31 protein-coding genes, 3 tRNA genes, 1 rRNA gene and 1 riboswitch are annotated in these 44,682 nt (G+C 43.2%); of the genes, 4 read left to right on the forward strand and 31 right to left on the reverse strand.

Annotated features, from left to right (window positions below):
- The 9 genes from G636_RS0112610 to tsaE all read right to left on the reverse strand — a co-directional run.
- Nucleotides 1–218 (reverse strand): 16S ribosomal RNA (locus G636_RS0112610); the annotation flags it as partial.
- 270 nt (nucleotides 219–488) lie between these two features.
- Nucleotides 489–577, reverse strand: a tRNA-Ser gene (locus G636_RS0112615).
- An 88-nt stretch (nucleotides 578–665) separates the two neighbouring features.
- Nucleotides 666–751, reverse strand: a tRNA-Ser gene (locus G636_RS0112620).
- Nucleotides 752–1,064: 313 nt separating this feature from the next.
- Nucleotides 1,065–1,781, reverse strand: coding sequence for a 2-C-methyl-D-erythritol 4-phosphate cytidylyltransferase (gene ispD / locus G636_RS0112625; RefSeq protein WP_026508349.1), 717 nt, complete (start codon nucleotides 1,779–1,781; stop codon nucleotides 1,065–1,067).
- 29 nt (nucleotides 1,782–1,810) lie between these two features.
- On the reverse strand, nucleotides 1,811–2,938 hold the full coding sequence (gene tsaD, locus G636_RS18535) for a tRNA (adenosine(37)-N6)-threonylcarbamoyltransferase complex transferase subunit TsaD (RefSeq protein WP_051227016.1): 1,128 nt from the start codon (nucleotides 2,936–2,938) through the stop codon (nucleotides 1,811–1,813).
- A gap of 51 nt (nucleotides 2,939–2,989) precedes the next feature.
- Nucleotides 2,990–4,087, reverse strand: a complete 1,098-nt coding sequence (locus G636_RS0112635; protein ID WP_026508350.1) for a DUF6715 family protein — start codon at nucleotides 4,085–4,087, stop codon at nucleotides 2,990–2,992.
- A gap of 15 nt (nucleotides 4,088–4,102) precedes the next feature.
- Nucleotides 4,103–5,032: a ribonuclease Z gene (locus G636_RS0112640; protein ID WP_026508351.1), complete on the reverse strand. Its 930-nt coding sequence runs from the start codon at nucleotides 5,030–5,032 to the stop codon at nucleotides 4,103–4,105.
- 11 nt (nucleotides 5,033–5,043) lie between these two features.
- Nucleotides 5,044–6,231 (reverse strand): bifunctional tRNA (adenosine(37)-N6)-threonylcarbamoyltransferase complex dimerization subunit type 1 TsaB/ribosomal protein alanine acetyltransferase RimI, encoded by a 1,188-nt coding sequence (locus tag G636_RS0112645; RefSeq protein WP_026508352.1) that lies wholly within the window; start codon nucleotides 6,229–6,231, stop codon nucleotides 5,044–5,046.
- Complete coding sequence (gene tsaE, locus G636_RS0112650; RefSeq protein ID WP_035779665.1) at nucleotides 6,231–6,680, reverse strand: tRNA (adenosine(37)-N6)-threonylcarbamoyltransferase complex ATPase subunit type 1 TsaE; 450 nt, start codon at nucleotides 6,678–6,680, stop codon at nucleotides 6,231–6,233. Before tsaE ends, G636_RS0112645 begins: the two co-directional genes overlap by 1 nt.
- A gap of 127 nt (nucleotides 6,681–6,807) precedes the next feature.
- On the opposite strand from tsaE, the gene G636_RS0112655 reads away from it, so the two are divergent.
- A complete protein-coding gene (locus G636_RS0112655; protein WP_051227012.1) occupies nucleotides 6,808–7,599 on the forward strand; it encodes a heparan-alpha-glucosaminide N-acetyltransferase in 792 nt (263 codons plus the stop codon).
- Here G636_RS0112655 and G636_RS0112660 read toward each other — a convergent pair.
- From G636_RS0112660 to G636_RS0112685, 6 genes are all read right to left on the reverse strand, one after another.
- Nucleotides 7,567–8,151 carry an ECF transporter S component gene (locus tag G636_RS0112660; RefSeq protein WP_026508355.1) on the reverse strand — a complete coding sequence of 195 codons (585 nt, stop codon included), beginning with the start codon at nucleotides 8,149–8,151 and terminating at the stop codon, nucleotides 7,567–7,569. The genes G636_RS0112655 and G636_RS0112660 overlap by 33 nt on opposite strands.
- A 219-nt stretch (nucleotides 8,152–8,370) precedes the next feature.
- A riboswitch (FMN riboswitch) is annotated at nucleotides 8,371–8,516 on the reverse strand.
- A 44-nt stretch (nucleotides 8,517–8,560) separates the two neighbouring features.
- The gene (locus tag G636_RS0112665; protein ID WP_026508356.1) at nucleotides 8,561–8,800 is read right to left on the reverse strand and encodes a hypothetical protein; all 240 of its coding nucleotides are present in this window, start codon (nucleotides 8,798–8,800) and stop codon (nucleotides 8,561–8,563) included.
- A gap of 142 nt (nucleotides 8,801–8,942) precedes the next feature.
- Entirely contained in the window at nucleotides 8,943–10,637 is a 1,695-nt protein-coding gene (locus G636_RS19725) for an HD-GYP domain-containing protein (protein WP_051227013.1), read from the reverse strand.
- A gap of 58 nt (nucleotides 10,638–10,695) precedes the next feature.
- Nucleotides 10,696–11,202: a dihydrofolate reductase gene (locus G636_RS0112675; protein WP_026508357.1), complete on the reverse strand. Its 507-nt coding sequence runs from the start codon at nucleotides 11,200–11,202 to the stop codon at nucleotides 10,696–10,698.
- A 90-nt stretch (nucleotides 11,203–11,292) separates the two neighbouring features.
- Entirely contained in the window at nucleotides 11,293–12,330 is a 1,038-nt protein-coding gene (gene thyA / locus G636_RS0112680; protein ID WP_026508358.1) for a thymidylate synthase, read from the reverse strand.
- A gap of 69 nt (nucleotides 12,331–12,399) precedes the next feature.
- Entirely contained in the window at nucleotides 12,400–14,004 is a 1,605-nt protein-coding gene (locus G636_RS0112685; RefSeq protein ID WP_026508359.1) for an MBL fold metallo-hydrolase RNA specificity domain-containing protein, read from the reverse strand.
- 222 nt (nucleotides 14,005–14,226) lie between these two features.
- Between G636_RS0112685 and G636_RS0112690 the strand changes: the two genes are divergently transcribed.
- Nucleotides 14,227–14,299, forward strand: a tRNA-Gly gene (locus G636_RS0112690).
- Nucleotides 14,300–14,365: 66 nt separating this feature from the next.
- On the opposite strand, the gene G636_RS0112695 is transcribed toward G636_RS0112690, so the two are convergent.
- On the reverse strand, nucleotides 14,366–15,556 hold the full coding sequence (locus tag G636_RS0112695) for a hypothetical protein (protein ID WP_026508360.1): 1,191 nt from the start codon (nucleotides 15,554–15,556) through the stop codon (nucleotides 14,366–14,368).
- Between the two features lie 119 nt (nucleotides 15,557–15,675).
- The gene (locus G636_RS0112700; RefSeq protein ID WP_035779666.1) at nucleotides 15,676–16,983 is read right to left on the reverse strand and encodes an SLC13 family permease; all 1,308 of its coding nucleotides are present in this window, start codon (nucleotides 16,981–16,983) and stop codon (nucleotides 15,676–15,678) included.
- A gap of 613 nt (nucleotides 16,984–17,596) precedes the next feature.
- Between G636_RS0112700 and G636_RS18545 the strand changes: the two genes are divergently transcribed.
- Nucleotides 17,597–22,033 carry an efflux RND transporter permease subunit gene (locus G636_RS18545; RefSeq protein WP_051227014.1) on the forward strand — a complete coding sequence of 1,479 codons (4,437 nt, stop codon included), beginning with the start codon at nucleotides 17,597–17,599 and terminating at the stop codon, nucleotides 22,031–22,033.
- A 27-nt stretch (nucleotides 22,034–22,060) separates the two neighbouring features.
- Here G636_RS18545 and G636_RS0112710 read toward each other — a convergent pair whose 3' ends face one another.
- Nucleotides 22,061–22,966: a chitosanase gene (locus G636_RS0112710; protein WP_026508362.1), complete on the reverse strand. Its 906-nt coding sequence runs from the start codon at nucleotides 22,964–22,966 to the stop codon at nucleotides 22,061–22,063.
- 119 nt (nucleotides 22,967–23,085) lie between these two features.
- On the opposite strand from G636_RS0112710, the gene G636_RS0112715 reads away from it, so the two are divergent.
- On the forward strand, nucleotides 23,086–24,141 hold the full coding sequence (locus tag G636_RS0112715; RefSeq protein ID WP_026508363.1) for a hypothetical protein: 1,056 nt from the start codon (nucleotides 23,086–23,088) through the stop codon (nucleotides 24,139–24,141).
- A 13-nt stretch (nucleotides 24,142–24,154) separates the two neighbouring features.
- Here G636_RS0112715 and G636_RS0112720 read toward each other — a convergent pair whose 3' ends face one another.
- The 13 genes from G636_RS0112720 to G636_RS18560 all read right to left on the reverse strand — a co-directional run bounded on the left by G636_RS0112720 (nucleotide 24,155) and on the right by G636_RS18560 (nucleotide 44,329).
- Complete coding sequence (locus tag G636_RS0112720; protein ID WP_026508364.1) at nucleotides 24,155–25,297, reverse strand: aldo/keto reductase; 1,143 nt, start codon at nucleotides 25,295–25,297, stop codon at nucleotides 24,155–24,157.
- A gap of 21 nt (nucleotides 25,298–25,318) precedes the next feature.
- Nucleotides 25,319–28,468 (reverse strand): DUF3427 domain-containing protein, encoded by a 3,150-nt coding sequence (locus tag G636_RS0112725; RefSeq protein ID WP_026508365.1) that lies wholly within the window; start codon nucleotides 28,466–28,468, stop codon nucleotides 25,319–25,321.
- Between the two features lie 5 nt (nucleotides 28,469–28,473).
- Nucleotides 28,474–29,004 (reverse strand): GNAT family N-acetyltransferase, encoded by a 531-nt coding sequence (locus tag G636_RS18550; RefSeq protein WP_035779667.1) that lies wholly within the window; start codon nucleotides 29,002–29,004, stop codon nucleotides 28,474–28,476.
- A 159-nt stretch (nucleotides 29,005–29,163) separates the two neighbouring features.
- Nucleotides 29,164–29,934: a hypothetical protein gene (locus G636_RS0112735; protein ID WP_026508366.1), complete on the reverse strand. Its 771-nt coding sequence runs from the start codon at nucleotides 29,932–29,934 to the stop codon at nucleotides 29,164–29,166.
- Between the two features lie 112 nt (nucleotides 29,935–30,046).
- Nucleotides 30,047–30,829 (reverse strand): DNA/RNA non-specific endonuclease, encoded by a 783-nt coding sequence (locus tag G636_RS18555; RefSeq protein WP_081668454.1) that lies wholly within the window; start codon nucleotides 30,827–30,829, stop codon nucleotides 30,047–30,049.
- A gap of 32 nt (nucleotides 30,830–30,861) precedes the next feature.
- Complete coding sequence (locus G636_RS0112745; protein WP_035779668.1) at nucleotides 30,862–32,064, reverse strand: toxic anion resistance protein; 1,203 nt, start codon at nucleotides 32,062–32,064, stop codon at nucleotides 30,862–30,864.
- A 2-nt stretch (nucleotides 32,065–32,066) separates the two neighbouring features.
- The gene (locus G636_RS0112750; RefSeq protein ID WP_026508368.1) at nucleotides 32,067–32,807 is read right to left on the reverse strand and encodes a hypothetical protein; all 741 of its coding nucleotides are present in this window, start codon (nucleotides 32,805–32,807) and stop codon (nucleotides 32,067–32,069) included.
- Between the two features lie 2 nt (nucleotides 32,808–32,809).
- Nucleotides 32,810–35,377, reverse strand: a complete 2,568-nt coding sequence (locus G636_RS0112755; protein WP_026508369.1) for a hypothetical protein — start codon at nucleotides 35,375–35,377, stop codon at nucleotides 32,810–32,812.
- Complete coding sequence (locus G636_RS0112760) at nucleotides 35,370–37,829, reverse strand: UvrD-helicase domain-containing protein (RefSeq protein WP_026508370.1); 2,460 nt, start codon at nucleotides 37,827–37,829, stop codon at nucleotides 35,370–35,372. Before G636_RS0112760 ends, G636_RS0112755 begins: the two co-directional genes overlap by 8 nt.
- Nucleotides 37,830–37,847: 18 nt before the next feature.
- Nucleotides 37,848–39,467, reverse strand: a complete 1,620-nt coding sequence (locus G636_RS0112765; protein WP_026508371.1) for a 3'-5' exonuclease — start codon at nucleotides 39,465–39,467, stop codon at nucleotides 37,848–37,850.
- A gap of 162 nt (nucleotides 39,468–39,629) precedes the next feature.
- A complete protein-coding gene (locus tag G636_RS0112770) occupies nucleotides 39,630–40,325 on the reverse strand; it encodes a hypothetical protein (RefSeq protein WP_026508372.1) in 696 nt (231 codons plus the stop codon).
- A gap of 4 nt (nucleotides 40,326–40,329) precedes the next feature.
- Nucleotides 40,330–43,563: a helicase-related protein gene (locus tag G636_RS0112775; RefSeq protein WP_026508373.1), complete on the reverse strand. Its 3,234-nt coding sequence runs from the start codon at nucleotides 43,561–43,563 to the stop codon at nucleotides 40,330–40,332.
- A gap of 148 nt (nucleotides 43,564–43,711) precedes the next feature.
- Nucleotides 43,712–44,329: a reverse transcriptase domain-containing protein gene (locus G636_RS18560; RefSeq protein ID WP_256379611.1), complete on the reverse strand. Its 618-nt coding sequence runs from the start codon at nucleotides 44,327–44,329 to the stop codon at nucleotides 43,712–43,714.
- Nucleotides 44,330–44,682 lie beyond the last annotated feature (353 nt).

The raw sequence follows: 44,682 nt of genomic DNA on the forward strand, positions 1-44,682 counted from the left end.
ACTGTTTCATGCGAAACCGTGCGCTTATGCGGTATTATCAGTCGTTTCCAACTGCTATCCCCCAGTACGAGGCAGGTTACCCACGCGTTACTCACCCGTCCGCCACTAAGTTACTCAAGATTCTGCCGAAGCTTCATCAGCGAGCAACTCCGTTCGACTTGCATGTGTTAGGCACGCCGCCAGCGTTCATCCTGAGCCAGGATCGAACTCTCACTTTAAAATTCGATTCGGTTCAGAATTACACTAGCTGTAATTCTGCTTTCCGTTTACTTTTGGTTTTGGTTCTCTGAAAATAACTTTGCTTCTTATATTAGAAGCTTGGAATCTTCAGGGTTGCATTGCTGTTCAGTTGTCAAAGTTCTCACTCTGTTGTGTTCTCTCTCACAAGAGGGAACTGTTCGAGTGTACATCTTTGTGAGCCATCTGTCAAGAACGAATATTCGTTAATTTGTTGACTTTTCATCAACTCATTTACCCTGACAGATAAACGCAGAAGGAGGGATTTGAACCCTCGCGCCGCTATTAACGACCTGCACCCTTTCCAGGGGTGTCTCTTCAACCACTTGAGTACTTCTGCAATCGGTTGATTCATAGACCATGACCGTAGGTTTTAGGTCTACTCTCTTAAATTTTGCGGGCGAGGTAAATATCCTGCCGCATCACAGCGGAGCGAAAGGGATTCGAACCCTTGTGGCGTTGCCGCCAAACGGTTTTCAAGACCGCCTCGTTATGACCACTTCGATATCGCTCCATTCACTTTAAAATCTCTTTTAAAGCTGCCCTGTATTTTCACAGGGCGAAAACTATAATATCAAACCAGCATATCACTGTCAAGCACTTTTGCAGTATTTTCTTAGGATTTTTGGCTTTGCATCGCTTCGCAAACATACGTTTTCAATAAATCCCAGTTTCTATGCCTTTTCAATAGATCATATGCATTATGATAACATTTCATATCAAAGCCTTATACAGCCCTAAAAACAAACAATGCAGTATATTTATGACATTGTCATCATATATCTTTTAAGATATTCCTTAATATCATCAAAATACACCGCCAGAAGCTATATCATATCATACTTATCAATGAGACTCTCCGCCAGGGCTATATCCTCGGGAGTGGTGATCTTGATATTGTCATAAGAGCCCTCTACCAGTTTTACCTTCTTATCCGAGAAAGTTTCCACCAGCATGGCATCATCAGTTATGTTCAGGCCGTGTGCTATGAGCACCTCTTTTTCCTGCTCAAGCTTTTCATAAAGGCTCTTTATCAGCGGATAGGAAAAAGTCTGAGGAGTCTGGACCATCCACAATTTTTTCCTGTCAGGTGTAGATGCTGCAAATCCCTCATTATCAGCCATCTTGATAGTATCCTTTACAGGCATACCGCATACAGCCGCTGTATATTCTGCAGCCGCATTCACAGTCCTATCCATGATCTGCCTGTTTACAAAAGGCCTGGCACCGTCATGTATCATTACGATATCAGTATCCTTTGGCAGGGCCATCAGTCCTGCATATACGGAATCATATCTCTCTGCGCCGCCCGCACATATCACTATATCGGATGACAGACCGTATTTCTCCACTATCTCTTTTTGGCAATATTCTTCATCCCCGGGACTAGTCACCAGCACAGTTACCTCCTGGGGCCCCTTCTCAAACGCCTTAAGAGTATAATAAATAAGCGGTTTTCCGCCTATTTCCATATACTGCTTTTTGACACTGCTCTTCATCCTGCTGCCGCTTCCTGCAGCCAGCACTACCGCTCCTATTTTCACAGCTCTTCTCCCCTGCTTGTCCTGATATATCAGTCTTTGGTCTGACCTGTCATAGATGCTCTTCCGTGGAACTTCCTCTCTCTGCTGCCCAGAGGCAAGTTGGGCACAGCATTGAGATCCATGCCGCTCCTTACGCCTTTTTGGTACTCATAATAAGCTGCAGCACCTATCATGGCAGCATTATCCGTACACAGTACCGGAGAGGGACTATAGAATGCTATGCCTTCTCTCGCGCATGCATCCTCAAGACTCTTTCTCAAGCTGCTGTTAGATGCAACACCCCCTGCTATAGCCAGCTGCTTCATTCCATATTCCCTGGCAGCTCTTACCGCATGCTCTGTCAGCACTTCTACCACAGCCTTCTGGAAGGACGCTGCCAGATCCGCTTTTGAATAGTCCTCGCCCTGCATCTGGGCGATATTGATATAGTTGAGCACTGCAGATTTCAGGCCGCTGAAGCTAAAGTCATACTCCGCGCCTTCGATATTGGCCTTGGGAAAAGATATGGCATCAGGATTTCCCTCTTTTGCAGCCTTATCGATCTTGGGTCCTCCGGGATAGCCCAGTCCAATAGCCCTGGCCACCTTGTCAAAAGCTTCTCCTGCCGCGTCATCCCTGGTCTGACCAATTATCTCATATTCACCATAATCCCTGACGATCACCAGATGAGAATGTCCTCCTGATACCACAAGGCATGCAAAAGGAGGCTCCAGTTCCTTATTCTCGATATAGTTTGCACTGATATGTCCTTCGATATGGTGTACTCCTACCAGAGGGATATCTGCAGCAAAGCTAAGAGACTTGGCTTCAGACACTCCTACCAGCAGCGCTCCTACCAGTCCCGGTCCATAGGTCACACCTATAGCATCTATATCACTCAGTCCAAGGCCTGCTTCCTTTAGAGCTTCTCTTACACAATAATTGATCTTCTCCACATGCTTCCTGGATGCGATCTCCGGCACTACACCGCCGAATACAGTATGGAGCGCTATCTGTGATGATATTATATTGGACAATACCTCTCGCCCATCCCTGACAACAGCTGCGGCGGTCTCGTCGCAGCTGCTCTCTATAGCCAGTATGGTCACATGCTCCTTCTTTTCATCTTTGGTATCAGGAGCCTTTGACTCCTTGTCATTTCCGGAATGTATGGACATCATTATCATTCCGTCTTCTTCAGTTTTCTTATCTATTTGCATTATCAAACCTCATTCCTCAGCTGTCTCCCAGCCCAGGATCTTCCATCTGCCCTGATCGTCTTTTCTTAGTATGAAGTCATAATATACTATCTTCCTGGAGGTCTCAGATCTCATGGAGAACATCACGCGGCCTCTGCTGCACTCCTGTCCTGCCACTTCTTCAAAGACAAATTTGGACTTGTCATCAGTAACATAATTAGCCACCTTCACAGCGGCATTTTTCTTTTCAGCTACTTCCATGGCCAAGCCGCCCTCCAGGTCGGTCTGGTTGGCTAATAGCTCGTCATCATATAGAGCTGCTCTGATGTCTCCCATTGTCCTCATATCAGCATCCGAATACTCTTCGTTATAAAGAGTAGCAGTGACTCTGGCAAAAAGATCAGCCACATCCCAGGGATCTGCAGGATATGCGGTTTGAAGATCCATATTGCACAGATCCTCAACAGAGGTGGTATCAGTGTCTGTATCTTCACTGACTTCCCAGCCCAGGATCCTCCAGTTCTTGCCGCTTTCCGTATCCTGGCGCATGGTAAAATCATACCTGTAGGTAGAGGCTTTATTGCCCTTTTTCATGACTATCCTGCAGCCCACAGCCGAGAAGGTCCTGCCATCTATCTCATAGAGCTTTGTATCTTCGCTGTCATCCAGAAAATAATTGGCCAGACTTATGCCGTCTGTCTTCTTACTCTTGGCTTCCAGAAGCATGGTAGTGAGAAAAGACTCTTCGCTTCCCTGATTATCCCTAAGCTCCTGATCAAAGAGTTCAAACTCCATCTTAAAGAGCTTTTTGCCCTCTTCGTCTGTATAATCCTCATTAAAGGCAGCCTTGGATATGCGGGCATAGAGAGCCACCACCCCTTCAGGGGTACCGGGATAAGCATTGGTTAGATTCATGGACAAAAGGCTCTCAAGCTCAGTGAGCTTTGACGCCCGTTCTCTGGTGATATCATCAGGATTTCTGGATACCACTCCAAAGAATTTCACCCATACAGCCCACACAAGAGCGGCTCCCACCGCAGCCATGACCACGGCCTTTATCACGACAGCCATTCTTGTCTCTCTGCCATATTCGTCCACAAGCCTGGATTTCTTTCGTCTGTCCGCCATAAGGCGCCTCCTGTGTCACTTTTCCTCTTCGGGAAAAGAGAGCTCTGCCATCCTTCCATCCTTGGCTGCTATCGCAGCTGGGAAGATTGCCTTGGTTTCCTTCATAAACTCTTTCGGATTACGGAGAGAAGGTGAATAGTGGGTAAGCCACAATTCTTTGACACCGGCATCCCTGGCGATCTCAGCAGCTTCATAGAAGGTCATGTGTTTCTTTTCCTTGGCCTTGGAGAGCTTGTCTGCCTCGCCGTACATACCTTCGCATATAAGGAGATCCGCACCCTTTGCATATTCCACTATCTGCTTGCAGGGCCTGGTATCTGTACAATAAGTCAGATGGAGACCTGTGCGGGCCTGTCCCAGCACCATATCCGGTGTGATCACCCTTCCGTCATCCAGTGTCACATCATTGCCATTTTGGAGTATTCCCCAATAATTCCTGGGGATATCTAGAGCTGTAGCATTATCAACATTAAAGCGTCCTTTTCTGGACAGCCTGAAATCATAGCCGTAGCAGGTCACATTATGATTGACTCTAAAGGCGCTCATGGTCAGATCAGGCATACCGTCAAAGGTGAATTCTTCCTCAGGAGAAGCAATCTCCCTGCATACGATCTCAAAAGGCAGCTCCGGAGCTATCACTCTGAGACTGGATACCACTCTCTCTAGGCCCTTGGGACCTATAAGGAGCAGAGGCTCTTTTCTCTCAGCATTACCCATGGTCAGCAGCATACCGGGCAGTCCCGATACATGATCTGCATGATAATGGGTAAAGCATATCACATCTATGGGATTAGGGCTCCAACCTGCCTTTCTCAGGGCTATCTGAGTAGCCTCTCCACAGTCCACCAGGATACTCTTGCCGTTGTAGCGCAGCATCATGGCCGTGAGAAATCTGTAGGGCAGGGGCATCATACCGCCTGTTCCCAGCAAACAAACATCTATCATATTTTACTCTTTTACCTTTTCCAATATATTTCTGCATCATCAGCGGGATCCGCATAGAATCCGGGCCTTGTGCCCTCGGACTTAAAACCCAGCTTCTCATAGAGAGCCCTGGCAGGAGCATTTGCACTCCTCACCTCCAGGGTAAAACGCTCTGCGCCTATCCCCTTGCCCCTCTCCAGGAGCTGCTTTAGCATCTTGTAGGCTATGCCTTCACCCCTGCTGGAGGCCGCAACCGACACATTTGTTATTTCGCCATCTCCCGATATATTCTGAAGACCGCACAGGCCCACAATAGCACCCTGCTTCTCAGCCACCAGGTATACAGTATCGTCCCTGGCGTTTGCTGTGATGAGCTGTTTTTCAGTCCAGGCTTCCTTGCCCAGATTCGCTGCTTCAAGGCTTGCTGCAGCATCCATATCCTCAGCCTTCAGAGGCCTGATCAGCACTCTCTCCTTTACCTTGGGCGCGGCAGTCCTTAGTTCCCCGGCCTGTCTCTCTGCCTGAGAGGGCCTTAGATATTCAGGTGCAAAAGAGTCTGCATCTGTGATCCTGCCTTCTCTGAAATATACAGCTCCCAAACTGCAGAGACTGGCAGCCCTTTGCCTGGACTGGTGAAGAGGAGCCTGGGCATAAGGGATCTTCAAAAGTACTGCAAGCTTATCCTTATAGACCGGCACGCCGTCTCCAAGGAGTATGGCACTCTCTCCAAGTTCATTAAGCTTTTCTGCAATCTCTTCTATACTGCATGCCCTCTGGGGGACTATGGTCTTCATCCTGAAGATGATCTCATTATTCTCTTCATTTTTCTCAGGGACAAAAGTATATATTCCTGTATATACCTGACTCCTCCTGGCATCCATCATGGGACAGATGATCTGCCTTGTACCATAGAGGTTCCAGGCCATGGCATCAATGGTAGGGATAGCGATGAGAGGCTTATCCAGTGCCAGGCACAGTCCCTTGGCTGCTGCAGCACCTATCCTAAGCCCGGTAAAAGAACCGGGACCTGCAGCCACTGCCACAGCATCAATGCTCTTCATATCCAGATCTACCTTATTTCTGATATCCTCCAGCATAGGCATGAGTATCTGGGAATGAGTGGTCTTATATTGTATGTCATAGGAAGCCACAAGCCTGTCGTCCTCAGACACCGCAACGGTGGCTGTCAGGCCCGAGCTGTCAATTGCCAGTATTTTCATTATATGTGATCCTTCCCTACATGGGTCATTGTTATCCGTCTGAAGTCTACACCCTTTTTCAGGTCTTTTTCAATCTCTATCCTGGTATATTCTTCCGGAAGTATGTCCTCGATCAGGTTGGCCCATTCGATGAGGCACACACCATCACCGTAGAAATAATCCTCATAACCTATCTCGTCCATCTCGGATATGTCTCCGATCCTGTACACATCAAAATGATAAAGAGGGAGCCTGCCCTCGTCATGGATCTGCACTATTGTAAAGGTCGGACTTGCAACCGGTCCCTCAATCCCCAGACCCTTGGCCAGGCCCTGGGTAAAAACGGTCTTGCCGGTGCCCAGATCTCCAAGAAGGGTGATGACCTGCCCCGGACGTGCATTCTCGCCCATCCTCAGGCCAAATTCAAATGTTTCCTCCGGAGAAAATGTCTCTATACTTGTAGGATTCAACTTATACACCTCACTATTACATGCTTCATTAGTTATTATCATAACATATTAGTAAAAGTAATGAAAAATTATGTACAATATACTATATCCTATCAACAGCTTACTTATAGACTTTTCGGGGGAAGATATGTCAATTGTGAAGAAAAAAAGCACCGCCAGACTCAGCACCTTAGACAGCATAAGAGGGATCACCCTTTGCAGCATGATAATATATCATTTTTGCTGGGACCTTGCATATATAGTGGGCATGGATATGCCCTGGTACAGTTCGGTATATTCTTATATATGGCAGCAGAGCATCTGCTGGACTTTCATACTCCTGTCAGGCTTTTGTGCAGGCCTGTCCTCTCATAACATCAGGCGGGGGCTTATAGTCTTTGGATGCGGCATCATCATCAGCCTTGTCACATATTTTGTTACGCCGGAGAGCATAGTCCTCTTTGGCATACTCACCTTTATGGGTTCAGCCATGATCATAACAGGGTTGACCAAAAGACTCCTTTTGAAGATAAATGCGCTGGCAGGAGCCATTATAGCTTTTGCCTTATTTCTCATGTTCAGGGATGTGAATACAGGCTTCCTTGGCTTTGAGCGCATCCACATACTGCAGGTCAACACTGCGCCCTACAAGAATCTCTTCACTGCTTACCTTGGCTTTCCTGCGCGAAACTTTTATTCTTCAGATTATTTCAGCATCCTACCCTGGATATTCCTCTATTTTACAGGCTTTTACATTTTCCACGTCCTGAAGTCCGGGCCTTTAGACAATACAAAAGGAGCCCTCTTTGACAGGAGCTCCTTTCACATCAGCATAACCGTATTTGATCAGATGGGCCGCCATTCGCTGCCCATATACATGCTTCACCAGGTTGTCCTCTACGGGATCTCAACGCTCATCATTGCCCTTCAGAATAGGTGAGATGTGCTTGTAGATCAGGAATGTGATCAGCACATCGATCATACCCTTTACAAAGGTGAAGGGAACATTGAAGAGGAGGATACTCTCTTCCACACTCTTCATGGAAGGGATGATAGCCTGATATGCAGCCAGGACATTTTCCTTGGGAAGGAAGGTGTAATAAACAGGATATACAACATAGATATTTGAAGGAAGTGAGAAGGCTGCCATAGCCAGTGCTCCCACTATAGTGCCGATGATAGCACCCTTCTTGTTTTTCTTGAATTTATAGATCAAACCTGCCACGCCGGTGAATACAGCGCCCAGTATAAAGTTGGACAGTTCTCCTACTCCAAATGATCCGGAATCCAGTGTGTGGAGGAGATTCTTGATAAACTCTATGATCACACCGTATACAGGTCCCAGGGACAGAGCTCCAACCAGAGCCGGGAGATCCGAGAAATCAAACTTGATAAACCAGGGCATAAAGGGTACAGGAAGCTCTATGAGCTGCAGCACAAAGGCTATAGCAGACAGAATACCTGTCACTGTCACGAAGCGTACAGGAACCATGCTCCTCTTCTTTTCTCCGCCCTTATAATTCCCGAACTTTTCATTAGCATTTTCGATCATCACTTCCTCGATTTTCTGAGTATCATCATACTCATTTGCTGCTGTACTAACATTTGCGTTTTCCACTGTGTCAACCAACCTTTCTGTAATAAGTATTACGTATAAAAAAGCCCCGAACATATAGATGTTCAGGGCTATAATACGCGCAAATAATAAGATCGCATTCTTCTTCCATCCAGACTGTCCATAGAAAGCTTGCAGCATCTATGGTTCACTGTCGGTTTCGGAGTTGCACCGAATCTGCCCAAAAACGGCTCGCGGACTGTACCGCCGGTTGGGAATCACACCCTACCCTGAAGAATCACATTATTAAATTCAAATGTAATGATATTCTTATAGTTCTATATTGTCAATCCTCATATACAAAACTGTCAAAAGAGATCTTGCACTCGCCGCATACTCTTGCAAAGATATTAACAGCTCTGTTCATGACATGAGTGATCTTATCTTCCTCAGCGCCTACGATAAGATAAGCTCTGTCATCAGCATATTCAGCAAATTCAGCACCTGTTACGTTCATTACTTCTTCAAGAGCCTTTGCTGCCTGCTCATCTGTAAACTGCTTGGATAACTTATATTTTCTCTTCATATTGTCCCTTTCATGCCGCATATTACGGGATGACAAAAGCTCTGTTCCCGCACCATTCCGACTCATAATAGATATGTTTGCTCAAAATCACAGTATATGATACACAATAATGAAATATGTGTCAAAAGCATCCGCGAGTTTTTTATGACTCTTGTAACTCTTCCTTATCTTCTCTCTTTTCTTCTTCCTCTTCTTTTTCCAGCACCTTCTCAAGAGCCTTTTCCACAAGAGGATCAAAGTGACTGCCGGTCTCTTTTCTCATGATGTCCATAGCCTCCTCTTTGCTAAAAGCCCTCTTATATGGACGCACGCTGGTCAGGGCATCATATACATCAGCCACAGCCATGATCCTGGCAGATAGAGGTATCTCTTCTCCGGAGAGTCCCTGGGGATAGCCCGAGCCGTCCCACCATTCATGATGGCTGCCCGCCAGATCCGAAGCCAGCTCCAGATATACAGAATTGCCCACATTCCTGATAGCCCTGCCTATGATATCCTTGCCCGCTGCGGCATGGGTCTTCATGATGTCGAATTCCTCGGGAGTAAGCTTGCCCGGTTTATTCAGAATGGTATCAGATATCACGATCTTGCCCACATCATGAAGGGGAGCAGCTATCTCGATCTCATTTATGTAGTCGTCCGTAATGGTATCAGTATAGATACCTTCATCTTTGAGCTCCATAGCTATACTCTTGACCAGTCCTGCAGTCCTGCCTACATGCTCTCCGGTGTCTCCATCCCTGCTCTCTATGATATCAGCCATGATATTGATGACCTGGGTCTGCATCCTGTGAAGCTCGCTGGCATGAGCATGGGAATTGCGGATATACTCGCTAATATCGGCTATAGTCTTGGCTACCGATTCATAGAGATCCTCCAGCTCATCTCCGGTCTTGATAGAGAGCTTTGTGAATTTATTGCTGTAGGCATACCTCTCCTCATCACCTATGGAAGAGTACTCCCTGACTTCGCTGGTGATCCTGCTTAGGGGATCAAGTATCACCGCATTGATATAGCGGATGGATATAGCCGCGATGAAGAGCTGCAGCCCCAGTATGGCAGCAAATACTCTGCTGCTGAACATGATATAGTTCATGGCAGCATCAGTGACACTGAGCCTGCCAAAAGCAGCGCTGTCCAGACTCAGCTCATAGAAGGTATAAAAGGACAAAAGAAAAATGACCAATGAGGAGAAGGTGCCAGAACCTACGATAAAGGCTGTCAGCTTATCAGACAGCACCGATCCCGGACCACTCCTTTTGAACTTTAGCTTATTATTTATCAGATCAGAGAAAGTCAGCAGAAGAGCATACGCTGCCAACAGACAGATCAGTTTATCCGCATATTCAATGAAAATATTGATCACAAACCTGGTAAGAAAGACATTGCCAAGTACAATACCGCGGGCTGACAACCACTTTACAATATCTCCCACCACACCATAATCGGGATCAAAGCCGTTGAGAGCCATTGCCCATATCTCACTAAAGAGTCCAGTGACAAGTGCCACAGGCACCAGAACATTTGGCAGATATTTAATGTTTTTGAAGTATCCTTTCTTGGCAGTCCTTCCGCATACAAAGGCCACCCAAAGACTAAATACACAGTAATACAGCCACAAGGGCTCTTCCAGGCAATAGATGACATTAAATACATAGCCCGCCACCATGCCCGGCAGCTCGCCAGCAATGACAGCTACCAGTATCGTACCTATGGTATCCAAGAAGAGAGGCAAGCCTGTGAGAAAAGCCAGCTCGGCCCCCAGGTAATTGATGATCACACCGCAGGCTACCAGCAGTATGATCCTCATGTGATCAACATAGCGTTCTTTCATCATAATGATTATCCATCCTCGCCTGAACCCTTGAGGCTGCAGGACTATGACCGGTATCCGATCAGTTCACTCTGACCCAACGCTGGAAAGTGTAGCAGTTGTCAAAATAATACTGCTCTTCGCTTTCCTCAGCCATCATCCACTCAGGATCCTCTTCCAGATTCGGGAAAAAAGCGTCTGCCTCATATTCCCTGTCTACTCTTGTGATAATACAGGTATCTACATAAGGCAGCATCTGTCTGTATATCATCTCTCCGCCTATTACATATATATCATTAGTGTCAAATGCAGATGCCTTTTCAATGGCATCTTCTATACTTGAAGCCATGATCGCTTCTGCAGTCTCGGTGCTCCTTACCTTAAAGTCAGGATTTCTGGACAATATGATATTAGTCCTTCCTGCCAGAGGCAGACCTCCGGGAAAAGTAGCCAGGGTCTTCCTGCCCAGGATCACCACCTTGTCCTTGGTCTCATTTCTGAACATCTTATGATCAGCGGGTATAGTCACCAGGAGCTGTCCCTTGTTGCCTATTGCCCAGTTATTGTCGGTCAGTACTATTGCTTTCAAACTTTTTTCTCCTCCCCTTTTTAGTTTTAGTTCTTATATCAGATATCTGTGATGCCGGCACAGTCATTTGGCAGACAAATGCACCAGCCATCATACAGCTATAGGTATATCCTTTATCTGCTCTCCTGCCACTTCGTAACCCTCTACCGATACATCCGCACTGGTAAAGTCATAAAAATCCTTTATATCAGGATTCAGATGAAAAGCAGGCGCAGGAAGCGGCGTCCTGCCCATAAGCTCTTTGATAGCATCCACATGTCGGTCATATACATGGCAATCCGCAATGACATGCAGGAGCTTACCCACATGCATGTCGCAAACCTGGGCCAGCATGTGGACCAGGACAGAGTATTGTACTATATTCCAGTTATTGGCTGCCAGCATGTCCTGAGACCTCTGGTTGAGCACTGCATTTAGTGTCAGCTTGTCGTCCCCGGGAGTCTTCACCACATTGTAGGTCATGCTGTAAGCGCAGGGCTCCAGATGCATATCCTTCAGCTCCGCCACATTCCAGGTGGTGGTCATGATCCTTCTGCTGAAAGGATTGATCTTCAGGTCATAGATGACCTTGTTCATCTGGTCCATGAGAGCTGTCTTGTCAGCCTTGTTATAGATTATATCGGGTGTTCCTATCCTTTCATAAGCATCTGTGCCGCTTTTATATCTTTCCTCCAAGGGAGCTGCTCCGGGGCCCGGCACATAGCTGTATTCTATGGTATCTTCCTTAGCCTCTTTTTTCCAGCCGGGAAATGCCTTGTCCAGTCCCTCTTCGCTCACTCCCTTATAGAGATATTTCTCAGCGATCTGATAACCGTAGGCCTTGCCGATACTGCCGCTCTCATCTGCCCACTCATCCCAGACATGACTCTTTAGATTGCCGGTATTGGAAGATTTCTTCTGGTATATCCACAGCATCTCGTCTGTAGCACTCTTAAGTGCAGTCTTCCTAAGAGTCATGATGGGAAATTCTTTTGCCAGGTCATAGGTATGAGCCTGCCCGAATATCCTGATGGTATAAGCAGGACTTCCGTCAGGCCATTTGGCTCTTACAGCTTCTCCCTGAGTATCTGTTCCATTCTCCAGTATATCTCTGCACATCTCTATAAAAATCTCGTCTGCTTTTGACATATCTCTCCTCCCCGCCTTTTATTCTACTTACTTCTGATCATAATACAGCCTGCTCTCTGCAGACCCGGCTCATCTGTCATACTTATCACACAGTGAATTGATCTGATCTGCAAATTTGGCCTTGTCCTTGTTGCTCAGGCCGCTGACCTTCTGAATCACAGCTACCAGCCTGTTGCCGGCATTGATCAGCCTCTGGTATACATCAGATACCACATCTGCTGTCTTCTTCTGCACCATGACAGGCACGCCCTCTTTGATAAACTGGCCTGATACAAGGTCAAACTCCGTCCCACTGTAGGGCGCATAGGTATCATAGCCCAGCTCTTCATGGACATAGGCTGCAAAAGAGCTGGTCACGGAATCTTCGCCGTGTACTATGAATATCTTCCTGGGCTTTTGCCTGGTAAATCCCTTTAGCCAGTTCATGAGGCCGTCCCTGTCTGCGTGGCCGGAGAGTCCCTCTATCTTGGCTATCTCTGCTTTGACATCGATCTCTTCGCCAAAGAGCTTCACGCTGGTCGCTCCCTCTATTATAGCTCTGCCCAGAGTGCCCACTGCCTGATATCCTACGAAGAGTATGGTAGAGTCTTCTCTCCAGAGATTATGCTTGAGATGGTGCCTGATCCTGCCTGCCTCGCACATACCCGAGGCTGATATGATGACCTTGGGTGCCTCATCAAAATTGATAGCTACAGATTCCTCCTGAGTAATTGACAGCCTCAGCCCCGGAAAAGTAATGGGGTTGATACCATTTCTAACAAAGTCCAAAGCCTCTTCATCGTAGCAGGCATACTCATGGTCTGCAAATATATCTGTAGTGCTGACTGCCATAGGGCTGTCCACATATACTTCAAAATCATCCACCGCTGTCACCAGGTGCTGAGCCTTGATCTGGCGCAGGAAATACAGCATCTCCTGGGTCCTGCCCACTGCAAAGGAAGGAATGACCACATTGCCGCCCCTGGCAAAGGTCCTGTCCAGCACTTCAGTGAGCGCCCTGACATAATCAGGCCTCTCTGTGGAATGGAGCCTGTCACCATAGGTGGACTCCATGACTACATAATCTGCGCTGTCTGTGAGCTGGGGATCCCTGATCAGGGGCTGACGGGTATTGCCTATATCTCCGGAAAAGACTATTTTCCTCTTTTGTCCCTTCTCTGTGATCCAGACTTCTATACTGGCAGAGCCAAGGAGGTGACCTATATCTGTAAAGCGAATAGATATGCCGTCGCAGATGTCATAGATCTTGCCATAATCACAAGGCTCAAATCTGCCAAGTGCGCCTTCAGCATCCTCCATCACATAGAGGGGTTCCACTTGAGATACACTGGAGCTCCTCCTCCTCTTACGCTTGTACCAGTCTGCTTCCTGCATCTGTATGTGCGCGCAGTCCCTGAGCATGATTTCACAGAGATCGCAGGTAGCCTCTGTGGCATATATCTCTCCTCTAAAGCCCTTGGCATAGAGCTCAGGGAGCATTCCCGAATGATCCACATGGGCGTGGGTCAATAGCACATAGTCTATAAGTGCCGGTGCCACAGGCAGGGGCGCATTTTCAAAAATGTTCCGGCCCTGCTCCATACCATAATCGATGAGGATTGTCTTGCCTGCAGCCTGCAGACAATGGCAGCTCCCTGTAACCTCGTGATCCGCTCCTATAAATGTCAGTTTCATAGTCATGAATCCTTTCATGTATCAGTCATTTTCATATGATCAGTGCATGTGAATCTTAGTTATCAGACAGCTGATCATATTCACCACTATATCTCCATGATATCACAGAGCCGCCTCATAAGTTTATAAGATTTTTTTAAAAAAGTGTTGACAAAGTCATCACGGCAGTGTAAATTATATCTTGCTTGTTGATTCGACAAGCAATTGAATATCTCTTTAAATGCGATAGTAGCTTAGTTGGTAAAGCGCCACCTTGCCAAGGTGGAGACCGCGGGTTCGAGTCCCGTCTATCGCTCTTTTTATGCTCAAAAATCCATAAGAAAAGAGAGCTGTTACATCACTTGAACAGCTCTTTGTCATTTCAGTCCTTCAATAGACCATTGATATCCAGATAGCCTGTGGAGAAATCCTTGGAAGGATCAGCTTCAAAGGTGAATCTGAAATTGAATTCCACCAGCTTCTTGTCAAAATCCTTGAACTTCTCATCCAGACTGTGCACCTTGTCGCTGAGCCAATAATCGGCCGGCATGTGGGTATTGGACATGACATAGGCACCGGACTCTTCACCATCTATCCTGCACTCACTGTCTTCTATACACAGGCGCTCATCTGTCTTGTTGTGTACCAGGAATCTGTAACCGTTATTGTAGTCATTTTCATCTGACAGATAGATGTTGGCATAGATGTCAGCTCTGTCATTGGTGAATATGAGCTTGCAATTATCAAGGTCAGGCTCGAATACTGTGCTGCCGTTTCCCTTTATGACAAAAGGCTCCTCCACTTCATAGAGAGTATGATAGGAATCATCTCTGATCTCCAGATCATCTATGACGATCTCAGATACGTCATCATCAGTCATTTCGCCCAGCTTCTCGTAGAAGGTCACTGTAGTACCCTTTTTGAAGAGCTCATAGCAGGAAATATATGAAGAACTCCTGCTCCTGCCATTCATGGAGCAGCTGGTAAAATGGAGCTTGAGATCCTGATCAGACTTGTTCTCAACCTGAATACCCAGCTTGCGATAGTCATACCAGGTGTTGTGGCTGTCAGCATAATAGCCTGTAAACTGCACCTTCATATATTCGTTGTCCAGGATGATACCGTCATTTTCAAAGACAGTATCTGTCAGCTCATACTGATCATAATCATACACATTGACTTCTTCGTTCTGTGCATACTTGGAGCTGTAGCTGCGGCTTCTCCCATGAGTATTCTTTGAAGCAACTATCACCAGCGAAGATATCATTACCGTGAGGAAAGCCAGGGCTATAAGTGCATTGTTTGCGCCTTTCTTCTTTTCCTTTTTGACCGGAGCAGCAGCAGTGGTATTCCTGTTGTTATTACTGATAGGAGCTGTTCCGGGATAGACTTCATCCCGGTATTCTGACTCTTTCTTCCTATTCAGCCACTCCTTATCCTTGTCATAGGCTGCTCCGCAAGCGGGGCATACTCTTTCTTTTGCTGTATCTATTTTGGATCCGCAGTAATCACAGCTGATCACTACGCCCTTTGACACCATCCTTGAAGGTCTATTGTTATTTGCGTTTCCCATTTCTAACTATCTTTCCTAAATATGTATTATTTCAAATGGCCTATTTGCATACATTCTATGATTATTCCAAGAATGTAATTAATGTTAATGTTGTTGATCAAATACCAAGATCAAATGCTTCATGGTCTCCAGAAAAGCCATATGAAGAGATATCCGCTGGTCACAGCTGTCAGTGTGAAGGGGATACCTATCTTAAAGAAATCCCTGAACCTGACTTCATAGCCCTCTTTCCTGAGCATACCTACACCTGCGATATTGGCAGATGCACCAATAGGGCTAAGATTGCCGCCCAGTGTAGCTCCTACAAGGAGTCCAAAGTAGAGGAAGTAAGGCTCTACGCCCAGGGCCAGACTCACTGACCTCAGGATAGGAAGCATGGTAGCTACATAAGGGATATTATCAATAAATGCTGAGATAGCTACGGAGCCCCATACTACTATGGAATAGAGCAGGAACATGTTGCTGCCTCCGGCATTTGAGATCAGCGCTGCCAGGTCATCGATGACGCCTACATTGCTGATACCTGCTATCACGCAAAAGAGTCCTGCCAGGAGGAACATGGTATCCCAGTCCAGAGCCTTAAGTGAATGCCACATACCATCTGTGGATTTCTGCTTTGCGATCTCCCATACTACAGTGAGTATGCCACATACCATACATATGAGACCGTTGGTGACTTCAGGCTTGTAAGCTTCCGGTATAAATGAAGCTATGATCAGCAGTATCACATGTCCCACCATAGTAATAGTAGGTACATAGTCTGTTACGCTTGTATGCTCATCGGAGCTGACAGGCTCTGTATCCTTTCTGAAGAGGAACATCATGATGGGCACTGTGAGCAGGGCTCCCAGCTCTACTGCAAAGAACATACCCGGTCTGCCATGCATCACAAAGAAATCATTGAAGTTCATATTGGCAGCGTCCCTTGCAGCCAGCATGATGGAAGTGGTATCACCCACCAGTGTGGCAGCGCCCTGCAGGTTAGAAGATACTGCGATACATATGATCATGGATACCGGTGATATCTTGAGCTTCTTGCAGATGGCAAGTCCCACAGGTGCTACCATAAGGACTGTAGCCACGTTATCAATAAAGGCTGATATGATTCCGGAGAAGAGAGACATGAACACCGTCACCCACATTACATTGGGCGATAAGCGCAGCAGCCACTCAGCTATAAGGTTGGGCATCTTGGACTCTATAAAATAGTCTACGATGATCATGGTACCCCAGATCATCATCAGTACGTTCCAGTCAATAGCCCCGGGCACCATGGCAGCAGGAAGTATGTCAGGCCCAAACAGGGATATGATCACATAGATCAGTGCAGTACTACAGGCCACTATCGCTCTTCTCTTGGGCAGCATGACCATAAGTACATACATCAGCACGAAGAGTGCTATTGCTATACCTTTTGCAGTTATCATCTTTTTCCTCCAAATGTTATGATGCGAGTATCCAAAATATCTTTTGTACTTACATCATGATATGAATGATCCGGCGAAGCTTGGCATAAAAAAAGACCCTCGCCATGCACAATAAATACATGGTAAAAGTCTTGCTCTCATAAACATTATCCGGATCCGGACAGCCCAAAGCCGTCGTGTTGACGAATCCGAAAGTCGAGATAAAAACATCGACCGGCTACTCCCTTTTACTCAGTATATAATAATCGATTTTTTATAATATCGCAAGAATTAATTAGGAAAATCCATTGCTGTTATTGAGCTGAATAGCAAACACCGGTAACGCCCGCTATCATTGACTCATTAAAAATTTATTAAAATTAGACATAGCTAATTAACAAAGAGAAACTTGTGATATAATTTGCGTGTTCGTCCGATATATAGATTTGGATTCGGTTTGTCATGCATTTTGTTACGGATGAGAACAGTTGTGTGATTTTCAATAAACCCGCAGTAAATGCGTGTATCTGAAATCTACTCGAATAAACTTTTTACCAATGAATATTATCGAATGATCAATATATAAGAAACAGATGTGGCAAAGCCACAAGGTCTTTGCCCGCGGAGGAAGATAATGTCTAAGTACAGCGTCAAAAAGCCATTTACCGTCCTGGTAGGCGTAATAGTCACAATAGTCCTGGGCATAGTCAGTATCATGAATATGCAGCTGGACCTCTTACCTGACATATCCCTTCCCTATCTCATGGTGCTGACCACATATCCCGGTGCCAGCTCAGAGAAGGTGGAGGCCGAGATATGCGAACCTATGGAAAGTGCCCTGGGCACAATCACAGGTATCAAAAATGTATCATCAGTCTGCAGTGAGAACTATGGCATGGTGCAGCTGGAATTCACTGACGATACCGACCTTGACAGTGCCATGGTCAAGGTATCCAGTGCACTCAATACTCTCTCTCCCTATCTCCCTGATGATGCAGGCACTCCCTCTATCATAGAGCTGAGCACCGACATGATGGCCAGTGTATATCTGGCAGTCAGCATGGAAGATATGGAGATGGATGAGCTGTCCCAGTTCGTCCGAGACGAGATCACCCCCTATTATGAAAAGCAGGCAGGCGTAGCCAGCATCACCACCCTGGGCCTGGTAGATAAAAGCGTCCAGGTAGAGCTCAATCAGGACAAGGTAGATGCCCTCAACCAGAAGATACTGGATAGTCTGGAAGACCGCTTTGCAGATGCCCAGGAGCAGCTAGATGATGCCAAGGACAAGCTCAATGACTCCGCTGAGACTATAGAAGAAAACAGAAAGAAGCTCCAGGATTCCCAAAAGGAACTGGCTGACGGCAAGCAGGAGCTCATAGACGGCCAGGCAGAGCTGGACAAAAACAAGGCAGAATTTAATAGCAACAAAAACGAGCTTGCCCAGAAAAAAAGTGACCTTACAAAAGGCGAGCAGGAGCTTAATGATAAGAAAAACGAGTCCAATACCAAGCTGGCAGACCTAAGCTATCAGCTGGATCAGGCCTCTGCTCAGCTGGCCACTCTCCAGACCCAGCTCACCCAGGCCCAGGCCCAGAAGACACAGCTAGGGGATGCTCTGACCAAGATAAATGACGGACTAAGGCAGATAGATGACGGCGCAAAGAAAATAGATGACGGAATAAAGCAAATAGATGATGGCGTCTCCCAGCTGGATACGCTCTTAAACAGCACAAGTGCGGAAGAACTAAATGCAGGCATTGAGACCATAAACGGCGCCATTACAGGAATCCAGGCTCAGATAGACGCACTGGATCCTGAAGAAGAAGGCTACAATGAACAGCTGGCTGCTCTCCAGGCTCAGCTGACACCTCTCCAGGCCCAGCTGGCAGAGCTGACTGCCACCAAGCAGGCTTATGATGCCGCTCCCGCACAAAAGGAGGCCCTCCTTGCCAAAAAGGCTGAGCTGGAGAGTCAGAAGGCCAGCCTTGAGACCAAAAAGACAGAGCTTAAAACCCAAAAGACCATGCTGGAGACCCAAAAGCAGGCAGCTGACGGTACAATCGCCGCACTGACTCCTGCAATAGCAGAAGCCAAGGGCCAGGTAGAGAGTGCTTATAAGGAACTGGAAAAAGCCAAGCTGGAAGCTGCCGAATCCATAGGCAGCGCCGATGCTCAGCTCCAGATAGGCAAGACTCAGCTGGATTCTGCGCAGTCACAGCTTGATGCTGCAGAGAGTCAGCTTGATTCCGCACAGGAACAGATCAACAGCGGCTGGGAGCAGCTCAGTGACGGCCAGGAGCAGATCACCGAAGGCTGGGATCAGCTCAGCGACGGCGAAGAACAGCTGGCCAGCGGCTGGGACGATTATAATGATGCGGTAAAGTCCTATGAGAAGCAGCGCTCAGAAGCAGAGAAGCAGGCCAATGCAGACAAGCTCCTGACTCTGGACGCCCTCACAGGCCTCATCTATGCCCAAAACTTTGAGATGCCTGCAGGCTATGTGGATGACAAGCAGGATAATTCCTGGCTGGTCAAGGTGGGCCAGAATTATGAGGAAGTATCCGAGCTTGAAAATGTAGTCCTGACCAATATCAATAAGGTAGGCGATGTAAAGCTGGGCGATGTTGCAAACATCACCGTCATAGACAATTCCGCAGACAGCTATGTGAAGCTCTCCGATAAGAGAGCCGTCATACTCTCCATATTTAAGAGCAGTACAGCCGGTACCAATGATGTAAGTAAGACTATTGATGCAGCTTCCAAAGAACTAAAGGCTGCTCACCCCGGCCTTACCGTGACCACACTGGTGGATATGGGCGATTACATCGACCTCATAGTAAAGAGCGTGCTCCAGTCCATGATGATAGGCGCCGCCCTGGCTATACTTATACTGGCTATCTTCCTCAAGGACGTAAAGCCCACACTGGTAGTAGCTATCAGTATCCCTGTCAGTGTACTGGCCGCCCTGGTATGCATGTATTTCTCCAATATATCACTGAACATGCTCTCCCTCTCAGGTCTGGCCCTGGGTATAGGTATGCTGGTGGACAACTCCATAGTTGTCATTGAGAACATATACAGACTGCGCAACAGAGGCATCGAAGCTCCAAGAGCTGCAGTACAGGGTGCCAAGCAGGTAGCAGGAGCCATCACAGCTTCCACACTGACTACCGTATGCGTATTCATGCCTATGATATATACCTCAGGCCTCGTTAATGACCTTTTGGCTCCCATGTGCCTGACCATAGTATTTTGTCTACTGGCATCCCTTGCCATAGCACTTACAGTGGTACCGGCAGCGGGATCTACACTATTAAAGAATAGCTCCACCAAGGCTCATCCTCTTTTTGACAAGGCCATGAAGCTCTATGACAGAGCCCTTAGATTCTGCCTAAAAGTGAAGATCGTGCCTCTGGCACTGGCTGTGCTGCTGCTGCTATTCTCAGGCTTTATGGTCATCAGGATGGGTATCGTGGTCATCCCTGATATGACCATGAACCAGATCCAGGCTACCATTGAGTATCCGGAAGAGACTACAAGAGAAGAAGCCTATGAGCAGACAGATATGGTACTGGACAGACTGCTGCAGATCGATGGCATAGGCTCTATAGGTGTCCTGGCTGGCGGTGATGAGAGCCTTTTTGTATCCTCTTTGGCCAGCAGCTCAGATAATTTCAGGACCATGTCCTTTATGATGATGACTGAAGATGAGAATGCCGGAGATGCCGAGATCAGACAGATCATGTCAGAGATCGAAGGTGCAGTTGCTGATATGGACGTAGGCTTTACCCTGGAGACCATGTCATCTGAGATGGACCAGCTCACCGGAGGTTCGGGACTCTCCATCAACGTATATGGCCCCGATATCGAGGAGCTAAAGCGTATCAGCAGAGACATTATGGAGCTGACAGATTCCATAGACGGATATGAGAATATCTCTAACGGCGAAGAGGACAGCAACAAGGTGCTGCACCTGACCATAGACAAGAACAAGGCTATGAGCCTGGGCCTCAATGTGGTGCAGATCTATCAGGATATCAACAGCAAGCTCACCCATTCCAAGAGCGCTGTCACCATCACCATAGACGGCATAGATATGGATATCGTGGTGGTAAATGATCTGGATCCTCTGACCTATGAAAACATACTGGACTATGGCTTTGACGTTCAGAGAACAGACGAAGACTATGATACCGTTACAGAGACCCATAAGCTCAGAGAATTTGCCACACTGGAAATAGCTGATTCTCTCTCATCCATAAACAGAAAGAATCAGTCCAGATACATGACTGTAACTGCCGAAGCTGCAGAGGGCTATAACATCACTCTGCTCACCAGAAAGCTCCAGCCCATGGTGGAAGCATACGAGCTGCCTCAGGGCTACTCCATAGAGTTCAGCGGCGAGTATGATACCGTTATAAATATGCTCAAGCAGATGGCACTGGTACTTCTCCTGGGCATGCTCCTGGTATACATGGTCATGGTAGCCCAGTTCCAGAGTCTGCTCAGCCCCTTCATTGTCATGTTCACCATTCCTCTGGCATTTACCGGAGGCTTCCTGGCACTGTGGATAACAAGGCAAAACCTGTCAATAATCAGTATCATGGGTATCATAGTGCTCATGGGTACGGTAGTTAATAACGGTATCGTATTCGTAGACTATGTCAACCAGCTGAGGAAGCAGGGCCTTGACAGACATACAGCTCTCATCGCTACAGGCCAGACCCGTATGAGACCTATCCTGATGACAGCCCTCACCACTATCCTGGCTGAGTCCAACCTGATCATCGGCGATGACATGGGTGCACAGCTGGGCAGAGGCATGGCCCTGGTAATCGCAGGCGGCCTTGCTTACGCCACACTCATGACCCTCTTCATCATACCTGTCATGTATGACATCATGTTCAAGAAGCAGCCTCTGGATGTAGACACCGGAAGCGACGACCTGGATGACATTCCTGACGACGCCTCCGAATTCCTGGGTCTGATGATGGAAGATAACATAGAAGACAACGTGGCAATGTACGATGACGAAAGAGATAATATAGACAGCACAGATGACCGATAAGACGTATGCCATAAAGGCTATTGCAATTTATTTTGCAATAGCCTTTAATTTTGCTTCTGTCAATTCAAAATCATCACCATACATATTCCACTTAAGTGGTAATTCAAGATTATATTTACCCTCATCAATAAACTTGCTCTGTGCCTGAAGCCTGGACAGATCTGAGTGAGCTTCCTCGGTGAGCATGACAGAAGTTCTAGCTGTCAAAAATGCCCTAAGGTACTCTGCCTCATCACCGCCCTGAGAGGGTGTTTTCTCATTTTTCATAGCCTCTTTTCTGATACCGCCAAAACTAAGGCCATCCTCTCCTGGGCCATGTACCACCATGGCATCATAATATATATATTGTCCCAGGGGTGACAGGCCATCCTTAACTGCCATTTCTACAGAGGGCTTCATATACATTTCATCCAATATGGTATCCTGAGCCTCTATCATTTCACGGTCCTGTGCAGCAGCCTTCCAGGCATTTACAAAAGCCTGTCCCAGACCCTTGTGGGTGTCGGAGCCTATGGCACTTTGAAGTGCAGGAATATACTTCTTTAGGCCATTATTATCAGGCTTTAATGCCACATATACTTCTACCACATCAAGGAGATCTGCTGTGCCCGTAGTGAAGCCTATAATGCCTCCTGTATAGCCTCTCCCATCTCCGATATCTTCAATGTAACCATACTGCCTGGTATAATCCAGAGAGGAATTCTCCGCACTGGTCACCAGAGACATTACTGTCTGACGAAGCCTGCCTTCACTTATGTTTTCTCCGGATGCACGGTCCGGATCATCGCCTTGACGAGCAGGATCAGATGCGCTTGTTCTGTCATGTAGATATCTACTGGCCAAAAGCTCATCAGTTCCAAAACGCAATATAACTGCAGCTAGTATCGCGGCAGCCAATAAAACCATGCTTAGTTTATTCTTTTCTTTTCTCATATGCTTTAGCTCCAATTTTTATCTGAACAGTATACCTATTAATTTAGTAACCATTATTGGCGATATACATAGGAGAGTATTTTATCATATAGCTGACCTATCTGTATACGGAGGACATTATGAAAAAGATCATGAGCAAATCACTGACACTGCTATTATCAGCTGCACTGATCGCAGCTATGGTCTCCTGCGGCAAATCAGAGGATGCAGCTACTACAGCGGGCGAAAACGAACCCGAGAGCGCTGCAGAGAACACTTCAGATGCAGAGGGAGAAAGTGATAATGGTAGTTCTCAGGATCAAGGAGACTCTGCAGCAGCAGACAATAATAGCGAAAGCTCTTCTGAAAAAGACGCCGAAGACGGACCTGGCAACTGGACTGCCAGCGGCAACTATATAGATGATAATGATAATAACCTCATCATATATGCCACCTCCGTAGAGGATGGATATGACAAGGACGGCTACGGCATCATGCTCATTTTAGGAGATGTGATCTACGGAGGAGATATGACAGAGACAGCAAAAAGCTTGACAGGTACAGTCACCGGCTACAGCGGTGACACTACAGATGAGCTGAGCCTTGATATCACTGTGAAGGCAGAGGGCGAGGGGATGCTGATGACCACAGCCGATGGAGAGGAATATCATTTCGTAGTGGACGAAACAGATTATGCTGCAATGGCAGGGGATATGCTGCCCTATTTCCAGTACAACCAGCTATACGGCGATGAGCGCTTTGATCCTGTGGATGCAGCCTGCTATGACTATCTGGCTTTTGAAGCCGAACAGGACTATGATCCAAATAATGCCATGATCCCCCTGGTCACTGTAGTAGGAATAGATGATACAGATGCTGACGATGTGCTGATTTATGGCGATTACTGGCTTTGGGAATTTACTAAAGAAGATGACAAGCTAATAGCAATATCCGGCGGCCATCGCCCCGGCATCATCCACGCTCAGCGCTTTGGCGAAGATGAGACAGCTATATACAGCGGCCTTAGCCTTGACGAAGCACTGACAGATGATGACGCAAAGGGGCTCTTTGGCGATTACTATGATGCCTACATCGCTGTCTCATCAGATGACCGGGCGAGAAAAGAGAAGATGGACCAGGTCCTCTCCGATTATGTGGAATCAAACGGACTGGAAGTCAGCGGATGGGACTACTAAGCCCCATCTGCTATCAGCCTTCAAAATGCCCTGCTACCAGCTTTAAGTTCTCGATTATAGGCAGATGCTGAGGGCATACACTTTCACACTGACCACAGGCTATACAATCGCTGGCCCTGCCAGCTCCGGCTGCCACCAGGTTACCATAGTTGGTAAAGTTGATGGTCCAGCCCTTCTGCGCCATATTTTCACGCATATTCTCATTGTATAGAGAAAAATACCTGGGGATAGCTATCTTCATCGGGCAGCCTTCAGTACAATAAGAGCAGCCTGTGCAGGGGATAGCTATCTGATTGTTGATGATCTCCCCGGCCTTAAAACACATATCTGTCTCATCCTTTGTCAGAGGCACAAAGTCCTGCATGTAGGAGGTATTGTCCTCCATCTGGGCAATGCTGCTCATGCCTGAGAGCACCACCATGACATTGTCCAGGCTGGCTGCAAATCTCACAGCCCAGCTGGGCAGGGACATAGCAGAATCATGCTCTTTAAAGAGCTTTGCAGCTTCATCAGGGAGATTGGCCAAGGTACCACCCTTAACAGGCTCCATGACTATTACAGGCTTGCCATGCTTGCAAGCTACCTCATAACAGCCGCGGGACTGTATCCACTCACTCTCCCAGTCCAGATAGTTGATCTGCAGCTGTACAAATTCCATCTCAGGATGGCGGGTGAGTATCTCGTCAAGGAGCTCCGGTGTATCATGATAGGAGAAGCCTGCATGACGCACCAGTCCCTTTTCCTTTTTATCCAATAACCAGTTAAAGCAGTCCAGCTCCTCATATTTATCAATCATGGACTCTTCTATTCCGTGTATCAGATAGTAGTCAAAATATCCTGCGCCTGTCTTTTCAAGCTGGGTATTAAAAACCTTGTCCCTGTCTTCCTTGCTGTTTATAAATCCCGCATGAAGCTTGGTAGCCAGGGTATAACTCTCCCTGGGGTGCCTACTGGTCAGCGCCTCTTTCACCACATCCTCGCTGTGGAAGGCATTGTACATCCATGCAGTATCAAAATAAGTAAAACCCTTCTCTAGGAAAATATCCACCATTTTGGACACCTGCTCCACATCCACATCCGCAGCATCTGTGGCACCCTCATTCAGCGGCAGCCTCATCAGCCCAAATCCCAGTTTCTTAGCCGGTTTAAAATCCATAGTCGCATCCTTTCTGTGTGATCAACCAACATCCAACTTACCCGTTTTCTTCAAATACTTAGCTGGCACAGGGTTATCCATACGCCATACAATACTCATCGGATTACTTCCTGTATGACTGAGATAGTTTGCCGTACCAAGGTAAGAATATGGTGCTGTTCCCACACTATCATTTATAAACTCTCTTACAAATAAAAGAATCTTGCTGCCTTCCTTTGCATGATTTATATATCTCTTACCTGTAATACTGTTTTCTGAAATCTTGTTCTGGCTCTGCCAATGGAATAACTCACTGTTGATAGAGTAATCTTCATACATGGTCGTTGGAGAATAGTCCTTAGCTGACTTGTTCAGAGTGATAAATAATACATCCAAGTTTTTATCAGCAAGCCATTTCACACCTTCTCTAACTGTACCGGGCTTCATAAAATCCATTGCTACCAATATCTGATCTCTTGTATATGTGCAATAAAGATCCAGAGGGCAGTCAAATCCCAGATCCACCGGCTTGTCTATAATATCTACCTCATCATATTTGATTTCCAGGATATCTATTATCTCTTTTACCAGCACTGTAGACCTGGCAAGCATAGTCAGATTCTGCCTCACCTTGGGTTCATCCCAATCCGTTGCAGCTTCTTGCCAAATAGTTACGTAAAACATTTGCATCATCCTCTTCTCCAGAGGTGACAACTTATTTATATCTACATGTTCCAAGTTAGGCAATATATTTATCAGGAACTGTATCCATCTTCTGGAATCTATGGCTATTATTCTGGAAAAAGCTTTGGTAATTGTGGCCTCCAGGGGCTCGTCAAATTCTGGTATTACTCCCGCATCAGCGCACAATCTACTAAATGAGTATTTCGCATAAATAGTTCCAAGCTTCAATCTGTAGTAATGGATAAAGTTCGCCAAAGTCAGCTCCTGGCCACTATCCTCCGTAAAGCTTTCTATGCGACTTATAAGCCCCATTCTGTCGCCAAATGATTTCCTGATATTATTCAGTATTATTTCTGAGGCTTTGCGCTCCAGTTGTATATAGCACCCTTTGGGTAGCGCTACAAAGCCCTTCTTAATCTCATATTGCAGGCTATGTTCAGTATTAGATAAAAGAGCAGAATACTTTTCCTCAAAATTGTACTTTTTATTTGCCTGACCAATAAAATCGAGAACTGTAAGGCACTCCTTATTCTCCGCAAGGCGAAGGCCTCTTCCTAACTGCTGCAGGAATATGGTTAGAGATTCTGTAGGCCTTAGGAATAAAACCGTATCCACTTCGGGAATATCTACACCTTCATTATAGAGATCAACTACAAATATGAACTTCAGCTCACCACTAACCAGTCTCTTCTTAGCCGTATTCCTCTCCTGATCTGATGAATTAGCTGTAAGCGCTATTGATGGAATCCCTTTATCATTAAACTGCTCTGCCATAAAAGCAGCATGTTCTACGGAGACACAAAAGCCCAACCCGTGGACGTCAGAAATATCCGTTACATATTTGTATATAGAGTTAATTATATGATTGGCTCTCCTGACAGCTACCTCTCTGTTCAAGGAATAGAGATTGCTCAGTTCAGTCTTATCATAGCCTCCTCTAACCCATTTAACAGTGGACAGATCAGTTTCATCCGATACGCCAAAATATTGGAAAGGACACAGGAGCTTACGATCTATAGCTTCCGGCAATCTTATCTCTGCAGCCACATGGCCATCGAAATAATCAAGGATACTCTTGCCGTCCATACGCTCCGGTGTAGCAGTAAGACCTAGTAATACACTGGGCTTGAATGCATTAATCAATCCCTGATATGTTGGAGCAGCAGCATGATGAAACTCATCCACAACTATATAGTCATAGTAATCAGCAGATAATAATTCATATAATCTTTGTGAAGCTATAGTTTGAATTGATACAAATAAATTATCCAGCCTGTCCGGCTTATTGTTACCTACGTATAAATCGCCAAAATTGGGATCTTTTAATACGGCTCTAAAGGTTGCCAGACTTTGCTTTAATATTTCCTCTCTATGTGCCACAAAGAGGATCCTGTTATGCGAAGTAGGATGTTCCCTTATAAATCTCCTGTAATCAAGAGCAGCAATAACCGTCTTTCCCGTACCGGTAGCTGCTACAATAAGGTTCTTATACCTGCCTCGAATAGCTCTCTCCGCACTTAGTCTGTCCAATATTTCCTGCTGATAAGGATATGGATGAACATCCACTATATATTGAAAGCCATCCCCTTCGGAAATATGTTTCTCAAACTTTAAGGCACGCTTAAGCTTATCGTGACTACCCTCTGTATATTCTTCAAAGGTGCTACTATTCCAATAACTATCAAATGCAGCTTCCATCTTCTTAATGGTCAAAGCCATATCTTTGGCAGTAGCCTTTACATTCCATTCCAGCCCACTGGACATTGCTACATTGGACATATTGGAAGAACCTATATATGCCGTGGTAAAAGTCGTATCTCTATAGAAAATATATGCCTTGGCATGAAGCCTGGTTCTCTTGGTATCGTAGGAGATACGCACCCGGGTATTAGGCAGCTTAGACAGTTCATCCACAGCCTTCAAATCCGTAGCTCCCATGTAAGAAGTGGTAATTATTCTCAGCCTGCCCCCTCTTTCTGAAAACTTACGCAGCTCATCTATAAGGAGCCTGAGTCCACTCCATTTAATAAATGAGACAAGCATATCTATCCTGTCAGCTGTCTCCATCTCTTTTTTCAGTTCAAGATACATCTGCGGTTCATGTACCGCTCCGGTAAAGAGGCTACTCTGAGCAATAGATGTCTCAGGACGCACTAGATCCTTTGCCTTACGCTTACCTATTTTGTACATAGGATCATTTTCGGATATTAGTGCCAGCAACTGTTCTGCCGCGCCATCTACAGCCATCCCCTGTATGTCTTCCTGATGAGTCTCATTTGACAACAGCTCTACAACCTTGTTAACAAGGGCAATCTTGGGCTGCAGATCATCAGTTTCGGAAAGTCTGTCCAGGCTTTTTTGAATTACATCAGAAAGATACCTCGAAAGAATAATCGAGGCTTCAGCAGAATCAATCTTCTCAGTATATTGCAGCTCATCCTGAAGAGATGACAACTCCCCTCGCAGCAAAGCATTGACAACTTGTTCATATAATCCGGGTTTTAACATTAGAGTCACCTACTATTTGTATTATCAGAATTCAGAACAATCTCCATCTCATGCCAGCTCTCTCCGCCCCAGATAGAAGCACTCTCCCCCAGGTCTCTAAATCCAAAACCTATATACATAGGGATTTTGTCCGGAAGACATGTCAGAACCAGGCGTTTTCTTCCTCTAGCCTGTTCTCTTTTACAATAGCTGCTTACCAGCTCACGTGCAAGCCCCTGCCTTCTATATTCAGGAAGGACATCCAGCCCAAGGAGCATCACACTGTCACCTTCGGGATCATGAGTCTCGGCATCTGTAAAAAACTCGTCTCTAAAACAATGTTCATCAGTTGCTATTCCATTTAAAAAACCGGCCATTCTACCGGTCTCTTTATCAATAGCAACAAGAAATAGATCAGCGGCCACCTCAATACGACTCTTCATATGCTCAGGCGAGCACGCCTCATTAGGCGGAAAGCAAATACTCTCCACCATAGCAGCTTCATCTGCCTCTTCCTGATTAATAGTCCTGAAATCAAAGCTATCACGTATATCCATTTCCACTCTCCGTACTAATAGTTGGTACTCTCAGATGTATTATGATGCCTTTTTCAGCATATCATGAATATATGTCATCAAACCATCAAACAAAGCCACCTTGGATTTATACCTTTGATACGGAATAAATCCAAGGCAGCATTACTGATGTGAATAATACTATTTAACTATAAAGGCATCAAAAAGTTGCCGTAAGTCTTTTATCCCCTTAACAAAAAAGAAATCATCTGCCCTTTGCATATTACCACTAATCTCATACTCTAATTCTTCGCCTTCCTCGTTTGGCGGAAAGATCGAGAAGCTGTACCAACTACTTAAATTCTCTTGAAGCTCACATACGTAATTGAAAACCTTATCGTAAAAAGCCTCAGGTATGTCCAACATGAATGCATTCAACATATTCAAAATCTCATCAAGCTTGTCATACAGTTCTCTATATACGCTATTGAGACACCTTGATACATCATCTCTAGAAGCTGCACCATCATCGAATGCACATTCCACTTTAACAAGCTCCATCTGGTGGCTTGCCCCTTTTTCAATAAACCCGATAAAGGCCGAATGTAATTCTCTAACCCTTTCTCTTGTGTACAAAGCCTGTGCACTACCATCAAAACCGCTCGGAATATTACTCATGGTCTCTTCCTCCTTACTGAGCAAAAAATGATAATCTGTTTCAAATAAATCACCTATCTTTTTGACCTGCTCCAAATCAGAAGGACCATTGTATCCATACATCCAATTTTTTATAGCCTCTTTACTAACACACATCGCTTCAGAAACGTTCTCAATTATTTCTTCTTTGGTAGTTTTCTTATTTGTTTTACTCAAAGAGAGTTTTTTCTGATTTATAAGAAGCTTTAATTTTTCTGAATCAAAATGATATTTGGTTCCTTCCTCTTCATAAAGCTTAATTGCTTTAGCCTTCATGCAAGTCTCCTTTCTCTCCGGATCGCGCTTTCCTTTGATGAACCAATCATATCATCATCCATATCCCCGTAATAGTTAGACATAAAACTATAAAAAACTAACCTTTAATTTATTAAGCACCCTCACTTTCGCCACTGTTATAATCAATCTCTATCCCCGGTTGTACATTATAAATAAATACATGGAAGCAAATAGAATCACCATTATCCTCCACGGAATATGCCTCCATCTCAACTCCTCGTGCTAATAGTTCATTACTCTTGAAATATGGTGTCACTCTGTATAAAACATGATTATCAGAATTATCCAGGTAACTCATGACCTTTTCTTCCCAAGGCAACATAAGCTCCACATTCATATATCTTGTGCCCGTGATCAGATTTAATTCATTAGCATTTTGCCCAGTCAGAGCATATGCTATAAGGTGACACCTGTTATAAAGATAGGGAGGATTCGAGTCTACAATTCCCTCATACTTTCTCTGAACCCATCCTGTTGGTTTTATCTGACCTATTTCTCCGCGCTTTTCCGTAGGCATCATTGTTCTGTCTAGCATTGCATACGCTTCTCCGCAACGCCCTTTTGAATCAAGCTCACTATAATGTTCACCAGTTATATTTTCTACATCCCAATGATTAAAGCACGGACTTCCTCCGTTCAGAATAACGTAATCTTCTCCAAAATAATCAGGTATACTACTTGGATCCGAATTAACAAGGCTCTCTGATCCACTAGTATTTGTTGTAGATAGTCTGACACCGAAATTGCCAACTCTTAAAGATACAACATAAGCCACCACGCAGAAAAGAAACGCTATAACTATGGCAAAAATAATCCTTTTGAGTCTACGGATCTTTTTCTCTTGTCTCTGCCTTTGGGTTACATACTTTTCCATCTATTAACCCTTATTCACAATTCAGATACATATTACCTGTTTCCTGCTTCCAAAAGCGCCTGCTTCAGTTCATCTTCAATCTTGGCAAGTTCTACCTGCGCCTCTTCTCTATGCTTGGAACCTTCCTCATGTATTCTGACCACTTCATTTATAGATGTTATGATATCTGCATTTACTTTCCGAAGTGTGTCTATATCTACTATTCCTCTTTCCGAAGCATTAGCTGCATCAATAGCCCCTTGTTTGAGCGTTTCCGCATTTCGCTTAAACATCTCATTGGTCATCTCGTCCAATGCACTTTGAGCATTAAGAGCTCTCGTAGTATGCTCGATTCCAAGTGCCAATACCATCTGATTTCTCCATAGAGGAATGGTATTGATAACATCCGAACGAAGCTTATCAACCACCTGCTGATCAGCATCCTGAAGCAAACGTATCTGGGGTGCCATCTGGATAGACACCAGCCTAGTTGTCTCTAGATCAAAAATCCTCTTCTCAAAACGTTTGCAGGCGCTCTCATAATCCCTATATGTCTGTACATCCAGCTCATCATGTGTACTTTCAGCTTTTTCTCTAAGTTCTACCAGCTTTGTGTTCTTGGCTTTCTCCAACGCCTTCTTTCCTGCAATAATATACATGGTAAGCTCTTTGTGAAACTCAAGATTCATGTCATACATCTGATCAAAGACATAAACATCCTTAGTAAGTACCTGCTGATGCCTCTGCAGATCCTTCTCAATCTTCCTTATATTCGTTTCAGCACTCTCATAATTTGATATAACGTAAGTAAGCTTTGCTTTTCCCTTCTGGAATAATCCCAGCAAGCCCTTCTTTTCAGGAGATATAGTGCTATTGATCGCCACTCTCAGTTCTCTCAGACTATCCCCAACATCACCAAATTCCTTTGTTTTTACAGTTCCTGTAATAGTTGATGAGAAAGTAGAGATTCCCTTTTGAGCGCTTGTGCCATATGAATTCACCATCTTCACATTAGAGATATCAATCTGATCTACAAATTCCTCAACCTGCTTTTTCTCTGCCTCAGACAGCATTGACTCATCTATTGCACCAGCAGATGCAGGTGCAGATTCGATAATTGGCTCAGCCTTTCCCAACGAGGGCTCCATGAAAGAAAAATCAATTTTCCTTTCCTCAGGATCAAGAGTAAGTGTAGGAGTTTTTACAATTCCGGCTTCCTTGTTAACTTCATTTACCCTTTCATTATTGTTTTCCATGCTTACTTCCCTCCATTCTGATTAATTTTGTAATCAGGATTCACATAGCCATCCTGGCCCATCATACTTTCAAGTGCCTTAGCCTTAGCTTTTATTTCTATTGAGGCAAACTTATAAATCTCATCAATCTTGTCATTAATAGCAATCAATAACTTTTCACATGCCTCTATCACTTCTATTTCAGTTGCTTTAATAATATCCTCCCCGATACCTACATCTAAGTACTCTATATATGTAGCTGTAAGCTGTAAAGCTTCTGGGATGTAATACTCATAAAACTGACTCATATCAGCATGATAGACACCCTCAAATTTATACACAGCATCCTGTAAAACTGGCATTCGCTCAATTAGTTCATCATATAGCTCATTCATTTTCACAGGCAAATCACAAGCTCTTAACAATTTACAAGCTGATACGTATTCTGGTATTGATTGCTTTTCTATTAACTCGTCAAATTGTTCTACATTAAGACGTGCTCTATGTTGCTTTCCCGGAATTATACGTCGTAAACTATTATTTATATATTCCGAATTCAATGGTATATCTTCACCTGCCAAGACTGCCTCAAAGGCTCTGTCATGATCCACCATATCAAAAGGAACCTCTTCCAACTCCCAAGGATCTTTTAGCAAGCTCGGATCAATCTTCCCACCTAAGCCGGTTTTGACATCCACTATCTTAGGTGGTGCATTTACAATCCATGCGTCTCTAGCAGCTTTCCAAAACGCTTTTTCAATCATTATTAATCACCCATCTTATAATCCAATCCAAAAAGCGATTCCATACAATAGCTTGTGTGTGGACAAAATTCGCAATTATGCGATCCTGTATCGCCATGCCGCTTATAAAAAATCCCTTTTCGTCCTTCCTGGCTCATTAGCATTGATGCATTTTTTTTGCCCTCAGCATAGATCCCTTCATCTAAAAACTCCAAATTCAATCTCTCATTTGTGTAATCGTAGTCATCATAGGTAGTATACTGCTCTTCGTGTTCTGGTAACCTCCATCTTATAGCATCATCAATCATCTGCCTTCTTTCAGCTTTTCTTATACTTGGAAACAACTCAAAAACCTGTTCCGAAACCTGTTCTATCGTGTATTTATTTCCTAGAATTTTCTTCAATATCTGGATCAATCGGACAACAGCTCTGTTTTGCTGATATTCACTTTTGTAAGAAAAACCATCACTCAAAACATTACTGTAAATAAATCGCATCGGACATATTGAATATTCCAATTCGCTGTCATAGCTATGATGGTCCTGATGGTCTCGAATATTATAGTCATTCTCTACCCGCTTTTGTGCAGGAACCTGCGATACAGCCTGAAGATCAACTTTCCGATTATTGTAATTTACTATCTGTATATCAGATAATTTATCCAATAGAGTCACATATGGTGACGGAGAAAAAAGCTTTTCACCTTGCTTCTCTATCCATGATATTTCAACATTATTATTCTTCAATGCACTATAGATATAGTAGCGGTTTGATAATGCTGTTAGATAATTGTTATTAATCCATTTAGAGAGATTAGTATCTTTTCTCTTTTCAACCACACGCTTAAGTATATCTTCATCTAAAGGCCAGGCATATGTTCCTACTGCACCGGGAAGTTTGGTAATATCTGCTAGACAGATGTGAACCTTACCTTTTGCAGAAATCGGCGCCGAATCTACATGAAATATATTAAAAACAATCGTTTTATCTATATCCTTTTTGTCTTCTTCCTCAATCTTATTACCCATAAAAGAAATCAATGCCGTTGCCAAATCACCAGGATAACACAGAAAGTCTTTTATCCTATCACTCTCAAGGACTTTAAATATTTGCTCAGCAATTTTCTTTTCTTCCTGATATAAATCTTTCGAAAAACCTTCTGGGATGTAGATCATCGCTTCCAATTTACTCATATGTTCGTGAATGGAAATTGGTTCATTGGCGCCAAACAAAGATTTAGCCATTTTTATTAGCTGACTAATAATACTAATGACATCATCAATTCTATTTTCTTTTATCGAATAGACTCCAAATTTCTTAAATGGATCTCCATACAATTCTCTATTTCTATCTTTTTTCTGATCCCCAGTCTTTTTAATAGCAAAGACGTCAATAGCATTATCATATGCATCTATAAAACTGCCCAAACGTTCATTCCATTGATCTACTGTATAACATCCTTCGAAATAAGGAAGCAGCCTTTCAAGATCATCTGTGTATTGAATGCTGCTATGGCCTCCCGCTGAAAGCCAACCGGAAGCAAAACATTTCCTAAGACCATCAGCATCTAAAACAATGCATTGAAGATTCTCATCCCACATACGGTGAAGAGTATAAATAAATTGACCAATGGGGTAGGATAAAAGATTCCTAACTTCATAGTTTTCAGGAAAATAATCTTTCAGTATACTATTGGCTGTATGATCATCAGCACAATAAAAATAATAGCCTTCATTTTTAATCCTTTGTATATCACCTATGAACTCAGCAGTATTATCATACTTGATTATTTTGATGTTTGAAGCCTTTGCAGGCTCTCCCTTTTCAAAAATATCCCCCAACGGATTCCGAGACAGTTCGCTTTCCTGTCTTATCCATTTTTCCTTTGAAGGAAATCCATTATGACCATCATATAAATAATTCCAGATCTCATTTGCATAGGGATATTGTTCTTCGCTTTGAATAAGTGCATATATGTCATACCCAGATCGACTAAAGCAATCAAATATAAACTGCTGCATAGGAGTAAAAAAATGAAATCCATTCCATACAATCTTGTTTTTCCCTCGAAAACGAAATACTTTTTCAACTTCTTCCTTAAAAACGTCAGAATTTTCATATTCTTTCATTTGGTTACGGAAGTCTAAAATATTATTATCTGCTCTTTCCAGCTCTTTCCACATCTCGACAAAAAGAATAATATCTCTGTCATCATCTCGAATATCCTCCGGTCTTACCCTTGCTTCTTCCAAACGAATAATATTATTAATCGCAGAATAGATATTTTTTTTACATCCGTAAAGCCATTCTCTCCTGGTTTTATCATTTGTATCAGAGATTTTTTCTCGCAAAAAACGGCTCAATAATGTCACATAAGTAAATTTCTGGCCCATTGAGTTCCAGTTAGGAAACATGTATTGCTGAAACAAAGAAAAGTTCATGATATTACCCCTAAAGACTCTCATGTCTTGCGGTATATATTTTGCCATTCCAGCTGACATGGTTAACTGTGGAAGTGCAGCAATATCAGAAAAAAAAGATGCATTTTTCAATTCAGTAATCTTGGTATAGGTAAATACTTTGTTACTCATTGATCAGCCCCACCCTTCGGATTAATGATGACCAGCTCTCATACATATCCCAGTTATTCACAAGCAAAACAAGTCTATTTACAGCTCTTGTCATTGCCACATAAAGCATTCTTGTTTCTTCTTCAATGCCCTTTTGTATTTCTTCTTTTCGTAGCTCATCATACCAGGCACTTGTCATCTTTCCAGATACGTTTCTTAGATAACACCATGCGACCTTTTTGTCATCAACCAAAATATTAGTATCTTCCCTTGGAATCAAACCATTATTCATAGCAGGCAGAATCACAGTATCAAACTCAAGACCCTTAGATTTATGAACCGTCATTATATATACGCTTGTATAGTCATTTTCCATATCCAAATCCGGTTCCATTTCCTCTCTGTTTGTTGCAATCATAAGCGAGAGGTATACATACAGATCATAAAGAGTTGCAAATTCCCCTTCCATTCGCTGCTGTATCATATCCATAAGCTTATCAAGATTTACTTGATAGCTCTTTGCATCTATTAGAGCTTGTCTGTTTCTCTTTGCCTCGGTCCAGCCTTCCCCTTGCATATGAACCTTATCCATAGCAATGTAGCGCTGTATTATTTCTTCATTTTCAACAATTTCCTTAACAACTGCCAATACAGGTCTTAACCGAAATTCCTTCTGATAATGAGTCTTTTTATATGTAAATTTATTAAGGTATTCATTCAATGCTTTTTTATCGCCATGTAACCGCTCCATCTCCGAAGTTGATATAATTCCATCATATATTGCATATGGCGTCATCAAATAGTTATATGTATAAATCGGGTGATCAGGAAAAATAAAAGAGCTGATCATGGCATAAAAATCCCTAACAGCCCGTGAAAGAAAAAAGGGGCGATCTGAATTTAGAACTACCGTTTTACCATGAGTCCTACATAACTCTGCAATTTCCGATGCTTTCTTATTACCTCTTACCAATACAGCAACCTTTGTTTTCTCCGTAACTTTCTTCTTCCCCGAGCGCACCTCTAATTCAAGATCATCGAGAGCACAATTTATTACCTCCATTGTTTGTCTTGGAATCGTATCTTTTTTCTCTATATAATCCATCTGTACTGTTCCAGGCTCACGATTGAATGGCCTAACTGGTTCTTCGTAACCTAGTAAACCTTCATATGACCACGCAAAGAAATATTTTTCCATTATTCGCATGATATTAGCACAAGTCCTATAATTATTCCTCAAGCTAAAATATTGAAGCTTTCCATCCATCTCATCATCAAGAATATCAAAAGCCTCAGCTGTAGCTCCTTTAAAAGCATAGATACTCTGTTTAACATCCCCTACAACAAATAGTTTCGCACCAACATTTTTAACTAACCTAGCAAAAGTCCTTATTTGTGTTGAATCTGTATCCTGAAATTCATCCACAAACAGATATTTCATATCTAGGCCATCGCATTTCAACCTTTCATCCAACAGATAATGTCCGAAATCAAAGAATAGATCATTAATTGAAATCGTATTTTCGTCTAACTTAAGTTGTCTATATCTCTCTTCGAAATCATGAAGAACTGCTTGAATTACCTTTTGCAAACCCGCTATAACCGGTTCGCTATTAGAATCTCCCCAGTCCTTTCGTAAAACTTCCGTTATTGTATATCCTTTTCTGGTTAACTCCTTCCAATAATCATCTATCAATTTTCCAGCTTCTGGATATGTTATACCAATCTGAGAAGTTATTGTCTTTTGGTCACTCAACTTATCTGACAATATATCTTTTATAAGATCCTTTCGATCTTTCTCCAAAGGACGAATGGCAATATCTCGTCCAAATCCCACACCTGTACCAAATTTTCTAAACAAATCATAGGCCAAACTATCTATTGTGCTTATGTGCATCTGAGATTGCTGCTCCAACCATGACAAATATCTTTTATTCTTTGTCAGTGAGTATTTCTTTAATAACATCTCCTGCAAACGAGCATTCATCTGGTTCGTAGCTTCATTAGTAAACGTAATCATATAGATTTCTGACATCAATAGATTCGGAACAGTATGCATGAGGTAGAGTATTCTATCAATCATTACAGTTGTTTTACCTGTACCTGCTGAAGCTTTAACCACAATATTAGCATCGCTCAAGCAATGCTCAACCCTGTATTGAGCAGCATTAAATGCTGGGATGTTCTTTTCTGCCCAGTAAAATAATTCACTTTTTCTTTCATCATCAGTAATTCCTAATCCATCAATTATTATATTAGGTGAATATAGTTCTACTCCTTCGACTTCGGTAATATCAAACAGCTGTAGAAAGAAATCCTTTACAAAGACGCCAAAACGCTCCCGCAATGCTTCAATATCGGATGGACTTCCGAACCAAAACACCTTAATTCCTTCCTTAAGATAAACTTTTATCTCTTCCAAATGCTCTTGCAGATCTTTCTTAAAAAACAGGGCTGAATACCTTGCTCTCATATTTTTACTCTCCAATACTCAAAAGGACCATCTTCGCCTTCTGCTATCCCTAGCAGACTGTTCTATGTCTGATTCCGCTTGTTCCTCATAATCCTCCTCGGGAAGTTCTCTTTTTTGATACATCGGAGTTTGCTTGTTGAGTTCAGTTTCAACAGCATCTTCGTAAGTCAATCCAACGTATAATTCCGGATCCATTTCATCAATAAACATTGAACGTCTGCCACTATATATAATCACAAGCTGGTGCATTGCTCTCGTCATCCCTACATATGCAACATTTCTTTGTTGCATAAGCTTTTCTTCATTTTTTATTGCCCAATTTTGAGGTATCATCCCCTGATAAAACTGTGGCAAAATCACACGCATAAATTCAAGTCCCTTGGATGTATGTATAGTACATAGTTTTATACCCGGCCCGGTAATAGAATAATTACATCCCTTTTCATTCTTGATCAGCTCATAGTATATATGCTCCGATGATAGCCATCCTCCAATCTTCTCTACCGCATCATTAGTGAAGCACATTATACCAATAGTTTTATCCGGATCGTCTCTCAGCCACTTTTTCAAAAGCGCGATGATATATCTTCGTTCTTCGTCAACGTTTTTACAAGCTATGATTTCCGGTTTTTCTCCCGTCGCTGTTGGTCTTACATGCTCAACTTTATCCTCATCAGATACTTCAGCCTGATTCTTTTCCTTCAATGATTCTGCCAATGCATCAATCTGTCCTGTGCATCTAAAGGGAATGGAGAGCCTTTTTGATGTAGGTTCAATATCTGCTTGAGAGAAAGTCCATCTTCCTTCATATATTCGCTGATTTGCATCCATGCATATTGTTATATCTCTTCTTGTAATTTGTTTAAGCGCTATTATCTTTGCCAAAGTCTGATCCTGAGCCTCATCTATCAACACATGATCAAACTTCATCTGATCCGGAATTTTGTCTGCATTATGCGTGATATATAATATTCTTTCATCTCCTGATTTTGAGTCATCATATATTTTCTTCTCGCGCAGTTTTTCCTGATATTTACAGAACATCTCAAATGCAACTCTGCGATCAAGTTCATCCATACGATGTGTATGACCTCTTCCTACACGTTCTTTCATATTTAGATATCTGTCTCTATCACTTCTGTTAAAAAAATTCAGGTTACGCATCCACGTAAACTCTTCGTACCAGAACCTCATTCCCCATTTTATATATTTATCTGAGCCAATAACCTTTCCATGCTCAGACAATGTCTCGGACAACAGTTTATCTCTAAGATTCTGATATGCAGGATTACCAAGTTTGTCATATCGTCCCCCAGGCATTCGATCATACAAGATTACAAGATACTCGTGAAGCGTACCAACCTTTATATATTTCTCATCTTCAGGAGTAAGCATCATCCATTCCTTTAGCCAATGTGCTAGAACACGGTTATAAGTGAATATAACAACTGACCTTTCCCTGCCCTCAGCCTTTGCTTCATTCAGATAATTTCTTGCCCGTTCAATCAACACAAGGCTTTTACCTCCACCCGCTGCTGACCGTATTACTAGATCTTTTCTCTTTTCACCCTGATAATTGACGCAGTTCTGCTGTTCTTTTGTGAGTTCAATCGGATCATTTGTTACTGGATGAAGCATAAACGCACCTCTTTTTTACTTCTTTACAATAGCCACTAACGCTTCTGATAAAATGTATATTCTTACAGTATTACAAATTAAATATCTGCTATAGTTCATTTTCATATATACTATTTACTGACATAGGACCATACATAAATCCAATTAACAATTCTTCGAATTCTATTCATCCTTATTCCACCACCAATACTTATCCTCGCATCTATCCGTAAACTCATTTTCCTCTTTATAATCATTATTTATCCAAAAGTTTTCAAAAGTCTCTTGAAGCTCATATTCATATTGCCTATCCCTATCACTTTGTACATGGTTGAGCCACCCATCTACAGAATATCCAAAGTACTTGGTCCGCTTATGATTATTCCAATACTTTTCTATGATACAATTCCACTCTAAACACACCCCTGGCGCAGAATCATTGTCGATTATAGCCTTTCTTATCTCTTCCAATATTTCAGTGTGCTCTTCATCTGGACGCCTCATCTCAATACCCTTCAGCCCAACCATCCCCATGATGTTCATACCGCCATTTTTCTTTTGTGATCTTGAGTAGAATGAATAAATGTTTGCCACGTATCCATCATGCACTATAACCATGCTACGATATGAAATCTTGGAAGCAAGCAAGCGCGCCACCCCTGAATCAGTCCATTTATTCATATATTTAGCTACTCTCGCTGAAAACACTATTATTTCTGAATCATCTTTAAATTTCAAATCGTATACTATTTCCAAATCAGAAATACACTTTATAAGTTCTTTTTGTTCTTGTGATACTGCGCGTGGTCCCCAAAATTTTTCTGGCTCAATCTTTTTTCCGACATAAAATTCATCTGGAAAATCCAAAAAAGTTTTCACTCCATCACCTCACATTCAAAAAAGAGATCAATTCAAAATCATCAAGTCCACTAAAACTGTCGCTTAACAACGTCGTTCCTCCAGGTCTAAATAGACTTTCAATATCGCTATCCTCTTTTGTATCCATGATGGATTCTATTGCCGAAGAAAGAAGCTCGGATAATTCCCTCATGTCTGTACCATCTTTAGTCTCCTGATTAAACTCCATGCATAAATCCTCAATTGGCTCGGAATGATCTTTACACAACAGTCTCATAGCATCTAGCAATTTCTTCGGACTAAGATAGTCACAAATCACTTCTCCATCCTGATCAAGATATACAAGATAATAAGGGTACAGCCTATTCTGATTATCTCCCTTGTTCATTTTTTTTATGTTTCGTAAAACAAATATGGTTCCCTCTGGAAGCTCCGAAGTTTTCGGTACAACTGCATATATTCCATTTGGATGCTTATCAATATGTTTGTCATTCTTCATATATTCCAGAAGATCCATACGAAATTCATTGAATCCAAGATCCATAATGGATACGCCTGATGACATATCTTCCATATCAACAACTTCTTCCTGTAACTTTTTAAGCTGTTGACGCCTATATTCAAGATCACCTGCCTCTTCTGGGTTGATTGGATTGTCATCACCGGTAGAAGTCATAACTGATATTTTCATTCTCGTTTCAACCCTTGCCTTAAGATTTATGTATTCATCAAGATCCATATCTGGCCAAAAGTTAACAAGCTGTATCTGTTGATTTTTACTTCCAATTCTATCCACACGCCCAAAACGTTGTATTATTCTTACTGGATTCCAGTGAATGTCATAGTTAATGAGATAATCACAGTCCTGAAGATTTTGACCTTCTGATATACAATCTGTGGCAATCAAAATATCTATAGTCTTGTTACTTCCCGGCATTAACACTTCTCTATTCTTTGATATAGGCGAAAAGCATGTAAGAATATTATTCAATGTCCCCTTGATACCCTGAAGCGTTGTCTTACCCTCGACGGCACCAGTAACAAGTGCTGTATGTAATCCGTACTTCTTTAAAAAAAAGCCACTCAGATTGTCATAAAGGTATTCTGCAGTATCTCCAAAAGCAGAAAAAATTATAACTTTTTTATTTCCTCTATTGATCGGGGTCTCAATCTTTTGACAAACATGCTCTAAAAGTGCTTGCAGCTTTGAATCATGTTCTGGCGTAATATCAGCAACCATTTTGTTTATAAGCTTTAAAGTTTCTGCGTCCTTTCTCAAAACATCACGCCAACTAACATAATCCATATCTGCAAGCTCAATTTTTATCTTCTTTCCTACGCTGAAGAAATCTGTATTCTGATCGTCAATGTCGAGATCTTCTTCATCTGTTACTTCCATAGCATCCACAATTGCCTGTCCACTTTTCTCAAATTCATCAATCTGAGCAATGGTTGTATTTATCAAATTTGCTATTCTACCAAGTGTAAGATTAAAGGAATATACTGAGCTTTCTAGTCTCTTAAGAAGATTGACGCTCATCAATTTTTGGATACCTTCCTCACGACCAGACTGTGTAAGGCCAGTCCCCTTTTTATGAGAAAGATCCTTGTATTTATCTACTTTGCTAGGCAAAATATATGCTGAAGGAGTGTATATTTCCAATGCAAGAGTATTTAGTAATTCATATATGTCATTGTAGTTAATAGCATTTTCATGATCGGTAAGATGTGCTCGGATTGATATTGGTTTCTTTCTATCTGGAAACTTGCCAACCTCGCTCGATTTATAGTATTTCTCTATATGCCTACGTGATCTGGCAATCGTGACACTATCAAGCACCTCAAAGAAGTCGAAGTCCAGTGTCTTCAATAATCTCTCAGTTGTTCTTTCCTCTAGCCGCAACTTACTCCAAGCGTTGAATTCTTTTTGCGCCTGTCGGAATATCTCATCTATGGAATGAGACGTATTCAGCTTGTTGCTTATTAATTCAACGTTACCTTCATAAGCAATGGCCAGCTGGTTTTTTAAATCATTGAATCGGTTATTTACAGGAGTCGCTGACAACATCAGCACTTTGGTCTTCACACCTGCTCTAATTACTTTATTAAGCAACTGATGATATCTGTTTCCTCTGGATTCATCACCTACAGAAAACTGACCACCATTACGAAAATTATGGGATTCATCTATAACAACAAGGTCATAATTGCCCCAGTTTAGCCTATCCAAGTCAATTCCATTAGACATTCCGCCTTTTCTGGATAAATCCGTATGAAATAGCACATCAAATCTGAGTCTATCTTTTGCTATAGGATTGTTCACATAGTTTTCCTTAAACGTAAGCCAGTTTTCACCAATCTTTTTAGGACAAAGCACTAATACAGATTTATTCCTACTTTCGTAATACTTTATTACAGCTAGCGCTGTAAACGTTTTACCCAGACCAACGCTATCAGCCAGAATACAGCCATTATACTTTTCCAGTTTGTTCACTATCGAAAGTGCTGCATCTTTTTGAAAATCGTACAGCAGGCTCCATATAACACTGTCCTTAAAGCCGGTTTTCTCATCCGGCATAACATCATCTGATAATTCATCAAGAAAACCACGAAAAATATCATGTAACGTTTTGAAATATATCAGTTCTGGTGAATTTTCATTAAAAGCTGCTGAAAGACCTGCTATAACATCAGCTGTTACATCCTGTAACTTGTCTTCGTCGCGCCAGACTTCATCAAAAAGCCTCATATATTCTTGCGTACACTTTGCCCCAGCCTTTTGAATCATAGTGTATGCATAATTTCCGCGTTCTTTTCCAAGTTCAACAGCCGAAAACTCTCTGATTGGTGAATACACCTTATCATCCACCACCATAAAGCCCGTCATTTTTTCATTCGAAACATTTGATCTGAACACCGCTTTCTTAGCAGCCCAATTCATACACTCCTTTGATATAGCCCGAAGATCTAATCCATTTCTTAAACGAATCTCAAATTCTGTACCATAGAGATTCTTCTCACGCCCACGCTTTGAAATGTAGAACTCTTTATTAACTTTTATATCCTCTGCAGCTGTGAACGTGGGTTCAGTAAATATAAACCTAAACTCACCACAGTTATCCAGTGCTTCTCTTAGTTCTTTATACGCATAAACAGAAAAACTCGCTGCAGCAATTACAATTGTGCTACTTTTCCCTATTTCTTTCTTAAGATCTTCACCCAATATCTCATGAATGTTATCTATCAGGTCTACAGACATTAACTATCACCCCAAGCAAACTATCCACTTTTAAAGTTATACTTGAAAACGTTTCATCATATTTATCGGTTTCATTATATTAACTCTGTATGTACTGCTTATAACAAACAAGACCACCGCAGTCCCCTGCAGTGGCCCCTTACCCTTTTTATCCCCTCTCCAATGCTCTTTTAATCTTCGTCATATGTCTCTTAGTGTCCGTGGATATGGACTCTTCCTTGAATATCCTTTCCGCCCTGTTGACGTAATCTAGGAAGTTTGGCCTGTCCTTTTCGGCCAGCTTCATATGTTTGGACAGCTTGTAATACCTGCTCCCCTTGTAGGAATAGAGCCTGTAGAGATTCTGCCTCCCGGCCCTGGTCTTCTTATGGGTCATTCCTCCATTTGATACCACGCCCTTAGCTTTCCTGTACATTTTGTGGTAGTACTTTGATATAGTCTTGGATCTGATGCTTACATCCTGTCCGTCATATGAGAAGCCCAGGAAATTTATGATCTTCTTACTGCCGCCCTCTGACAGATTTGTTATGACACTGCCCTCTTTCTGATATATCTGCGTTTTGCGCTTCTCAAGCGTCACCATGCCCTTTTCCAATATAGCTTTAATATCATCCACTAGTTCTTCCGCATCGCCCATATGATTTCCGGGTATCACGACCATAAAGTCATCGCTATAGCGCATATAGAATCCGCTTCGCTCCTTGCAGTAATCCAGGATTTCTTTGTCTATCTCAAGCATATATACATTAGCCAGGACTGCACTTATCGGAGATCCTTATGCCGAGATAAATGTTATGAGGAGTCAATCCCAGAAATGTGCGTAAAATAAGTATCCTTGGGTAAATAACTCGGCATAACACACAGCCCCCAACTCTTAAGTATGCGGGAAAAAACCGTTCATTATAAGTATGATAATCATTGTGTTTTTCTGCTATTCTCATGTCATAAGGATTCCAGAAAGGAGGCCATTATGACATTTGAAGAAATTACAAGCGGATTAAAACAACTGTTGTTGGACAACAACTATAACCCGGTAACAATCAGGTTCTATGAAAGGGAGTGGTCAAAAATCCAATCCTTCCTGATCGAAAACTACGGGGACACCACGTTTGATATGGA

The sequence above is a fragment of the Butyrivibrio sp. MC2013 genome (assembly GCF_000424585.1).
In the GTDB taxonomy this organism is placed as follows: Bacteria; Bacillota; Clostridia; order Lachnospirales; family Lachnospiraceae; genus Butyrivibrio.

Coding starts and splice junctions, on each gene's coding strand:
- G636_RS0112775 (WP_026508373.1), bottom strand. CDS start 43,563: ATGTCTGTAGACCTGATAGATAACATTCATGAGATATTGGGTGAAGAT.
- G636_RS0112655 (WP_051227012.1), top strand. CDS start 6,808: ATGTCAATTGTGAAGAAAAAAAGCACCGCCAGACTCAGCACCTTAGAC.
- G636_RS0112665 (WP_026508356.1), bottom strand. CDS start 8,800: ATGAAGAGAAAATATAAGTTATCCAAGCAGTTTACAGATGAGCAGGCA.
- G636_RS0112710 (WP_026508362.1), bottom strand. CDS start 22,966: ATGAGAAAAGAAAAGAATAAACTAAGCATGGTTTTATTGGCTGCCGCG.
- G636_RS0112645 (WP_026508352.1), bottom strand. CDS start 6,231: ATGAAAATACTGGCAATTGACAGCTCGGGCCTGACAGCCACCGTTGCG.
- G636_RS0112745 (WP_035779668.1), bottom strand. CDS start 32,064: ATGGAAAACAATAATGAAAGGGTAAATGAAGTTAACAAGGAAGCCGGA.
- G636_RS0112640 (WP_026508351.1), bottom strand. CDS start 5,032: ATGATAGATGTTTGTTTGCTGGGAACAGGCGGTATGATGCCCCTGCCC.
- G636_RS18545 (WP_051227014.1), top strand. CDS start 17,597: ATGTCTAAGTACAGCGTCAAAAAGCCATTTACCGTCCTGGTAGGCGTA.
- G636_RS0112685 (WP_026508359.1), bottom strand. CDS start 14,004: ATGAAACTGACATTTATAGGAGCGGATCACGAGGTTACAGGGAGCTGC.
- tsaD (WP_051227016.1), bottom strand. CDS start 2,938: ATGTCCATACATTCCGGAAATGACAAGGAGTCAAAGGCTCCTGATACC.
- G636_RS18550 (WP_035779667.1), bottom strand. CDS start 29,004: ATGGATATACGTGATAGCTTTGATTTCAGGACTATTAATCAGGAAGAG.
- G636_RS0112715 (WP_026508363.1), top strand. CDS start 23,086: ATGAAAAAGATCATGAGCAAATCACTGACACTGCTATTATCAGCTGCA.
- G636_RS19725 (WP_051227013.1), bottom strand. CDS start 10,637: ATGATGAAAGAACGCTATGTTGATCACATGAGGATCATACTGCTGGTA.
- G636_RS0112750 (WP_026508368.1), bottom strand. CDS start 32,807: ATGATTGAAAAAGCGTTTTGGAAAGCTGCTAGAGACGCATGGATTGTA.
- G636_RS0112765 (WP_026508371.1), bottom strand. CDS start 39,467: ATGCTTCATCCAGTAACAAATGATCCGATTGAACTCACAAAAGAACAG.
- G636_RS0112695 (WP_026508360.1), bottom strand. CDS start 15,556: ATGGGAAACGCAAATAACAATAGACCTTCAAGGATGGTGTCAAAGGGC.
- G636_RS0112725 (WP_026508365.1), bottom strand. CDS start 28,468: ATGTTAAAACCCGGATTATATGAACAAGTTGTCAATGCTTTGCTGCGA.
- G636_RS0112660 (WP_026508355.1), bottom strand. CDS start 8,151: ATGGTTCCTGTACGCTTCGTGACAGTGACAGGTATTCTGTCTGCTATA.
- G636_RS0112755 (WP_026508369.1), bottom strand. CDS start 35,377: ATGAGTAACAAAGTATTTACCTATACCAAGATTACTGAATTGAAAAAT.
- G636_RS0112760 (WP_026508370.1), bottom strand. CDS start 37,829: ATGAGAGCAAGGTATTCAGCCCTGTTTTTTAAGAAAGATCTGCAAGAG.
- G636_RS18555 (WP_081668454.1), bottom strand. CDS start 30,829: ATGGAAAAGTATGTAACCCAAAGGCAGAGACAAGAGAAAAAGATCCGT.
- G636_RS0112700 (WP_035779666.1), bottom strand. CDS start 16,983: ATGATAACTGCAAAAGGTATAGCAATAGCACTCTTCGTGCTGATGTAT.
- G636_RS0112720 (WP_026508364.1), bottom strand. CDS start 25,297: ATGGATTTTAAACCGGCTAAGAAACTGGGATTTGGGCTGATGAGGCTG.
- G636_RS0112635 (WP_026508350.1), bottom strand. CDS start 4,087: ATGGCGGACAGACGAAAGAAATCCAGGCTTGTGGACGAATATGGCAGA.
- G636_RS0112735 (WP_026508366.1), bottom strand. CDS start 29,934: ATGAAGGCTAAAGCAATTAAGCTTTATGAAGAGGAAGGAACCAAATAT.
- thyA (WP_026508358.1), bottom strand. CDS start 12,330: ATGTCAAAAGCAGACGAGATTTTTATAGAGATGTGCAGAGATATACTG.